This is a genomic window from Nocardia sp. NPDC051911 (assembly GCF_040681035.1).
GTDB classification, from domain to species: domain Bacteria; phylum Actinomycetota; class Actinomycetes; order Mycobacteriales; family Mycobacteriaceae; genus Nocardia; species Nocardia sichangensis.
On the sequence record NZ_JBFAXY010000026.1, the window covers coordinates 57,672 to 113,359 of the forward strand.

The following is a 55,688-nucleotide window of genomic DNA, read 5'->3' on the forward strand; positions in this document are numbered from 1 at the left end:
ATATCGCGCTCGCGGAGCTGACCGCCTCGCGGACCCGCCCGGACCTGCGTGCGGCCTTGGTACGCCTGGCCACCGGACACCGCCGCAACGGGGTAGCCGAACGGTAGCCGAGGCATTGCTTGTGGGCGTGGGCTGGAGGAAGGTGAGTATGTCCGGTGGCGCCACCGGGGCGCCGCCATGAGCATTCGGGAGGTGGCCCGTGTACGCACGTTCCAGCACAATCGCGGCCCAGCCGTCATCGATGGACGACGGGATCGCATACCTCCGCGATGAAGTGATGTCGAATCTGCCGGAGCTGCAGGGGTGGGTCGGCATGTCGTTGCTGGTGAACCGGTCGACGGGACGTTGCATCGCTACGACCTCGTGGGAATCGCAGGAGGCATTGCATGCCAGCAGAGGACGGGCCCAGCAACTGCGCGACGGCCTGGCCCGCCGACTCGGCGGCGAGGTGGAGCGCGTCGAGGAATGGGACATCGCGGCGATGCACCGCGACCATCCCGCCGGCGACGCCGCCTGCGCCAGGTGCAGTTGGGTGCAGGTCGACCCGGGGCAGGTCGAGCGCCTGATCGACACGTTCCGGATGGAAGTGCTGCCGCAGATCGAGACGCTCGACGGATTCTGCAGCGCCAGCCTGTTCGTCGACCGGGACAGCGGCCGAGGGGTGGGCGCGATGGTGTGGGCGACTCGCGAGGCGATGGACGCCACCCGCGAGCACAGCACTCGGATCAGGAGCGCGGCGACTCAGCGGGTCGGCGCCAACGTGCTCGAGGTCGGGGAGTTCGAGCTGGCGTTCGCGCATCTGCGCGTCCCCGAAATGGCCTGACAGCGCCCGAGTTCCGGCCGGAGCACACGCTTCCGGCCGGACATTCGTGTTCCCGCGCGGGCACGGCGACCGGAACGGCCGGGACGCCGCAGGTATCGGCGGCCCTTACCAGAGAGGTAATGGCCGCGACGGCCGGCCGTTCGTAGGATCGGGGCGTGACTACCCCAACGGCAGGTGACCTGCTGCGACATTGGCGCCTGGAACGCAGGCTCAGCCAGCTGGAGCTGGCCGGACGGGCCGACACCTCGGCGCGGCACCTGAGCTTCATCGAAACCGGGCGCGCCACCCCGAGCCGCACCATGATCGTGCACCTGTCGGAGCATCTGGAGATCCCGTTGCGCGAACGCAACCGCGTCCTGCTGGCCGCGGGCTACGCGCCCGCCTACGCGCAGCCCGGTCTGGACACTCCGGCCATGAACGCCGTCCGCGGCGCCATGCGCCAGATCCTCGCGGGCCACGAGCCCTACCCCGCGCTGGCCATCGACCAGAACTGGACGATGATCGACGCCAACAGCGGCGTGGCCGTGCTCATCGCGGACATCGATCCGGCACTGACGAAACCGCCGGTGAACGCGCTGCGGCTGAGCCTGCACCCCGACGGCATGGCCGGCCGCATCCGCAACCTCGCCGAATGGCGTGGCCACATCCTCGCCCGTCTGACGCGCCAAGTAGAGGTCACCGGCGCCAGAGACCTGGCCGACCTGCTCGAGGAGCTGCGGTCCTACCCCGGTGGCGAAGTGGAGCTCACCGTGCCCGAACCCGACCAGGCGGTGGTGCCGCTGCGGATCGAGCACGACGGCAACGAGTTGTCCTTCCTCAGCGTCACGACGGTGTTCGGCACCCCGATGAACGTCACCGTCGCCGAACTGGCCATCGAGTCGTTCTTCCCCGCCGACGAGGACACCATGAAACGGCTCACCGCGGGCGCCCGGTGAGCCGCGCGGCCCAGCTGTCGGCCCTGCTGGACGCGCCCGTCCGCGCCGTCACCGATCTCGGCGCCCGCCACGCGTGGACGCTGCACCGCGCCGAAACAGCCGACGGCAGAACCGTTTTCGTGAAGGCTTCGGCCGAGCCGACATCCGTCTTCGCGGCCGAAGCTGCGGGCCTGTCCTGGCTGCGCGCCACCGCGCCCGACCCGGCCGGGGCCTTGCTGCCGCAGGTCCTGGCCGCCGACGACCGGACCCTGGTGCTGCCCTGGCTGGAGGAGACCGGACCCACCCCAGCGGCCGCCGAGCGATTCGGCCGTGAACTGGCCGCGTTGCACGCCGCCCGCGCCGAGCAGTTCGGGGCCCCGTGGGAAGGCTGGATCGCGAGCCTGCCACTGCCCAACACCCCGACCGACGGCCCGTGGTCGCGGTGGTACGCCGAGCAGCGCCTCGCGCCCTACCTCGCTCGGGCGTCGGCGGCGCTCGGCGCCGACGGCACCCGCCTGATCGAACGCGTCATCGATCGCATCGATGAGCTGGCCGGCCCCGCCGAACCACCGGTCCGCATCCACGGCGATCTCTGGTCGGGCAACATCGTGTGGACGCGGGAACGGGCGATGCTCGTCGACCCCGCCGCGCACGCGGGCCACCGCGAGACCGATCTGGCCATGCTCGCCCTCTTCGGCGCTCCGCACCTGGACCGTATCCGCGCCGCCTACCACGAAACCCACCCGCTGGCCGACGGATGGCGCACCCGCACGCCGCTGCACCAGCTGCATCCGCTGCTGGTGCACGTCGCGCTGTTCGGCGCGGGCTACCGAGCGCGGACCCTCGCCGCGGCCGCCGCCGCGCTAGGGTCCTGACCCGCACCCGGCGTCACCCGTCGACCCGGGCGATGACCTTCTCCGCGAAGCGGGACAGGTTGGCGATCTTGGTCTCCAGCGGCTCGGTGTCCTGTTCGGTGGTGTAGGGGAGCCGGAAGCCGACGATCACATCGGTGACCCCTTTGTCCTCGAGACGTTTGATCCCGTCGACAGTGAAACCGTCCAGCGAGATGACGTGCACCTCGAAGTCCTTGCGGGTGCCGTACTCCGCGCGCAACGTGTCCAATTCGCCCAGCAGCCGGTCCAATTCGGCGCCGTCGCCACCGGCGTGCATCCACCCGTCGCCGCGCTGCGCGGCCCGGCGCAACGCGGGCCTGCTGTGGCCGCCGATCAGGATCGGTACCGGTTCGGTCGGCACCGGGCTGATCTTGATCGGCGGAATGTCGTAGAACTGCCCGTGGTATTCGAAGTACCCGCCTGCCGAAAGTCCGCGCACGATGTCGATGCATTCGTCCATCCGCGCGCCGCGCTTGTCGAACGGCACCCCCATGATCTCGAAATCGTCCGGCCACGGGCTGATGCCGACACCGAGCCCGAACCGGTTGCCGCTCAGCGCGGCCACCGACGCGGCCTGCTTGGCCACCAGCACGGGCGGGCGAATCGGCAGCTTCAGCACGAACGGCGTGAACCGCAGCGTGGTGGTCACCGCCGCCATCGCCGCGCTGAGCACGAATGCCTCGACGAACGGCTTGTCCTCGAGAAACTCCCGGTTCCCGTCGGGGGTGTAGGGATATTTCGCGTCGGACTCCTTCGGGTACGCCACGCTGTCGGCGACCGCCATGGAGGTGTAGCCCGCCTCCTCGGCGGCCTTGGCCAGAGCGAGGTAATACGACGGGTCGGTCATCGTCTCGGCGTAGGTGAAACGCATGGTGCCTGCCTTCCTGGCGCGTCGAGCGCGCCGCGCGGGTCCCGGGCGGTTGCCGAGACGTGAGGGGAACTGCCGCAGGCGCGACCGTGGCGCCGCGACGGCATCGCGGACTGCCGTGGGTCGCCGCCTACTGCCATGGGTTGGTGAATCCTTCCGGAATCAAATGGTCGAACAGCGCTCGCATCTGCGGTGACAACCGCAGCAGTTCGATGTGCGAGCCGATCGGCCCGCCCTCGAGATAGGCGAACTCCATCCCGACGCCATCGAACCGGCCGCGCGCGGTGATCTCGATACCGGCCGCGGCGGCCTCGGCGAGCGCGGCGTCGTAGTCCTCGGGCACCCACGCGGCGTGATGCAGTCCGGGGCCGACCCGATCGAGATGCTCGGCGTACAGGCTCACCCCGCCACGCGGCTCGATCAGCTCCAACTGCTGGCCACCCGCATAACCGAGCGCCACACCGATCGTGTAATCGGCCGGCGCCCCGCGCAATTCGGCCGCATCGGGCCCGAAGTGGACCTCCGGAATGGTGAACCATTCACCGACTCCGTACCGGGTGGTGAACGTCTCACGAGCCGAAGCCAGATCACCCACCACCCAGCACAATTGGAAGATCGGGCCGCCTGTGATCATCGGCGGCCTCCGAGACGGCTCAGCAGACCCGGACACCACCGGTGTGCGATGTAGGGCCGGTTCTTCCGCATGCCACGCAGGATGTGCCGCGCGGCCCGTTCGGAGCCGGTCATCCCGATCGGCGTCCGGCGCAACGGTTCGCGATAGGAGTACCCGGGCAGGTCGATCCCGGAATCGACGATGTCGGTCGCGACCCCGCCGGGCACGGCCACGCTCACGCGGACACCGGCGGCGGCCGCTTCCACGCGCAGCGCGGTGCTGAGCCCGACCACCGCGTGCTCGGTCATCGCGTACGCGGCCGACGGCGCCACCGGCGTCAATCCGGCCGGCGACGCCACGTTGACGATGTGGCCGGAGCCCTGCGCGCGCATCAGTGGAGCCCCAGCTCGGCCACGGCGCCGTGCACCAAGCGGCGCATCTGGTCGTCGTCGGAGACGTCGACGACCTGGGTGTGGATCGCGGTATCGGCGGCCGGCCCGACCAGCCCGGCGGCGTCGATGTCGGCGGCGACCACCGCGACGCCCCGCGCGGCCAACAGGCGGCACAGCGCGGCGCCGAGGCCGGACGCGGCACCGGTGACCACCGCCACATTATCCACGCCGTTTAATTAATCATCTGTGTTTAACATCGTCAATACTCGTGTTTAGTAGAGTGCGTGCATGCCGAGCGACGAATCGCGCACCGCCTTGCTCGACGCCGGAGAACGCCTCATCGCCGAACGCGGCCTCGACGTGCCGCTGCGCGACATCGCCGCCGCCGCGGGCCAGCGCAACAACTCCGCCGTGCACTACTACTTCGATTCGCGCACCGGACTGATCGAGGCCATCGTCGAGCGCCGGATGAACTGGCTCGAACAGCGGCGCATGCAGCTGCTGGCCGCCCACGAGGCCGACGGCCGCACCAACGACGTGCACACCCTCGTCGCCATGCTCGCGACCCCGATCCTCGAACTGCTCGGCCACGACCGGGTGACCCATCTGGGCCGGTTCCTGGAAGCGGTACGCACCCATCCCGTCGTGGCGGACGCGCACCGTCTCGCCGACGCCGACCGCGCCGCCGTCCGCATCATCGCCACCCGCCTCGACGCCGCGCTGACCGCCCTGCCGCGGCGGCTGCGCAGGCAACGCCTGGAAACCATGGCCACCGTCATGTTCGCGTTGATCGCCGACTACGAACGCACCCTGGAAGCAGGGGTGCGCACCGCCCACCCCGGGGACGCCGCGGAGATCGTGGACATGATCGTCGCCATGCTCACCGTGCCCGTCCCCGAGCGCACGGCCACCGCGCCGGGGCACTGACAACGGCACCCCTCAACCCAGCACCGGCCGTGTACCCGGGGCGACGACCAGCTGCCGACGCACTTGCGGCCCCGCGGTATCGGGGAACCGTCGGTGCAGCCGGTCGATATAGCGGCGCACCACGCACAATTCGCTGTACAGCGCGTGCCGCGCGGCGGGATCGTGGCGGTAAGTGGATTCGATGTCCCGCGCCAACGTCCGGGCCTGCCGGGCCAGCAACTCCAAGAAGACCCGAGCCTGGGCGAGGTCGGCGTCGTATTCCATTCGGTAGGCCGATCTGTCGTTCGATTCCTGTATCGGTCGCCCAGCGCTCCCCGTGCCGCGGTCCTCGGCCGATCGGAGCAGAACATGATGCTAACCGAGCCTCAGCCCCTCGGTCGCCGAAACGGAACCGTTCGACCGCTATCGCCTGGCGATCACGTCCGCACTCGTCGACCGAACGCCATCGGCGGGGATGCGCCGTGCCGGACTCGGTCGGATACCGCTCGCGCGTATGGTGATCGTATGGGCGTCATCGGGGAGCTGTTTCCTGGCAAGAAGCTGAACCATGAGGGCAGCGAGGACAGCGACGGGCAGACCCATACACCGCGGTTCGACATCGATCTCGACACCGGAGTGGTACGGGTGCCGCGCGCGGACCGGACACCCGCCGAGGACCACGGCGACGGGCGAGAACAGGCCTAGGATCGGCCCCGGTGTACGAAGCCATGCCACATCACCTCTGTGGCACCGCCCCGCAAATTCCGCTCGGACAGAAAACATCTCGCTGATCGCAACCCGTTACGACAGCGGTGCGCACCGGTAGCGTCGCCGCAATGGGCAAAGTTGGTGGGCGACGACGGCCCCTGAAGACCGTCACGGGAGTCAGCGGTGCGGTCAGCGTGTACGCGGCGGCCATCGATCCGTCCGCCACGACGATCGCGTCATCGATCGAGATCGCGAAAATCGCCGAACAACACAAATTCGACGCCCTCTTCGCCGCCGACCTGCTCAGTTTCGGCGCACAAGGCGCCATCGGCGCCCAGGAACCGTTGATCTTCCTGTCCGCGCTGAGCGCCGTCACCTCGCACGTCGGCCTCATCGCCACGGTGACCACCACCTTCCACCACCCCTACAACCTCGCCCGGCTCTTCGGCACCCTCGACCACATCAGCAACGGCCGCGCGGCATGGAACGCGGTGACTTCCTCGGTGGGGGAGGAGAACTACGGCGACCAGGATCTGCCGAGCCCCGAAGACCGGTATGCCCGCGCCACCGAATCCCTCGAGGTGGTCAACGCCCTGTTCGACAGCTGGCAGTCCGGCGCGCTGACTCCCGACGGGCGCGGCGGCGCGATCCTGGACGCCACCCGCGTGCGGCCCATCGATCACGCCGGGCGGTACTTCACCGTCCGTGGACCGCTGAACATCCCGCCCCTACCGCAGCGCAGACCCGTGCAATTCCAGGCCGGGCAATCGGCGGGCGGCATCGAACTGGGCGCGCGATTCGCCGAGGTCGTGTTCACCTCACTGCCGACGCTCGAAGACGCGGTCACCTACACCAAACGCATTCGCGCACGCGCGAGCGAACTCGGCCGCGCCGAAGGCCTGCCGCTGATCATGAGCTCGTTCCACGCCACCTACGGCGCCACCGAAGCCGAAGCGAAGCGCCTCGCGCGGGAACGGGCCGAGGCGACCGACTTCGAAGCGGGACGCGCCGCCCTCGCCGACATGCTCGGCGGCGGCGTCGACCTGTCCGGCCTGCCGCTGGACAAGCCCCTCCCGGACAACGTGCTCCCCGACGTGGCCTCCGTGCACCGCCGACGCGGCCGCGTGGAGATCTTCAGCAACTTCGCACGGTCGGGAAAGACATTGCGAGAGCTGATCATCGCCGCCAAAGACACCGGCCACTGGGCCGTCGCGGGCACCCCCGAACAACTCGCCGACGCGATCGAAGAACGCTACGACGCAGGCGTTCTCGATGTGATCTCCCTCGGCGGACTCGCCGACGAACGCACCCGCGACTTCGTCGTCAACGGACTGCTGCCCGAACTACGCCGCCGCGGCATCACCGGTTCCGACTACGTCGGCGCGACCTTCCGCGAAAACCTCGAACTACCCCCGCTACCGGACTGACACGTGCGGCACGCAGCCGCTGTCACATCAACTCGGCGAGATGGGCGCGCGACCACGCGCACATACCGTGCACCAGCCGCAGCAACTCGTCTCCCGCAGGGGTGAGGGAATACTCCACCCGAGGATTGGCCGTGTGGTGATCGCGCCGCGCGACCAAACCCTCCCGTTCCAGCGAACGCAGTGTCTCGGTCAGCATCTTGTAGCTCACGCCCTCGATCGACCGATGCAACTCGCCGAAACGGCGTTCGCCGTCCCCGATCTCCTCGAGCACCCGCAACGCCCACTTCGTCGACAGCGCCGCGAAAACACGCCGGGCGACCGCCCTGGCCTGCTGCTCCTCGGTCTCGGACACCCTCACCACTCACCTTCGAGTGCGTACTGCCGGTCGTGCCGATCCGCGCCTAGCGTCGGACCGGTGCGCATCCTGAAAACCTATGCCAGAGTCTTCGTCACCGACCTCGACACCGCCCTGCCGACCTACGAACGGCTGGCCGGAGCGACGGCCGATCTCCGTTTCGGCTTCGAGCGCGCCGAACTCGCCGCCGTCGGCGACTTCCTGCTCATCGCGGGCCACCCGGACGATGTCGAGCGCTACCGGACCACCGTCGGCCCGGTCATCGTCGATGATCTCGACGCTCTGCTGCGGACGGTGACCGACTGCGGCGCTGAACTCATCGCAGGACCACTCACCAGCGCCACCGGGACATTCGTCTACGTCCGGCATGCCGACGGAGCCGAGCTGGAATATGTGCAGTGGTCGCCCGAGACACGAGCGCGCGTACTGGGACCGGACCACAGCATCGGGCGCTAGCGGGTGAGGACCGGCGTCGACCGATGCCCTGAGGTTTCCGGCCGCGGCGGGTTCGTGTTCCGCACCCACGTGACGTTGGCGACCAAGTCGTCATCGAAGACCAGTTCGTCCCACAGCAGCCGCTCGGCGGCGTCCGGCGTCGGCTGTACCGCCGGCCGCGGCGCCGCCGCGACGGCCGCGGGCTGCTCGGGCTCGGCGGGCGGCGGCGTCACCAACCACGACAGGGCCCGCATCGGGCTGAGGCTGTAGCGGCGAGCGCCCTGCGCGATCGCGGCCACCGCGGCGGCGCAGCTCAGCACGCCGGCGACCAACGCCACGGGCGTGAGTCCGGCGCTGGCCATACGCCGTTCCCCGCTGCCCGACCCGCCCTCGCCGAAGATACGGTGCAGCAACCCCGCGCCGAGACCTTCACCCGGATCGACCAGGATCCGCAATTCCGGCCCCCTGGCATCCAGGTACAGCAAGGCGCTCAGCACCACGATCGCCGCCAGCACACTGGAGCCGACCACCAGGTGCGCGAACCCGCGGGTCCGCAACCGCAGCTGCGCCACCACCGCGAACACGGTGACGACCATCGCTGCCGCGGCCAGCAGACCCCAGGCGCCGCTGATGTTCACGTCACGGAACTTCGACACCGACCACTCGTCGAAACCATTGGTCGCCCCGGTCACCCGGCCGAACGCGTCGGAGCGCGCCTCGCCACCCGAACCCGACGCCGAAAGCCACGGCTGGAACAGCAAGGCGAAGCCGACCGCGCTCGCGGTCGCGGCGAACAAGAAGCCCCAATCCACACCCCGTGGTGGCGTCGCCCCGCGTCCGGTGCCTCCGGAGCCACGGCTCCGACGGTCGCGCGTTTTGCTTGCCTGCCAGGGGGTTGGTTGTACCATTGCTCCAGTTTCGCCGGTGCCGCATGAATAACTCTGCCGCCCAGAGCAATAACAGTGGAATTGCCCCAGAAGCCGAATATCGCGGCACATCGATAAGATGTAATTCGATCGGGCATCATCGGCCATCGACGAAAATCACCGTAAGCAGCTGCGCGACAGCAGGCAAGCGTGATCGATCTCCCACGCATCGCCGCAGCTCCCACGGCCTACCGACGAAGAGTGACCCAACCGGCGAGTAACTTTTCGCGCACGGCGTTGAACTCGACATTCACAGATTTCACCGCAACGATGCCCAACGCGCCGCGCCCCGATTGCTGTGACACGCTTAACAAGACAGCACTAGGACGTCGGTCACAAAATTCACGCGGCACGAACTCGACACGGCCGGAAATTCGCGAATCCCCGCCGCCCGAACGCATTCCCCGCAGCACCGCCCGAAGCGGACATCCCGCCGCTAGTGCCCCTCCGCGGCCGCACGCGCATCCGCCACCGCCCGGGCGATCCGCGCCAGACGCTCCTCCGGCACCTCCACCGCGCCGTCGGCATCGACCAGCACCGCGGTCGGATAGATGTCGCGCAACAGATCCGGGCCACCCGTCGCGGTATCGTCATCGGCCGCGTCGAATAGCGCCTGCACCGCCAGACGCAACGCCGCCTCCGCATCGATCGCACGGTGATAGGTCTTCTTCAACGACGACTTCGCGAACACCGACCCCGAACCGACCGCCGTGTAACCGAAACGCTCCTCCTGCCGACCACCCACCGCGTCATACGACACGATCCGCACCGCCCGCTCCGGCTCCGCAGCGTCCGGGTCGTAGCCGACCAGCACCGGGATCACCGCCATATCCTGCAGCGCCGCAGGCAGATTCGCCCGCACCATCGCCGACAACTTCGTGGCCTTGCCGTCGAACGTCAGCGACGCTCCCTCGATCTTCTCGTAATGCTCGAGCTCCACCGCGAACAACCGGATCATCTCCACCGCCACCCCGACCGTGCCCGCGAAACCCGCCGCCGAATACGTGTCGGTGATGAACACCTTCTGCATATCGCGCGTCGACACCAGATGCGCCATCGTGCCCCGCCGATCACCCGCCACCAGCACACCACCGCGATAACCGATCGCGACGATCGTCGTCCCGTGCGGCGCGACACCACTCGCGCCACCGCCGAAATCCGGATCCGGCAACAACCGCGGCGCATACCGGCGCAGATACTCCGAGAAGGACGCCGCCGGGTACCGCAAGCCGAGCGGCAGGTGACTATCGGTCGTCATGAATCACCTCTCCGGGCGGAGCGTGCCCCACCCGCGAACACGTGCACTTCCGCCCGACGTTACCGGAACCCCACCACCACCCGGCGACAACCGCGCTAGGCCGGATCCTCCCCGACACAGGTCTCCGCCGCATCGATGTGGACACAGGGAACCGGAGCCCGCGTCGGCCGATAATCCGGCGCCACACCACCCGCGCGGATCAGCCGGGCATACGCGTCGACCCCATCGGTCGGGCGGCGCGCCAACGTCGGATCGGTCAGCACATCGACCGTATAGAGCCCGAACCGCGGCGCGTAGGAACCCCACTCATAGTTGTCCGTCAGACTCCAATAGTTGTAGCCGACCACATTCATCCCATCGGCCTTCGCCCGCTGCAACCAATACACCGTGTCCCGCAGATGATCGGCGCGGGTATACCCATCCGGGCGCACCTGCCCGTTCTCCGTCGGAAGCCCGTTCTCCACCACATACAGCGGCCGCCCCGGAAACTGGCGCGCGTAATGCCGCAACGCGTAGTAGATACCCTCCGGATGCACCGGCAGCTCCCACATCGGCGGACCCCCCTCCGCACCGCCCTGCGCCGCCTCCCCGGTCTGCGGCAACGGAGCGAAGTAATAGTCCAGACCGATGAAGTCCAACTTCGCCGAAATCCGGTCCACGATCGGCTGATTCACCTCCGTCTCCGCACCCGCCACATACCCCAGATTGCTGGTCACCTGAGCACCCGGCCGATAACCGTGGATGACGTCGTAGATCTCGTTGTGCGCCTGCGCGATCCGATCCAGCATCACCGGCGCCTCATCGACACCGATCCCGCCCGTGCGCAACTCGGTGCCGACATACGCCACAGGCTCGTTGAACGTCACCCACAGCGGATCACGCGAGGCATACCGCTGCACCACCTTGCGCATGTTCGCCAGCCAATCCTCCACCATGCCCGGATCGCGCCACCCGCCCCGATCCACCGCCCACCCCGGATACACCCAGTGATCCAACGTCAGCATCGGCCGCATCCCCGCCGCGACGATCCGGGCGATCACATCGTCGTAGAACCCGAACGCCGCCTCATCCCAGGCATGCGGCGCCGGCTGCAACCGCGCCCACTCGATACCCACCCGATACACCCGCACACCCAGCCGCGCCGCCAGATCGATATCGGTGAGATAGCGGCGAGCGAAGTCCACCGAATCCAGATACGGATCCGCCGTCCCACCCGACGCGATGAAACGCGACCAGTTGCTGTCCGGCGCATGACCCTCGGACTGAAACCCCGACGACGCCACGCCCCACAAGAAATCCCTACCGAACGCGGGCAACTCCCGGCCCGGCTGAGCAGCGGAAACCCCCGAAGCCATCAGCATCGCCGCAGCGGCCGACAACGCGGCGAACCCGCGCCGGTGAGTGCGTGTACGCATCGCCGTAGCGTAACTGTGAGATTGCTGGCGATCGGGGGAAGAACTCGCGTGTCGTAGATCCCACAACCGTCACAATCCGGGCCCACCCCAACCCCGACCGCCGCGCCAACTCCACGCCCACGGCGAACCATCCTCCGCCGCACTCGCCGACCTCGCGGTATTCGACCCGGCCGCAATAGTTCTCGCCGCCTCGGCTGCCGAAGAGCCGCCGCCCGGATCACCATGATCGACAGTCATAGCCCCATCCGCCCAGCGCGTCCCCAGGAAACGCCGCACAACATCACACAAGCGAATCAATTGACCGAGCGCATCCGCCGCCGATCGACCAGACTTGCCCAGGTGACCAGATACGCATTCGATGCCGACCGCGCCGCCCTCGTCGCCACCTGGGCGACCGGACGAGGCGACCTCGCCCAGACGGTGGCCACCCTGCCCCCGCAGGTGACCACGGACCAGGCAACCGATCTGGCGTCGAACCTCACCACCCTCTCGCGGTTCCAATGGCGCACCTACACCCACCCCGCCAGCGCCGCGGGCGACCCCGACGTCCCCAACAGCGAAGCATGGCGCCGCGCCGAAGAACGCCGCAACTTCAAAGAAGTCGAAGCCGGACTGCGCAATCCCCACCTGCCCACCGACGAAGGACTGCTCGTCTCCTACAGCGGCGTCGTCGAATCCGCCCACCGCATCGGCCGCACCCTGCACGACATCGACCACGCCGCCCTGCTCGAAACCGTCGCCGCCGAGGTACGCACCGAACAGGAAGCCATCGAATCCGCCGAACGCGGCGACCTCTCCGGCCGCGCCCGCCAAGCCGTCGAACTGTCCCGCCCCGACGTATCCCCGGCCCAGGTCCACGCCGCCGACGCACTCCTGCGCAACGACCCACTCGGCAGCATCGAACTGTTCACCGAACTCGACCCCGCCTCCGCCTCCGTCGCCGCGGCACACTGGCTCTACGCCGCCGCCGAAGTCGCAGGCGAGGCCGCGAACGTAGCCACCACCGATGTCGTCGCCGAAGCCGACGACATCGAAGCACTCCAAGTCGAGACACCCACCCTCGTCCTCGAACGACTCGCCGCAGGCGAGACCCCGACCGAAGTCGTCCTCGACCTGATCGCCGAAGCGATGGCCGTCCACGAAGGCCGCGTCCCGGCCCCCTGGAGCCTCGTCGCCCGCGTCGCCGACATCGAAGCCCAAGCCCACCGATTCGGCGTCGACGCCGACACCCGCGAAGCAATGCTCACCAGCTTCCGCATCAGCCGACTCGACCCCGCCCGCCCCGCTCTCGACCTCTTGGAAGACCTCCTCGACGGTATCCGCGGCTGCCTGCTGCTCTACGCCGCCCACACCGAGCACGACGACGCCGAAACCGAAAGCCGCTTCGCCGAAGACGTGCGCCTCGAAGCCGACGCCGACCCCGAAGACCTTCTCTGAACGCTGAGGCGGGGCACGGCCACGCCCTGCCCCGCCGGGAGTTCAGCGAGAAACTTCATCGGACCCAGCCGATTCCGAGGCCAACCAGGTACGCAACGCGCGGTAGACCGCCGCGTGATTGAGCAACGTGAAGTGATGCGCCGACGCGACATGCATACCCTTGTCGACATCGAACCCGATGCGCCGGGTCCGAGCCCGGCCCCCACCACTCGGTGTGAGAACCAGCCCGTCACCGATCACACGCCCCAGCGGATGCCGCGAATTCCTCGTGACCGTGGCGGTAACGAAATAATGCTCCGCGTCCCGCAGCAGCGGAACCTCCCGAACCGCCCGGCGACGCAGCGCATCGGCGTCCAGATCACGCCAATCCTCGTCCACCAGGGAGCCGTCCCGAAGGTCCCGGATACCCGCGCTGCGGCGACGCAACAGCCGCCCGAACGGACGAGTTTCTGGAAACCGCACCAGCGCCGCCGACGCGTAATGCACCAACTGCTCCAGCGGCGCGCCCATATGCGGTGAACCCAGGCACACCACGTGGCGCACCCGCCGCACCCACGGCACCCCGGCTTCACTCGCCACAAAGCACGCACCCCGGGCGACCAACCCACCCATCGAATGACCTACCAGCGACACCCGCTCGATCGGCACCGGCCACCCGTCGACCAAGCCCTGCATCAGCTCGCTGAACTGCGCCGCGTTCTCCGAGATATGCAGACCGGTGTTGTACCGGACCTGCAACGACGTGCATCCCGTATCGGACTCCAGACGCTCGGCATAGGTCGGCCCGCCGCCCAGACCCCACGCGTGCTCGGTTTCCACCAAGCCGTGCAAGAACACCACGATGTGCGCGGCGGGCCGTTGAACGCGCGCACCGACGAGCTCCGCGGGCACGGGAGCGCCGTCGATCCGGAACGTCATCGGCCCGGCCAGAATCGGCCGCGTCCGTTCGAGATCATCACCGATCAAACCCTGCAGCGCGGCCAGCAATCCCGAGCCGTACACCGTGCGTGACGGTGCGACGCCGGGCAGATCCGCTGCCCGTTCCGCGACCATGCCCGCCGCCACCGCGGATCCACCGACCACGCGGTAGACGCTCTCCGCGATCGCATCGTGCATCAACTCGACCGGAGCCGCCGCAGGCCCCACGCCCCACCGCACCGCCGCGAACACGCGCTGCGCGATCGCCCGGTGCACGGCCGCGATCCCGTCGACCGCACCGCCGAGTTCGTCACCGGCCAGCCGGGCCAGCGCCCTGACCTCCGCTTGCCGCTGGGGCACATCCTCCGTCACAACCTCAGTGTACAAGTGTGCACTGAAAAATGAACCCTACGGCACCCGCGACACGGCCACCGCCGCCTCGGTGAGACTGCCCAGATACAGCACGCCGTCCTGCTCGACCACGCCGGTCACCATCGAATAGTCGGTGCCCTCGACCTGAAGGTCGTGCACGACGTTGCCGTCGAAATCGACCGCCAGCACCCACACCGTCCGCGCAGGCTTCGGCTGCACCCACTTCGGCAGCGTCCACACGATGCGCCGCAGAATGCCAGGCAGCGGAAGCAGGCGATCCAGCAACGGATTACGCGGCGAAGGAAGCGTGATCCAGATCAGGCCGTCGCTGCCGAGGCCGAGGTTGTCCGGGAATCCGGGCAGATTCTCGATCAAACGTTCCTGCTTTCCCGCCTTCGGGCCGGTCAGCCAATAGCGCGTGAGACGGTAGCCGCCGGTCTCCGCGACGACCACGCTGGAGCGATCGGGTGCCAGGACCACGCCGTTGGCGAATTGCAGATCGTCGATGAGCGTCTCCACGTTGCCCGCGGGGTCCCGGCGGAACAGGCGACCCGTGCCGGAGTGCTCCAGGATGTCACCCATGTACTCGTCGAGCGAGTACCGGCGCGACGACGCCGAGAAGTAGATCGTGCCGTCGGCATCGCGCACCACATTGCTGGCGAACCGTAGTCGCTCGCCGTCGATTTCGTCGACCAGGACGTTCAGCCCGCCCTCGGCGTCCAGCTCCAGCAGTCCACGTTCGAAATCGCAGATCAGCACGCGCCCGTCGGCGTCGGCGTGCAGACCGAGCGGGCGGCCTCCAGTGTTCGCGAGTTCGCGGACGTCGCCGGTCGCCGGATCGATGCTGAGGACCGCACCGCCTTCGACGCCCGCGATGATCCTGCCGTCGGGGGAGAGGACGACATCTTCCGGGCCGGCACCAGGCAGCTCGAGGCGCCGGATGTCGGGAAGAGGTGGAGCACTACGAGTTTGATGCGCTCGTGCGGGGGAGCGCGGTGGTGTCCAGCGTTGCGGCTGCATGGTCGAGGCGAGCATGGCATCAGGGTAGCCGGGGGAGTGCGGAGGTCTCCGAGAAACGGTGCGCGGTCGGGGACCGCTTATGGGCGGAGGCGGAGGTGCCAAGGACGGATGCGTACGGACTGCGTAGCACCATGTCGATACGTAGATATGCGCATCTACGAATGTTATCCTCATCATCCCAGCCAGACTCACTCAACCCAAATAGACCAAAGCAGCATTGAAGGGGGAGGGGAGCGCCCGAGATCGGCGACGACTACGCGGAGCGGAACGGGCGGCCTCTCACGCTGCTGCCCAGGCCGCCTGTCGCGGCAATCGCGCCGCCGGGAGCGCGGCGGCCTGGGCAGCGGCATCGAGACGTCAGGGCTGGTGGGTGATGGTGTACCAGAGAATTGCCAGGGTACCGACCGTGAAAAGCGGTGCGATGATGAAGGTTTCGACCTTGTTCCCGGTGCGCTCGATGACGGGAAGGCTGACTCGTAGGCCGAAGGGCCAGAACAGGCGGCAGCCGCGCTCGGTGAGGCAGTCGCCGAGCAGGTGGGCCAGTGCGCCGAGTCCGACCGCGAACGGCAGCCAGACCGGCTTGTCGGCGATCCAATGTTCCATGGCGAACGTGCCCGCGGAGGCGAGCACGACGATCGGTCCCCATGCCTTGAAGTTGTTGCCGGACGGGCACAGATGCAGTGCGCGCACAGCCAGGGCGAGGAGGAAGAAGACCAGGCTCAGGGTGAACCAGTGCCCGAGCCAGTGCTCGCCGGCCCACGTGCCGTAGGCAGCGGCCGCGACGAAGGCCAGGGAGTGCGTGGCGCCGCGATGGCCGCCGGAGGCCCAGGAGATGAGCTTGCATGCGGTGTGCGTGATCGGACCCAAAGTGTGCGAGATGGTCCCGTCGGGGTGGTCCGCGTCTGGCAGCAGTGCGGCCCCGGCCGTGAGAAAGACGCCGAGCAGCAGATCGACGGTACCGAGGTGTCCCGTCGCATCCTGGAGAGCCGGAAACGTCAAGATCGTGACCGGTAGCGTCGCCGCTGCCGCCGACCAGGCCAACGCGCCACTGGTCGCATGTGAATGTCCAAGCACGATTCGAACGTTAGTTCAGCTTGCTATCGGTTCGCGAATGCCGCTGTGCGAGGTCGGAAGTCGTGCGGGAAGCGTGTCCGGCGTTCGGGCTTGCGCGGAAATGAGGTAGGGGAGTGCTGGTAAGAGTCGTGGCGATGCGTAAAACGTTCTGTAGGTGGACAATCCGGTTCAGCGCGGGATGCGGGCGTGAGAACCGTTCATGCATACCTCGCGACATCATCAGCGTCGCTTGAAACGATCCGTGGTGCACGTGCATTAGCGCGTGAGGAAAAAAATTGCGATACGTTCCTTTGCGTATATATGCATGATTCCCACCTACCACCGAAGTTCCGACCCAGCCGGACTCAAACCAGAGCAGCCTCGAGGCCGGGGGACCAGGCGTGATGTGAATCCAGTTCTAGAGGACGTCGCCGATGGCAACAGTCGCTGCGGCCATGATCCGGCGCGCGAGGTCGGATCCGTCGACCGGGCCGGTGGTGTCGACGGCGACGACCGGCGTGAGCGCGAGCGGTTCGGCCAGGCGCGCCCAGTGGTCCCAGTCGTGCGCGAGGTGCGCGTCGTCGTGGTACAGGGCGGCACGTGTACGGCCGCGGTATCGGTCGCGGGCGAGCTCCGGCGGAACTGAGCACCAGACCTCCACTGCTCGCGTCGCGCCCGACTTCACGATGCCGTTGGCGGCGTAGCGCGCATCTCGGGGTTTGAACCACCACGAGTCGATCAGCGCGACACCGGGAAGCGCGGCGGCCAGCGCCCAGGCGGCCTCTGTCGCGATCGCCCCGATATTCGGTAGTACCGCGGTGTGATCGAGCCCTGAGCCCAGCGCCTCTTTGATGGCGTCCCGCGTGATCAAGTGCGCACCGAGTTCGAGCGCCAGCGCCGGAGCCAAGGTGGACTTCCCGGAGCCTGGTAGTCCGTTGACGAGAACGAGTAGTTCGCAGATGGCGACGAACCTCCGGGGCGATCGAGAAGAACAAGTCGGCGGGCCTGATTCTCGTTGCGCAGCGCCATGACCGGCAAGCCGGAAGGAGGAGTGTTCGGCCAGTGAACCTATCGCCGATGGTTCCCAGACCTGGGGATCTCACTTCGCACTCCGCGCATACGCTGCATCGCATAGCGCTAGATGATCGATAGCTATATCTCGATCCGGACGTCTGGACGGAGCGTGGCAAATGTCTGGTTTCGATCAGATCGGCTCAACCAGTGGTAGGCCCTGCGGAGGAGGTTGTGGTGGGTGAGGGGCGCGGAGTTCATCTGTGCGGCAGTGTGCCGTTGGCGGATGCGGAAACAGTCTTCACCGAGGCGGCGCGGCGAATCGGCAAGCACTTGAAGCGCATTCCGGATGGGGAGACCGGAGTTCGGGACAACTGGGTAGTGTGGCAGTTGCCCAAGATGCAGGCGCATCCGGACCTGGAAACCATTCCGCCGCCGAGCCCCGAGTACGGGCCGAGCGAGCGGGTGCGGCCCAAGCCCGGCGTGGACGCGGCGTCGATCGACTTCGGTCCCTTGGGTTACGCGGAGGCGGCGCTGGAATCCTGGCGAGTCTTCCACCGGCTGCGTGAGGACGGGACGATCCCCGCGGGCATTCGGTTCCAGGTGAGCTTGCCAACGCCTATCGCGGTGATCGGTGCGTTCGTCGCGGGTCCGCAGGGCGAGTTGGAGCGCAGGTACGAGGCGCGGCTGCTCGACGAACTCGCCGTCATCCTCGGCACGATCCCGGCGGAAGATCTTGCGGTGCAGTGGGATGCCGCGGTGGAGTTCGCGATCTTCGAGGGCGTCTTCCCGTCGTGGTTCGGCTCCGACTACCCGACGCAGCTCGAGGAAGTGGGGCGGCGGCTCGTTCGGTTGGGCGGTGCTGTGCCTGAGTCGGTAGATCTTGGTTATCACCTCTGCTATGGCGATTTCGGTCACCGGCACTTCGCCGAACCCGCCGATACCGGCAAGCTGGCTGCGGTCGCCGGCCGTATCCTGGGCGGGCTGGAGCGGCGGGTCGACTGGATTCACCTGCCGGTTCCGCGCTCGCGTACCGATGCCGACTATTTCAAGCCTCTCGCCGATCTTGTTTTGCCATCTGGAACGGACTTGCACCTCGGGCTGGTGCACGCGACCGACGGCCGTGCCGGCGCGCTGGCACGGATCGAAGCTGCCCGCTCGGTGGTCGGCGAGTTCGGCATCGCCACCGAGTGCGGTATGGGCCGCCGTCCGGCCGGTCAGATTTCCACGTTGCTGGATCTGCACGCGGAACTCGCGGACTTGCTGGCTTGAATCCGCCTCCTCGACGTCGGGTCATATTTCGGGGTTGGGCCCGGCGCCGAGTCGCGAACCGGCGCGGACACCGACCACGACCACATCGTCGTAACGCACGGCTACGCGCTGGCCTTCGTCATCACCACGTGGATGATGCTGCCGGTGGAGGGTGGCGGTTTCGTGCCGTTCGCAACCGCGCGATGCTCAGCCTCGCCGACACGTCTCACTTGGATGCGCCGGGGAGATGAGGGTTCTTCGAACCGGAGGAGCGGTTACCAGTCCTCTAGTTGACATAATGTTGATTATCGGCGCAATTTTGGGGCGGTTCGCAGCAGTGATTGTGCGGCGTATTCGTTGTCTGTCTGTCCGATCCGGTAAGGCAAGAATGATTCGGTGAGTTCAAGGGCTGTCGGGCTTCTGCAGCGATTCCGGGAGTGACCTGATTGCGTAACCTGCTGCGCACAGATTGCGCACCGCCATTTTGTCACTGTGACGTATTGCGTAGTCAGGTGCGCGCCGATACGAAGAACTTGGCAAATATGCCGTCGACGTATGACGCTCTGCGGCAGTGGATGGTTGGTCGGCGACGTCATGGAACGAACGGTTGGGCGACGTCGACCGCATCGTTGCGGACCTGCCCCCTACCCCAGGATGGTTGGAGTGGGTTGGTTGACGAGTCTTGGAATTTTCCTAGATCGGGCTCGTTGGGGCTAGCGGCGGGCTCGGTGGACCGGGATGGTGAGGAAGTGCGGCGGGTGTAACCGCGTGGTGTTGCTGGATGGCTGTCGTCGCACAGTCCAGTGATTGGTGATTGGCTCTGGTTGTGGTGGCCAGTTGCGGGCACGCTGGGTCGGTGCTGGTTCGTCGGTTGGTCGCGTTGTATGTCGGATTGTGGTTGTACGGGTTCTCGATGGCGGTGATGGTGCGGGCGGGGCTCGGGCTGGATCCGTGGGATGTGTTTCATCAAGGTGTGGCGCGGCACGTGCCGATCAGTTTCGGTGCCGTCACGGCACTGACCGGTGTCGCGGTGCTGTTGGCTTGGATTCCGCTGCGACAGTTGCCGGGTCTGGGCACGGTGAGCAATGTCGTGGTGATCGCCGTGTCGGTCGATGCCGGGCTCGCCTGGCTGCCGTCGTGGGATGCGCTGGCGGTGCGGGCCAGTGCCATGGGGGCCGCTGTCGTGTTGAACGCGGTGGCGAGTGTGTTGTACATCGGCGCGGGTATGGGTCCGGGCCCGCGGGATGGACTGATGACTGGACTGGTCCGGTGCACCGGGCGATCGGTGTGGGTGGTGCGCACGGCGATCGAGGTGACGGTGTTGACGACGGGATTGGTTCTCGGCGGCAGCGTCGGTGTGGGGACCTTGGTCTACGCCTTCGGGATCGGACCGCTGATCCACCTGATGATCCCTGCTGTGAACCGATTCCTGCCGGGGTTTTCGCCGTCGAAGCCGGTGCTTGCCGTCGGCGGTGACGCGGTGGAAGTTCCGGCCGGGTAGCTCGACTCCCCTACTCCTCTTCGAAGCGTCTTCGAATCGTCACAGTGACGACAGGGCGTGACTTCGATGTCGGTTCAGCGGTGTGGTCCGACGCTCACCTCGGCGAGCCGGTCCAACTCGTGAAGCGCCGCATCGTGTGGCAGAACTGGAACGATGCCCAGCAATGTGCGGTGAATTCCCAACTCCGCCAGGTATTCCAGTTGGTGGCGCTGTGGTTGGAACAGTGTCGCGATCACCGGCACCGGCGCTCGACCGTGGCGGTCGGCGAGGGCCTGTAGTTCGTGGATCCCCCTCGCCAGCTCGTCGAGTGGTAGGCCGACGGGGGCCAACCATCCGTCGGCGTGGTCGAGGATGCGTTGGTGTGTGGATGGTCCCCAGCCGCCGAGCCACACCGGGGGGCGCGGCTGCTGGACTGGCTTCGGCCACGAGTACAGCGGGTCGAAATCGACGAAGTCGCCGTGGAATTCGGCTTGTCGGTGGGTCCAGATGTTTGTCATCGCGAGGAGTCGTTCGCGCTGTAGCGCAACTCGTGTTCTGGGATCGGTGCCGTGGTTGCGCATCTCTTCACGCAGCCAGCCGACGCCGACGCCGAGTTCGAACCGTCCTCCCGAGGCCAGGTCCAGGCTCGCCACTTCCTTGGCCAGAATGATCGGATCGCGTTGGACGACCAGCGTCACGGCCGTGCCGATCCGTAGCCGTTGTGTCGCGGCGGCTGCGAACGACAATGTGACGAACGGGTCGAGATTGCGGTGGTAGTCGTGTGGGATCTCGTCGCCACCGGGGTATGGCGTGGTGACCGTGACCGGTATGTGTGTGTGCTCGGCGACGAACAGCGACTCGAAGCCGCGGTCTTCCACTGCCCGGGCGAGGTCGGCCGGGCCGATGCTTTCGTCGGTCACGCCGGTGAAGATTCCGATCTGCATTGGGCTACGGTAAACATTGACGCCAGCGTCAAGGTCAAGGTCGAGGTGAGTGGAATGCGGATCGGTGAACTAGCGCAGCGCACTGGTTGCAGCACGAGGGCATTGCGCTATTACGAGCGGCAGGGTTTGCTGACGGCAGCGCGTGGCGGCAACGGCTACCGCAGATTCGACGACTCCACCGTCGAGACCGTTCTTCGTATCCGTGCTCTTCTGGCAGCCGGGTTGCCCACCGATGTCATCCGTCGGGTACTGCCATGCGCTCGCGACACCGTTCCGCGGTTCGAGCCGTGTGCCGAGGTGGTAGCGATCTTGAAGTCGGAGATCGACCGAATGGACGCGCTCGCCTCGGATCTGGCGCGCTCCCGCCACCTGCTCGCCTCGATTCTGCTCGACTCCGGTGTACCGGTAGCGAGCGACCGCGCCGCGCAGAGCACGACGTAGCAACCGCGCGGTGCTGCGGATCCGGCACGACGTCCCGCGCCGTCTCACCGCGTGGGGCGCACCGAGTGGCCACGGCCGGGCACGATGGGAAACGAGACGCTGTCCGTCGGGGTGCTCGGGTCGATATGAGCACGTTTCGGGCGCAGGCGTGCGGCTGGCCGTACCTCGCCTGGTGACGGCGCATATCCTGCCGGTGGGTACTGTGGGCGGCCGCGCGGCGTCGTCACGTGCGAAACAGGTTGGTGCGAATAGTCTTCGGCGATTCGGTCGACGAAATGCGTGGCGGCAGAGCGCGCGTGTGAGTGACAATCCGGATGTGTCCGCTCTGATGCCCGATGTGGTCGCCGCCGAAGTGTTCGCAGCCGGGACGCAGCCCGCTTTGAGGGGTGAGACCGTGTTGTTGCGGCCTTGGACGAACGCCGACGCGGCGGTGATCCAGGCCGTCTACCAGGATCCGGATATCCAACGCTGGCATGTTCGCGATGTCGTCTCCGAGGCCGAGGCGCGGGAGTTGATCGCCCGCTGGCAGGCGGGGTGGAGCAATGGTGACGGCCCGCAGTGGGCTGTCGTCGTCGGTGACGTGGTGGCGGGCAGGGTCGGGTTGCGGCATATGGCACCCGCGGATGGCGTGGCGGGGATCGCGTACTGGACGGCTCCGGGATGGCGGGGCCGCGGCGTGACGCCCGCCGCGGTCGAGACGGTGACTCGGTGGGCGTTCGAGGTGGGTTTCCATCGGCTGGAGGTGTCGCACTCGGTGCGTAATGCCGCGTCCTGCCGGGCGGCGGTGAAGGCGGGATTCGCGCCGGAGGGTGTCCGGCGCAGTGCTGGGTTGCACGCGGACGGTTGGCACGACATGCATTTGCATGCCCGCCTCCGCCCGGCATAGATCCCTGTACGGAAGCAGCTGTCCCAGATAGCCTGTGGGAAGCGATCCGGCAGAAGGTGAAAATTCATGAGTGCTACCACCATTGCCCGGCAGTGCACGTTGTGTGAGGCGCACTGCGGAATTCTCGTCACGGTCTCCGGTGACCAGGTGACGCGGATCGAGGGCAATCCGCAGGACGTGCTGTCGAAGGGGTACATCTGCCCGAAGGCGACGGCGATGGGCGGGTTGCACCATGACCCGGATCGGTTGCGGACGCCGGTGCGGCGGGTGGGTTCGTCGTTCGAGCCGATCGGCTGGGACGAGGCATTCGACGAGATCGGTCGGCGGTTGCGCGAGGTGCGTCGCGAGCACGGCAACAGCGCGATCGGCATGTATCTGGGGAATCCGGCCGCGCACAGCTCGTCGGTGCTGTACGCGGTGTTGCTGCGGTCGGTGCTGCTGACGCGGAACTTCTTCTCGGCGTCGTCGATCGATCAGTTCCCGCAGGAGTTCGTCGCGTGGCGGATGTTCGGCTCGAATGTGCTGATGCCGGTGACCGATATCGATCGGACCGACCGCCTGGTGATCCTGGGGGCGAATCCGGCGGTGTCGAACGGGTCGGTGACGACCATGCCGAATGCGAAGCAGCGGATCCGGGACGTGCGGCGGCGTGGTGGGAAGGTCGTGGTGATCGACCCGCGGCGGACCGAGACGGCGCGGCTGGCCGATCAGTATGTCGCGGTGGCTGCGGGCGGTGATGTGTATCTGTTGCTGGCGATGTTGCATGTGCTGGTCGCCGAGGATCTGTGTGACGAGGGGGCGATTCGCGCGTCGAGCACCGGTTGGGAGCGGTTGCGTGCGCTGGTGGCCGAGGCGTCGCCGGAGCAGATGGCGCAGTACGCGGGAGTGGACGCGCAGACGATTCGCGGGCTGGCTCGGGAGCACGCGGCGGCGCGCTCGGCGGTGCTGTACGCGCGGATCGGGGTGTGCCAGCAGGTGACCGGCACGTTGACGCATTGGCTGGTGAACACGATCAACGCGGTGACGGGCAACTTGGATCGGGCGGGTGGGCAGATGTTCGCGACGCCGCCGATCGATGCGCCGCGGTATGCGAAGTACCTGCCGATGGGGTATGGGGCGTGGACCGACAGCTCCGGGACCTACAAGTCGTTCCGCTCGGAGTTGCCGGTGGCGGCGCTGGCGCAGGAGATGTCGGCCGAGGGGCCGGGCCGGATCCGCGCGATGATCACGTATGCGGGCAATCCGGTGTTGTCCACGCCGCAGCGCGGCCGGTTGGGGGCGGCGCTGGACGGGCTGGATTTCTATGTGGCCGTGGACATGTACGTCACGGAGACGACGCGGCACGCGGACATCATCCTGCCGCCGATCTCGCCGTTGGAGCGCGAGGACGTCAACATCCTGTTCCCGGTGTTCAGTGTGCGCAACAATCTGCGTTTCGACGCGCGCGTGTTCGAGCCGCCCGCCGATGGGCTGGAGGATTGGCAGATCATGGCGCGGTTGGTCACCGAAATGGTGCCGTTGCCTGCGCGGCGGCTCACCGCGCGGGTGCTCAACGCGGTGTTCGATCGGGTCAGCCCCGTGCGGATCGCCGCGCTGGGGGTGGCGGCGGGGCCGTACGGGGTGTTGCGGCGGGGTCGCAAGGGTTTGACGGTGGGTAAGGCGCGTGCGGCGGCGGGCGGTATCGATCTGGGTCCGTTGCGGCCGAGGCTGCGGTCGCTGCTCGGGACGAAGGATCGGAAGGTGCATGTGGCGCCGGAGGATTTCGTGGCGGCCGCGCGTGAAGTTCTCGCGGCCGCGCGGCGGGGTGAGGCGGTGACCGCGCCCGCCGACGGCTACGACTTGAAGTTGATCGGTCGCCGTCATCTGCGCAGCAACAATTCGTGGCTGCACAATGTGCCGTCGATGGTGAAGGGGCGCGATCGTTGCACGGCGCTGATGCATCCGCAGGATGCGGCGGCGCGCGGGTTGCGCGACGGTGAGCCGGTGACGGTGCGTTCGCGCACCGGGGCGATCGTGGTGCCGTTGGAGGTCAGTGACGATATCCGGGCCGGGACGGTGGCGATCCCGCACGGGTGGGGACATCAGGAGCCGGGTGTCGGGTGGACGGTGGCGGCGTCGCTGCCGGGCGCGAATGTGAACCTGCTGCACGATCCGGCGGTGACCGACACGTTCTCGGGGACGGCGGCGGTGAACAACACGTGGGTGACGGTGACACGGGCGTCGGTCGACTCCGGGGAGCGTGTGGACCTCAGCGAGCGCGAACCCGCGCCGACCGCTTGACGAGTGTGGACCGTCTGTTCGGCAGCGTCATCGCCGTTGGCTGGCGCTAAACGGCTTGACCAGCGGTTATGGCGGTGGCGGTTCGGCTGTCCGGAATGTCCCTCCGCCGGATGGGCGGCCATCGAGAGGTCGCTGGTTCAGGTCTCCCCCGGTTACCGCATGCGAGGCGTGTTGCGGGCTACAGCCGTGACTGGGAACAGCTTCGGGCCGACACGCGCCAATGTTGGCATGATGGGTGCGCCTCCGCCCGCCGGCACTGAACACCGATGTCTCGCAACGGGCTGTTGAACTGTAAAGCCAGGGCGGGTCACGAGACTCGGCTGACCCGGACAATTGTATGAATCCGGCGAGTCCGGTTCCGACGGGTCCGACGGATTGGGGAGAACCGATGACAAGCGATGCGCTCGAACGTTTGCGGCGGATTCTGCCGCCGTCGCCGGCCAGCGCGGAGTGGGCGGCGCTGGACCTGCAGGGGGTGGCGGAGGCCGAGGCGGCGTTGGGGGTCCAACTGCCGCCGGACTACCTGGACTTCCTCGCGGTCTACGGTGCCGGGTTGCTTGATGACTCCCTGCTGATCGCGGCACCGGCGACGGCGCCCGGCCACCGGTACAGCACGAGTGTGGTGGAGATCACCGGGACGTTTCGGCGGGCTGCTGCCAAGCCGTACAGGGCCGAGATTCTGGGTGACGGTGACATGTATATCCACTGGGGTGTTGATGGCGGTGGCGACTTCTACTACCTGTGGCGCGTCGAGGGTGAGTCGAGCGCCGAGTGGCCGGTGTGCGTATACGACGACGAATTGACGGTGCTGCCGTACGGGATGGTGGAATTCCTGGCCAGAGCCTGTACCGGAGGCCTTCCCGGCGAGCTGCAGTGCAAGTTCCGCGGCAACGGCCACGAATTCCTGCACTGGCAGGACCAGTACCGCCGCGACGTCGAGCAGTACGGGTCCGGGTCATACATCCCCGGCTGAGCGACTCGCTCCCGCTCCGCCGACTCCACCGCACCTGACTATGAGGGTGGAACGCTGACGGCCCCCGTGGGTGTCGTCCCCCGCGAGGTGGGTCATTTGCTCACCTGGTCGACGCGGGTGCCGTCCAGCCAGGGTTGGGGGTCGGCCAGGAACGGGGTGTCGGCGAGGCGGTCGAGGTCTTCGAAGAAGGCTTTGGTGGTGCGGGCGGCCGCGGTGGTGGTGCCGACGGAGACGAATCCGGCTTGTTCGGCGTCGAGGCCGCGAGAGAGGGATTTATCGGAGCCGAAGTAGACGGCGCGTTTGAGTTCGGCGACGACGACCGGGTTGCGGGCGGCCAGCCGGGCCGCGGTGGCCTGGGTTTCGGTGAGCAGGTCCTCGGCCGGCAGTACGCGGTTCACCAGGCCGAGACGCAGCGCTTCCTGGGCGGTGAACGGCGTGCCTTCGAGGGTGACCTCGATGGCTTTGGCGGCGCCGAGCAGGCGGGTGAGGCGTTGGGTCGCGCCGCCGCCGGGAATGAGGTTGGCCAGCGTCTCGATCTGGCCCAAGCGCACGTGGTCGGCGTCGGCGGCGTAGCGCAGATCGCAGGCCAGCGCGATCTCGTGCCCGCCGCCGAGTGCGGGTCCGTTGATGGCGGCGAGGTAGGCGACGCCGGAGCGGTTCATCCGCAAGGTGGTGCGTTTCCAGCGGTAACCCCAGACCAGGCCCGCACCGAGACCGCCTCCGTGGCGTTCGACCAGGTCGGTGGCGCCGGGAACGTGCAGGACGGCAGCGGCGGCGCGCAGGAACGGTGCGGCGGCGCGAGCGGGGACGAAGGGGCGTGGTTTCTCGATCATGCCGCCGAGGGCGGCGGGGTCGGCATGGGTGAGGAAGCGGCCGGGCAGTCCTCCGGTGAGCACGACCGCGCCCACGGTGTCGTCGATATCGACCGCGGCGGTGAGAAGGTCGAGGTCGCGGACGACCGCGGTGGTGACGAAGTTCCACGGGGGCGCGACCACACGCGCGGTGAGTACCCGCCCGGACTGGTCGAGTTCGATGGTTTCCAGGGGCAGGTCGGCGGCGGACATCGGCGGCTCCTTCGGTGCGCATATCGGCGGTCGGGACGCGAGAACGGTTCCACGCGAACGCGTTTCGGAAGCGGTCCAGCGCAGTCGTGGACTACACCCTAATGTTGCGGACCGGCGGGGCCGGTCCGCAACATCGGTCAGGCCGTGGGCTTGTGGACGCGGGTGTCGTGGAATTCCAGGAATGCCGCGAGGGTCTGCTCGGGTGCCTCCAGTTGCGGGTAGTGGCCGATTCGCGACAGTTCCACGACATCGGGGTCGGTGATCAGTTCGCGGTAGCGGTGCACCATGTGGCCGCCGGAGACGGGATCGGACAGGCCGTCGACGAGCCGGACGGGGACCTGGGCCTGCTGCAGTGCGCCCACCCAGCGCTTGCGCTGCTTGCGGCGTTCGGCCATGTAGCGGATGAGTTTGTGGCCGTTGCTCTTGCCGTGCCTGCTGCACCACAGCAGCCAGAACTGGTGCAGTTCGATGTCGGTGGGTTTGGTGTCGGGCCCGAATACCGCGGCCAAGCTGTGGTGGAAGGTGCGTTCGCTGCCCAGGACGCCGACCAGCGGGCCGAGCGGGCTCGCCAGCAGCCGCTGCACCGGGCGGGGGCGGTGTGTTTCGGGGAACAAGCCGCCGTTGAGCAGGCACACCGACTCGATCACCAGGGATTCGTCGCCGGCGGCGCGGCGTTCGGCGTCGCGGGCCACAAGCTCCTGGGCGACGGTGTCGCCGTAGTCGTGGGCGAGGATGTGGTACCGGCTGATGCCCTGTTCCCGCAGCAGGTTCTCGTGGATGTCGGCTTGGTCGGTGATGCGGTAGTCGTAGTGGCGGGGTTTGGCCGACCAGCCGAAGCCGATCATGTCGGGGGCGATGACCCTGGCGAATCGTTCGCACAGGCCCGGCCAGATCCGATGCCAGTCCCAGGACGCGGTGGGAAATCCGTGGATGCACACCAGCGTCCCGTGGGTGCCTGCGCCTCCGTCGCGCCAGAAGATCTGGTGGCCGCGATGAGTGTGGCGTCGTCCGTTCGCCCGCCAGGACGCGAACTCCTCCATGTCTACCTCCTTGTCGTCGACAAGCATGGCGCGTGTGTGCGCCCGGGCACAGTAGTTCGGTCGGCCGTGCACGTGTCATCTACCGCGCCGGCCGATAGCCGATCGTGCGCTCTGCGAGAATTTCACCGTGCATGTCGCGATCGGCCTGGTTGTTCTCGTCGCGTCGGCGGCCGCGTTGGCGGCGCTGGCGCGACGGTTCGGGATCTCCGAACCGCTGGTACTGACGGTGGGCGGGGTGGCGGCGTCGTATCTGCCGTTCGTGCCGGAGATCCATTTGGAGCCGGAGATCATTCTGCTCGGTTTCCTGCCTCCTTTGCTGTATACCGCCGCGATCCGCACGTCGCTGGTGGATTTCCGGGCGAATGCGCGCACGATCGGGTTGTTGTCGGTGGGGTTGGTGTTGTTCACGACCTTCGCTGTGGCGGTGGTGGTGTGGTGGCTGCTGCCGGTGCCGTTCGCGGTCGCTGTCGCGCTGGGTGCGGTGGTGGCTCCGCCGGATGCGGTGGCCGCCACGGCGGTGGCGCGGCGGATCGGGATGCCGCGGCGGATCGTGACGATCCTGGAGGACGAGTCGCTGTTCAACGACGCGACCGCGCTGGTGGCGTTGCGGACGGCGCTGGCGGCGATGGTGGGCACGGTGTCGGTGTGGGCGGCCGGCGCCGATTTCGCGCTGGCGGCCGGTGGCGGCGCGGCGGTGGGAGTGGTGGTGGCCTATCTGCTGGCGATGTTGCGGCGGCGGATCACCGACCCGGTGATGGACACGACGTTGTCGTTCCTGGCGCCGTTCGCGGCGTATCTGCCCGCTGAGGGCATCCACGCCTCGGGGGTGATCGCGGTGGTCGTGTGCGGGATGATCCTCGGACACAACGCGCCGGTGTGGCAGAGCGCCGCGTCGCGGATCGCCGAGCGCATCAATTGGCGCACGATCCAGTTCATCCTGGAGAGCGCGGTGTTCGTGCTGATCGGGTTGCAGGTGCGCGGCATCGTGGAGGGTGCTTGGCACAGCGAGCTCGACCACGCCACCCTGCTGTGGTCGGCGGTGGCGGTGCTGGCCGCGACGATGCTGGCGCGTCCGGTCTGGGTGTTCGGGTCGTCGTTGTTGTCGCGCAGTCTCGGTGGTGGCGAGGCGGTGCCGGTGAGTCATCTGGTGGTGGTGTCGTGGGCGGGGATGCGGGGGGTGGTGACGTTGGCGGCGGTGCTGCTGCTGCCGCAGGACACTCCGTTGCTGGCCGTGCTGCGGCTGCTGGCGCTGGTGGTGGTGGCGGGAACGCTGCTGGTGCAAGGCACGTCGTTGCCGTGGCTGGTGCGGTGGCTGCGGTTGCGTGCGCCCAGTCGCGCCGAGGACGCGTTGCAGAAGGCCAACGTGTTGCAGCAGGCGACCGCGGCCGGTTTGGCCGCTCTCGAGCGGGAAGTCACGCCGGACACGCCGCCGGGGGTGGTGCAGACGTTGCGTGATCGGGTCCTGTGGAAGGCCAACGCCGCCTGGGAGCGGTTGGGGCGGGCGGAGTCGGAGCTGGTGACACCCACGGCGGAGTACCGGCGGCTGCGGTTGGCGATGTTGCAGGCCGAACGCGAAACCGTCTTGCGCGTACGGGATTCGGGCGCCGTCGACTACGAGATCCTGCAGCATGTGCTGGCGCAGTTGGATCTCGAGGAGTCGATCATCGATCGCTACGACGAGACCGAGGAAGAACGGGTCGAACCGCTGGCGGCGGCGGGGGCCGACGACGCTTGCGCGCATCTGCGGGACGCGCCGCTGGTGCGTGCGCACGGCGGGCCGGACGAATGCGGCGAATGTCTCGCGGAGGGACTGGCGTGGGTGCATCTGCGGATGTGCTTGTCGTGCGGGCACATCGCCTGCTGCGACTCTTCTCCGGGCAATCACGCGACCAAGCACTACGGCGCCAGCGGGCATCCGGTGATGCGCAGTGTGGAGCCGGGAGAGGCGTGGCGCTGGTGCTATGTCGACGAGCTGCTCGGTTAGCCGGAGTGGGTCAGCGCTGCGCGTGGGAGTAGATCAGGCGCGCGTATTCGGCCAGCAGCTGGTCCAGTGACAGGTTCTCCCCGCCCGCGGCGATCTGCTGGTAGCCGACGAGCATCGCCATGCCCAGTGAGGTGACCACGGCGGCGGTGTCGTCGTCGCCGACGACCCCCTTGATCGCTTTGTGCACGGTGCGCCTGCGGGATTCGTCGACGCGCTTGAGTGCGAGGTTGACCGATTCGTCGTTGGCCGCCCAGGCGCGGATGGCGGCTTCGGCGGAATGGTGCAGTCCGGCGGCGAGGTCGGACATGGCGCGGATGTCGTCATCGGGGTTGCCCTGGTTGAACGGCATGGTCCCCAGGATGCGCACTTGGCGGTTCTCCCAGTGTTCGAGCAGGGCGTCGACGAATCCTTGCCAACTGCCGAAGTGGTGGTAGAACGATCCGCTGGTGACGCCGAGCTGCCGGCACAGGACACCGATGTTGAGACCTTTGAAGCCGAGTTCGGCGAGCACTTCCAAGCCGGTGTCGAAGTACTGCTCCTTGGTGACCACTCGTGACATACGCGCGCCGTTCTCTTCGTTCGGTCAGGGGGAGGGACCGAACAGTACCCCATCGTAGCGTCGGCTGGACCGACCTCGGGAAGTACCGATGCGTACGCCGAGAAGACGCTTCGGTACCTGTTACCTGCTGAAATATTTAGCGCGCGTGGGTGGATCGCGCGCGGATCTGCTCAGCGAGGTGCCCGGCAGCGGCGTGCGGGCCGTACTCGCCGTCGGTCCCCCACCCCTTTGACCCCTGTCTTCACCATTCCCTTCACCCCGCGATGGCCGCGCTGATCCAGGTCGAGCTCACCCCGAAAAGCGCCGTCGCCTAGATGACCACCGGCCGCCGCTTCGGCGGCGTCGACGCCGCGGTAGCGCTGCTGGCCCCGCTGGGCGGCAAGGACCCCGGCACTCTCGGTGCGATCAAGACACCGTGTACGCCGCCGCCGTCACGGCACTGACCACCTAGCGCTGCGACCACCGTGCGGGGCGCACTCGAAATTGCTGCGTCGCAATAATTCTCCCTCATTCCGTGGGGTGACAATTCCTGATGGATTGCTGTGTCACGCCTTTTCCTCGGCTTCACGGTGAAGTCGTCGACGGAATGCGGCACGGTGGGAGCGGGAATCTTGTCATCGGACCGGGTGATGGCCGAAGCCGGAGAGATGGCGATGAATCCCAGCTCAGCGCGTATCAGAGGTGGAACACCGGCGGTCACCCCGCCCGGTGCAGGCCGGTTTCTGTTTATTCATTCCTCGTTCACGAGAAAGACGATCGCGTCATACACGCTGCTGACTTCGTGTTTTCTACTGAAAGGGAGCGATCGTGGAATTGCTGACAGTTCTCGCCGACCTCATGACCGCCGTGTTCCAAGCCGGTAGCGGCAGCGCGGCCTGACCCGCCCCGCCGCGGCGGTCGGTCCGCGACCTCATCGCCCGGCGCGGCGGGCAGCGGAATCCGCACGGCCGGAACCGCCGATCCCGTTGCCGGAGAAGTGGTTCGGTCGTGCGCGGACGAACCGGTCGTGGATCCGGAAACGGGCGAAAACGCCCCGCCGAGCACGGTCGGACACCTACGGTCTGGGAAAGCCGGGTGTACCGAACGGGGTTGTGCGATGACCGAACCGAACACGTCCTGCGCCGCATTCCAGCACAGCGCCGCGATCGATCCGGACGCGGTGGCCGTCCGGTCCATCGGCGGCGGACAAACGCTCACCTGGCGGGTGTACGCCGAAGAAGTGCGCGCGGTCGCGGCGGGCCTGGCCGCGCTGGGTGTCGGCCGCGGCGACACGGTGGCGTTGATGATGGGCAACCGGGTGGAGTTCTATCCCCTGGAAGTCGGCGCGCAGCACACCGGCGCGACCTCGTTCTCGGTGTACAACACCCTCTCGCCCGAACAACTGACCTACGTGTTCGCCAACGCGGGCAATCGGGTGGTGATCTGCGAGCAGCAGTACCTCGAGCGGATCCGTGCCTGCGGCACGCCGATCGAGACCATCGTCTGCATCGACGCCACGCCCGAGGGCACCGTGGGACTCGACGAACTGAAAGCCATGGGCCGCCCCGATTTCGACTTCGAGGCGACCTGGCGGGCCGTGCGGCCCGACGACGTGCTCACCCTCGTCTACACCTCCGGCACCACCGGCAACCCCAAGGGCGTGGAGATCACCCACGCCAATCTGCTGGCCGAAGCGCGAGCGTTCCACGCGGTGCTGCCGGTGGAGTTCGGCGACCGGCAGACCTCCTACCTGCCCTCGGCGCACATGGCCGACCGGTTCTGCTCGCTGTATCTGCAGCAGGTGTACGGCACGCAGATCACCGTGGTGCCCGACCGGTCGCTGCTGCCGGCCGCGCTGGCCGACGTGCACCCCACCATCTGGGGCGCGGTGCCGCGGGTGTGGGAGAAACTGAAGGCCGCCATCGAGTTCTCCGTCGCCGCCGAACCCGACGACGCCCGGCGCGGTGCGCTGCGGTGGGCGCTGGACGTGGCGGCGCGCAAGGCCGACGCCCAGCTGCGCGGCGAACCGATCGATGACCAGCTGGCGGCCGAATGGGCGCGGGCCGACGAGCAGGTGCTGTCGGCGTTGCGCGCCGGAATCGGCCTGGACCGACTGAAGTGGGCGATGTCGGGCGCCGCGCCGATTCCACCGCAGACCCTCGGGTTCTTCTTCGGCATCGGCATCCCGATCTCGGAGATCTGGGGCATGTCCGAACTGACCTGCGTGGCCAGCGCCTGCTCGCCGGAGCAGGCGCGGCTGGGTTCGGTGGGCCGGATGCTGCCGGGAATGCAGTGGCGGATCGCCGAGGACGGGGAATTCCTGGTGCGCGGGCCACTGGTGATGAAGGGCTACCGCAAACAGCCGCGGCAGACCGCCGAAGCGCTCGACCCGGACGGGTGGCTGCACACCGGCGACATCATGTCCGTCGACGCCGAGGGGTATCTGCGGGTGGTCGACCGCAAGAAAGAGCTGATCATCAACTCGGCGGGCAAGAACATGTCCCCGGCCAACATCGAGAACGCGATCAAGGCCTCGACGCCGCTGGTGGGCGCCATCGCCACCATCGGGGACGCGCGCCCGTACAACACGGCGCTGATCGTCATCGACGCCGAGACCGCAGCACTGTATGCCGCCGAGCACGCGCTGCCGGATGCCTCGGCGGCGGCGTTGGCGGCCGAGGACGGGGTGATCGCCGCGATCGCGCGCGGCGTGGCGGCGGGCAACGCCACGTTGTCGCGGGTCGAGCAGATCAAACGGTTCACCGTGCTGCCGGTGTTCTGGGAGCCCGGCGGCGACGAGGTCACCTTGACGATGAAGTTGCGGCGCAAGCCGATCGCCGACAAGTACGCCGAACAGATCGCACAGCTCTACGCCGAAGACCTCGCCGCGACCGTGCACGAACCCGACGGGCAGCGATCCCGCGCCGGCGGCGCGGACACGCTCACAGCTGGAAGGTGAGCCGCTGCGGGCGCACGTAGTCGGCCGGATCGTGCAGGGTGCGCAGTTCCGGTCGCCGTGGCGCGGTGATCCGTTCCAGTTCCGCGCGCAACGGTGCGTCGTAGGTCGCCGCGCTCGCGGTGAGTCCGGGCAGCCAGTTGTCGTGATGGCTCGGCACGAACAGCGCGGGGGTGAGGGCTTCGATGTAGGTGCGGGGATCGCGCAGCCCGTTGCTGATCTGGTTGTAGCCCTGCACCGCGCCGATCTGCACGTCGGTGGCCGGGAGCGCGGCGAGGGTGTCGAAGACCTGCGGGGCGCGTTCGGTGAGCGGTCCGGTCGAGTCGTGCCACACCAGGCACAAGCCCGGCACCCGGAACTGGTACAGCAGCACCCCTCCTTCGGGGTCGCGCAGCCGCGGCACACCTTGCAGCAGACCGCTCAGCGTCGGCGGGTGGGTCAGCACGATGCCCGGTTGCGGGCGGGGAAAGAAGCGCGGTGATCCGCCGACGGGATCGGACGGGGTGCGTGCGGAGTGCAGGTGCCGCACGACGGTCACCTCGACCGCGCCCACAGCGAAATCCTCCCGGGTGCCGATCGCGGTGCCCGCGTCACCGTGCACGGCGGTGGGGAACGCTGGATCGGTGACCTGTGCGGCGATGCTCGCGCAGTGCTCGGCGGTGCCGTGTACGACCGCGCCGCTGGCCTGGGCGATGCGTCCGGCGTCGGCGGCGTGATCGAAGTGGCCGTGGCCGATGAAGATCGCCGCGGGTGCCAGGTCCACCAGGTCCTGCGGGGTGGCGGGGACGTAACCGGTGCTGGTCAGCCGGGGCACCCACGCGTCGAGCAGGAACACCGAACCGCCGATGGCCAGGGCGAAGGTGGTGCAGCCGACCCACGACAGCACGACCCGGTCGGTGCGCAGGGCGCCGGTCTGCGGGTCGACGGTGTCGGCGCCGAAGAAGCGGGCGCGCGCGGCGATCGTGCGCGGGTCGGCGGGATCGGCCGCCGGCCGCAAGACGCCTGCGCTGAGGGAGGTCAGTTTGCCGCCGGGGCCGAACAGGCCGAGGCCGGGAAGCTTGCACACCCCCGTACCCCATCACGTGCGGGGGATGCGGGCAAGAGACCGGCTACAGGCGTACGCCCAGCAGGGCGTCGACGGCGGTGGTGATCAGCGTGGGGGCGTCGGTGTCCTGGCCGCCGTAGTCCAGTGCCTGGCGGGCCCAGTTGTCGAGGGCGTCGAGCGCCTTGGGGGTGTCCAGATCGTCGGCCAGGTGCTGGCGCAGGCGGGCGACGGTGTCGGTGGCCGACGGGCCCGCGGGCAACGCGGTGGCTTCGCGCCACAGCTCCAAGCGCTGCTGCGCCCGCTCGAGCAGGGCGTCGGTCCACATCCGGTCTTGCCGGTAGTGGCCGGCCAGCAGGCCGAGGCGGATGGCGGACGGGTCGACGCCGCCGCGGCGCAGCGTGGACACCAGCACGAGGTTGCCGCGGGACTTCGACATCTTCTCCCCGTCCAGCCCGATCAGGCCGGCGTGCACGTAGTGGCGGGCGAAGCGGCGGCCGGCGATGAGCGACTCGGCGTGCGCAGCGGAGTATTCGTGGTGGGGGTAGATCAGGTCACTGCCGCCGCCCTGGATGTCGAATTCCGGGCCGATGCGGTTCAACGCGATCGCCGAACACTCGATGTGCCAGCCGGGTCGGCCCGGGCCGAACGGGGCGGGCCAGGACGGCTCGCCGGGCCGCGCCGAGCGCCACAGCAGCGCGTCGATGGTGTCGCGTTTACCGGGACGGTCCGGGTCGCCGCCGCGTTCGGCGAACAGCCGCTGCATGGTGGCGCGGTCGTAGCCGGATTCGTAACCGAACTGGTCGGTGGCGTCGGCACGGAAGTAGATGTCGGGGTACTCGGCGTCGTCGACGACGTAGGCGGCGCCGGAAGCCAGCAGTTTCTGCACGAATTCGACGACCTCGTCGACGGATTCGACGGCGCCGACGTAGTCGCGGGGCGGCACGATCCGCAGCGCGGCCATGTCCTCACGGAACAGGTCGGTCTCCGCCGCGCCGAGGTCGCGCCAGTCCATGCCGTCGCGGGCGGCGCGTTCGAACAGCGGGTCGTCGACGTCGGTGACGTTCTGCACGTAGTGCACGTCGTGGCCCGCGTCGCGCCACAGCCGGTTGACCAGGTCGAAGGTCAGGTAGGTGGCGGCGTGCCCGAGGTGGGTGGCGTCGTAGGGGGTGATGCCGCAGACGTACATGGTGGCGGTGGGGCCGGGGGTGACCGGGCGCACCAGACGGTCGGCGGTGTCGTACAACCGCAACGGCGGTCCTGCTCCAGGGACGGTGGGGAGGGCGGTATCGGACCAGGACTGCATGCTTACGAGGGTAAAGGTGTGGTGGAGATCATCGGGCCCCGGCCCGGTCGCCGCGCCCATGCGGCCGGTAGGGTCGCCTGCCGCGACCTGCGTCTTCCAGCAAATCGTGGGATGTCAATAATTACGGTTTCGCTGAATCAGCTGTCGGTGCCGCGGGTGGGATCGGTGACGGTGTTGGGGCCGATCGCGAACGTCCCGTCCAGTTCGGGGATGTCGGGATCGGTGTCGGCGAGCGCGAGCTGAGTGAATTCGCCGCGCGCGACGTCGAACTCGAGTTCGTGATAAGCGACCGTATCGCCCCAGTCCGCGGAAGGCAACGAGATGAACCGCATGGTGAACCGCCCGGAGTCCACCGAACCCTCGGTCATGACGTAGACGCCGAAGTGGTTCTCCCCCGCCGAGCTCAGCCAGTAGACGCCGTTGTCGTAGAGGTGCAGGTCGGTGTCGGGGTAGGGCTTCTTGTCGTAGAGGTGCACGTAGTGCAATGCGATGCGGTAGGTCGGCGCGCCGACGGCGACCCGCACCACCGGCGCCGCGCGATCGGGAGTGGAGTGGGGCATCGCGTCCTCCTCGTCGTCGCGCCGAGCGCTCGAAGCTTCAACTGTGCCAGGAAACCCCGCGCACGGCAGCGGTCGCGATCAGAACGCCGGCCACGGAATGGGCCGGGAGGTGCGCGGCAGCGGCATCACCGGGTCGTCGAGCACCTGCTGGGTGCGTTCGATCAACGCGTCGATCTCGGCGTCGGTGATGTGCTCGCCGAGTGTGTCGGCGAACGCGCCCGGCAACTGCTTGGCGAAGGCGGTGATGTCGGCGATCAGCCCGTCGTCGATGGGCTGCCCGGCCCAGCCCCACAGCACCGTGCGCAGTTTGTGGTCGGTGTGCAAGCAGATGCCGTGGTCGACGCCGTAGACCTGCCCGTCCACCCCTTCCAGCGCGTGCCCGCCCTTGCGGTCGGCGTTGTTGAGCAGGACGTCCAGCACCGCCATGCGCTGCAACCGCGGATCGTCGGCGTGGATCAGCGACACTTCGTTGCCGACGTCGTCCACCGCGCGCAGCACCTCGCGGAAGCCGTCGGGCACCGCGCCCGCGGGGCACAGGTCGATCAGGTCGAGGCGGTCGCCGCGGTCGGTGTGGTTGTCGACGCCCACGACCCAGCGTTGCACCATGCCGAAGCCGAAAGGGCCGTCGCGCAAGATGGTTTCGGGGATCACGCCCCAGCCGATCGCCTCGGAGATCAGATACGAGGCCACCTCGCGTCCGGCCAGGGTGCCGTCGGGGAAATCCCACAGCGGTCGTTCGCCGCGGATCGGTTTGTAGACCACCCGCAGGGGTGTCTCGCCGGTGGCGGTGTCGTTCACGTCGCAGACCAGGGTGACGTTGCTGGCGGTGCTGACCCGCCCGATCACGGTCAGTTCACCGTTGTGGAATCCGTCCCCGGCCTCGGCCACCGAATCACTCCTCCATTTCGGCCGCGCCGAAGATCTCACCGCGTTTGTAGCCGTTGGTGCGCACGCACATGTGCCCGCGCGCCGACAGCGGCTCACCGCACAGCGGGCACGGCGGGCGGCCCGCCGCGATCACCCGGGTGGAGCGCAGCGCGAATTCGCGGGCTTGGATCGGGGTGAGGAACACCCGCACCGCGTCGGGCCCCTCTTCGGTGTCGTCGAGGACCACCGACTCGTCGACCTCGGTCTCGGTGATCGCCAGCAGTTCCACCACCACCGCGCCCGCGTCGGCGTCCCAGCCCAGGCCCATGGTGCCGACACGGAACTCGGCGTCGATGGGGGTGACCAGCGGTGCGTTGTCGGCGACGTCCTCGGCCTGCGGGGGCACTTCGGCGCCGAAGCGGCGCGCGACCTCGTCCAGCAGCAGACCCATCCGGTCGGCGAGCACCTTGACCTGCTGCTTTTCCAGCAGCACGCTGACCACGCGCGGTTCCTGCACGGCCTGCAGATAGAACGCGCGATCACCCGGCTCACCGACGGTCCCGGCGACGAAACGATCGGGGGTGCGGAATACATGGATTGCGCGTGACACATGCACCTCCTGATATGACCCTGATCGACTACCCGCGGCGCGGGGATTCCATACAACGACCGCTCGGTTGTTTACAAGGAATCTCGACGCTCCGCATTCCCATTATCCGCACTTGCGCTATTGCCGAGCTCGCCACCGGGGACTGGTCCGGAGACCTCGGGTCCCGGCGTCGACGACGACGCCGCTTGCTGTTGAGCGCCGGAGGCGGCGAGGGCCGACAGGTCGGCGCCGGTGTCGTTGAGCCGCCACACGTACGGTGCGGTCGGGGTGTAGCGCACGACGCTGAGCGAGGCCGGTTCGACGAGGATCCGCTGGAAGCCGTCGAGGTGGATGCCCAGGGCGTCGGCGAGTACCGACTTGATCACGTCGCCGTGGGTGCACGCCACCCACAGCGCGTCGCGGCCGTGCTGGGTGGCCAGGGCGCGGTCGTGTTCGCGGATCGCGGCGACCGCGCGGGCTTGTACTTGCGCCAGCCCTTCTCCGCCGGGGAACACCGCGCCGGAGGCGTGCCGTTGCACGACCTTCCACAGCGGTTCCTCCAGGAGTTCGGCGATGGGCCGCCCGGTCCACTCGCCGTAGTCCACCTCGACCAGCCGGTCGTCGAATACCGGTTCCAGCCCGAACTTTTCCGCCAGCGGCGCGACCGTGCGCTGGCAGCGCAGCAGCGGGGAGTGCACGATTCGTTCGATCGGCAGCCCGGCCAGTCGTTCGGCCACGGCCCTCGCCTGCTCCTCGCCGCGCTCGGTGAGCTCGACGCCGGTGCTGCGACCGGCCAGGGTGCGGGCGGTGTTCGAGGTCGACACACCGTGCCGCAACAGGATCACCGTCATGCGGTCAGCCTAGCGATCATGTCGCCGAGACCACCCCGCCCGCCAGCAGACCCATGAGGATCGCGCCCAGCACGATGCGGTAGCCGACGAACCAGTACAGCGAGTGCCGTGCCACGAAACGCAGCAGCCACGCCACCGACGCGTAGCCGACCGCGAACGCCAGCACGGTGGCCACCAGCAGTTGCGGTCCGCTGGCGTTGAGGCCCTCACCAGCGGGTTCGAACGCGTCCGGCAGGCTGAACAGGCCCGAGGCGGTCACGGCCGGGATGGCCAGCAGGAACGAAAACCGTACGGCCGCTTCGCGCTCCAAGCCCAAAAACAGGCCCGCGGTGGAGGTGGCGCCCGAGCGCGAGACACCGGGGATCAGCGCCAGGCACTGCGCGAAACCCATGGCCAGCCCGTCACGGGTGGTCAGTTGCTCGATCGGGCGATCCTTGCGGCCGAAGTGTTCACCGGCGGCGATGACCAGGGCGAAGAAGATCAGCATGAACGACACCAACCACAGATTGCGGGCGCCGGTGCGGATCTCGTCTTTGAGCAAGAATCCCAGCACACCGATCGGGATGGTGGCGATGATCACATACCAGCCGATGCGGTAGTCGAGTTCGCGCTGGGCCTGTTCGTCGAAGACGCGCTTGTGGTCGGCGGTGATGACCGGAAGTCTCGTCGTCGGCTGATCGTGCAGCGGGATCTGCTGGCGACCGCGCGTGGTCAGTTGCTCGCGCAGACCCGCGAACCAGGCCAACAGGATCCGCCAGATGTCCTTGGCGAAGTACACCAGCACCGCGGCCTCGGTGCCCAGCTGGGTGACCGCGGTGAACGAGGCGCCCGCGTCGTCGCCGAAGAAGACCGACGAGACGATGCGCAGATGCGCCGAGGAGGAGATCGGCAGGAACTCCGTCAGTCCCTGCACCAGACCCAGCACCAAGGCCTGCACCCAGGTCATCGACTCGCCGACCACGAACCATCCTCCACTTCCGCGCGGAATACGCGTTGCTACCTGGGCATTGGTGCGGCGATCGGTCGATTCTTCCTGACCACCGCGCCAATCACGCAGCGACAGTACAGTGTCGAGGCCGCGGCGGCGTGCCCGGCCGTGGCGCTGCCGCCGCCGCGCGGGTCGCGGGTGTGCTCGCCGCACCCGAGCGCGACCCACTGTGCTGGTGGCCGCCGAGTCGCGTATCCACACTCTAGGCTTGGCGCCGTGACGAATGCGCGGACACGGTGATGGAACAGCGGACGGTGGGCCGCAGCGGCCTGCGGGTGTCGCGGATGGGCCTGGCGACCCATACCTGGGGTGCGCACACCGACGCCGAGGACGCGGCGGGGCAACTGGTGGCGTTCGTCGAGGCGGGCGGCACACTGGTGGACACCTCCCCCGCCTACGCGGGCGGGGCCGCGCAGCGGATCCTGGCCGAATTGCTCGGTGACCTGGTCTCCCGCGACGAGCTGGTACTCAGCGGTTGCGCCGGGATCGCGCCGTGGGGATTCGCCGCGGCGGGGATGCCGGAGGCGGCGCAGGTCACCGTCGACACCTCGCGGCGGGCGCTGCTGCGGCAGCTGGACCGCACGCTGCTGGAGTTCGGCACCGACCATCTCGACATCTGGAATGTCGCGGTGTGGGATCCGCGGACGCCGTTGGAGGAGGTCGCCTCGACGTTGGAGCAGGTGGTGCGCTCGGGCCGGGTGCGTTACGCGGGGGTGCGCGGGTTCGGGGCCTGGCAGCTGGCCAGTCTGGCCGCGGTGGCGCCGGTGACCGCGGCGCAGACGCCGTATTCGCTGCTGGCGCGGGGGGCGGAGACCGATGTCGTGCCCGCCGCGCGGTTCCACGGTGTCGGGGTGATCGCCTCGGCGCCGTTGGCGGGCGGCATCCTCACCGGCAAGTATCGCGACGGTGTTCCCGCTGATTCGCGCGGCGCCGACGAGGCGACCGCGGCGGAGATCCGCAGTGGTCTCGACGACCGCGCCACCCGGGTGGTGGATGCGCTGGTGACCGCCGCGGACGGGTTGGGCACCTCGCCGCTGGCGGTGGCGCTGGCCTGGATCCGGGACCGGCCGGGTGTGGCGAGCATGATCGTCGGCGCCCGCGATATCGGGCAGCTCACCGGCGTGCTGGCCGCCGAGACCCTGGAGTTGCCGCGGGCGATCGCCGCGGCCCTGGACGACGTCAGTGCACGCGCGGAGTGACACAGATTAGCCTTGCCTGCATGAGCACTGCAGCGGCCAGGGGTGGGAGTCGGATCCGAACCGGATGGCGGCGCGCCCTGCCGATGTTGTTCGCGGTGAGCTTGCTGGCGGTGGTGGTCGCGTGTGGTACCGACGCCGGGTCCTCGCACGGCGGGCACGGGCCGACGACGGCGACGCTGACCGATCTGGATCCGGTGCCCATCGGGCCGGAGCCCACGCCCACGCTGCCGGTGACGGTGCGTTCGTTCGACGGCGCCGAGGTGACCGTCACCGACGCCTCCCGCATCATCGCCGTGGATCGCTACGGCACCCTCGCCCAGATCGTGTACGCGCTGGGGCTGGGGCCCAAGCTGGTGGGCCGCAGCACCTCGGCGGCGTTTCCCGCGGTGCGGGATGTGCCGAACGTGGCCGGGGGCAACGGGTCGCTGAATGTGGAGTCGGTGCTGGCGATGCGGCCGTCGGTGTTCTTGACCGACACCACCAGCGCGGCGCCCGCGGTGCGTGAGCAGTTGCGTGCGGCGGGGGTCACGGTCGTGTACTTCGATCCGGAGCGCACGATGGACGGGGTGGTGCCGCAGATCGAGGCGGTCGCGGGCGCGTTGGGGGTGGCGCAGCGGGGGCAGGCGCTGGCGCAGCGAACCCGCGACGAGATCGCCGCCGCGAGCGCCGCGGTGCCCGCGCAGGACCCGCAGCTGACCATCGCGTTCCTGTATCTGCGTTCCACCGCGATCACGATGCTCGCCGGCCCGGGGTCGGGTGCGGACGCGTTGATCGCGGCGCTGCGGGCGCGGGACGCGGGCGCGGTGGCCGGGGTGAAGGAGCCGTTCACGGCGATCACCAGTGAGGCCATGATCGGCGCGGCGCCGGATGTGCTGCTGGTGATGTCGGACGGGTTGAAGTCCGTCGGCGGTGTGGAGGGGCTGGAAAAGGTGCCGGGGATCGCGCAGACCCCGGCGGGCCGCGACCGGCGTGTGGTGGACATGTCGGATGCGGTGCTGCTGAGTTTCGGGCCGAACACCGGCCGGGTGATCGCGGCGTTGAGCGCGGCGGTGTACGGCACCGGGCACGCATGAGCGTCTCGGAGACGGACACCGCGCGGCCGCCGGTGCCGCCGCTGCCGAAGTCGCGGGGCCGATCGCGGGTGCTGCTGGTGTTCGCGGTGGCGGTGGCCGGGCTGGTCGCGCTGGCGGTGGCGTCGGCGGCGATCGGTCAGGTGCCGACGACGCCCGCCGAGGTCGCGGGCAGCGTATTGCACCGGATCGGGCTGGATGTGGGGCCGATGCCCGCGCATCCTGCCGGTGAGGTGACGTTGTGGCAGGTGCGGTTCCCGCGGGTGGTGCTGGCGATGCTGGTCGGTGCGGCGCTGGCGACAGCGGGTGCGTTGTTGCAGGGTGTGTTCGCCAATCCGCTGGCCGAGCCGGGCGTGATCGGGGTGTCGGCGGGGGCTGCGGTCGGTGCGGGCGCGGTCATCGTGGTGGGTGGGGCGTTCGTGGCGGCGTGGTCGGTGGCGGCGGCGGCGTTCGTGGCGGGGCTGGCGACCACGTTGCTGGTGTATCTGCTGGCGCGCTCGGGCGGGCGCACCGAGGTCGTCACGCTGGTGTTGACCGGTGTCGCGATCAACGCGTTCGCGGGCGGATTGATCGCGCTGCTGCTGTTCGTGGCCTCCCCCGCCGCGCGCGATCAGATCGTGTTCTGGCAACTGGGGTCGCTCAACGGGGCCACCTGGGAGTCGGTGGGTGTGGTCGCGCCGCTGGCCGCGGTCGGGGTGGCGGCGGCGGTGCTGCTGGCGCCGCGGCTGGATCTGCTGGCGCTCGGAGAGTCGGCGGCCCGCCATCTGGGTGTCGACGTGGAGCGGTTGCGGCGCAACGTGATCGTGGTGGTGGCGATCCTGGCCACCGCCGGTGTCGCGTTCACCGGCATCATCTTGTTCGTCGGTCTGATCGTGCCGCATCTGGTGCGGATGCTGGTCGGCCCTGCCCACCGGATCCTGATTCCGCTCAGCGCCGTGGTCGGCGCGGTGGTGTTGCTGGCCGCCGACGTCGCCGCCCGTTCCCTCGTCGACAACGCCGACCTGCCGCTGGGCATGCTCACCTCCCTCATCGGTGGCCCGGTCTTCTTCTACCTGCTGCGCCGCACCCGCGCCCGGGCCGGAGGCTGGGCATGAGCGGGCCGCGCCGAGTGGCGCATGGCTGCGGTGAACGCCGAGAAGACCTCTCGATGGTGTGCCACTCGACGGGAGATGTGGGGTGAAGGTGCGGGTTGTGCACGAGGTGCCGGGGTGGCCGCGTCCGGGAGATGTGACGGTGCGGGCGTCGGGGGTGAGTGTGGAGCGGCGCGGGGGCGGGCAGGCGCGGCGGGTGCTCGACGGTGTGGATTTCGAGGCGGTGGCGGGGCAGGTCGTCGCTCTCGTCGGGCCCAACGGGGCCGGTAAGTCGACGTTGCTGGCCGCGTTGGCCGGTGAGTTGGCGCCGAGTGCGGGGACGGTGGAGCTCGACGGGCAGCCGTTGGCGCACTGGACGACGTTGGACATGGCCCGGCGGCGGGCGGTGTTGCCGCAGACCCACACCGTCGGGTTTCCCTTCACCGCGCGGGAAGTGGTGGCGATGGGCCGCGCGCCGTGGGTGCGCACCGAACGCCGCGAACACGACGAGAAACAGATCGCCGCCGCGATGGCCGCCACCGATGTCGCTCATCTGGCCACGCGATCGTTCCCGACTCTGTCCGGTGGTGAACGCGCCCGGGTGACGTTGGCGCGTGTGCTGGCGCAGGACACCGCCACCCTGCTGCTGGACGAGCCGACCGCCGCGCTGGACCTCGGCCACCAAGAGGCCGTGCTGCGTCTGGCCGCCGAGCGCGCAGACGACGGCGCCGCGGTCGTGGTCGTCTTGCACGATCTGGGTGTCGCGGCCGCTTACGCCGACCGCGTCGCGGTCCTGGACTCAGGTCGCATCGCCGCCGACGGTCCACCCCGCGAGGTGCTCACCACCGAACTGCTCACGCGGGTCTACCAGCACCCGGTCGAAGTGCTCGACCACCCGGTCACCGGGGCACAACTGGTGCTGCCGGTGCGCCGCTGACCGCAGCAGCGGCACCGCCTGCCGGGGGTGCGGTCAGGGATCGTGTCCTCGGGTACATGACGAACCGTGACCACCGCTGTTGCAGTGCTCATGTCGCCAGGAAGGTTCTGATGGCTTCGTCGCTGGAGAGGTGGTTGGCACTGATGGTGACGTCGATCGTCGGGTAGTTTCTGCGCACGGCCTCGGCGATGCCGGTGAGTCGATCGGCGACTACTGCGGGGTCGCGCAACGAATCCTGCCCAAGGCCGTCGAAGCCGGGAAACCCGTCGGCGACCAGGGTTACCTCGGGGTTGGTGATGATGTCGTCGTAGGTTTGGAATTCCACGCTGACGATCTTGGATGTGTCGACGCGACCCGGGGTGGTGAATACGCGGTCGCTGACTCCCTCGACGTAATCGGCCGCCGAATGCCCTTCCGCGGCCATCGGATTCACCCGGATACGGGTGGCGTCGATACCCAGTACCATGCCCGCGGGATGGAACCGCATCGTGCCGTCGCGGACATCGGTCCAGCTCGTGATCGTTCCGTACACGCCGGCGATATCGGGGCCGTCGGTCAGGTAGACAACGTCTCCGGCGGTGCTGTGCGACGCTGTGCGGATATGGCCTTCCTCTGCTGTGGTTTCTGGTCCACGGAAAGCTTGGGGAAAAACTTGGTCGACCTGCCACAGGCGTGCTCCGTTGTAGAAACGATCCGGCGGCGCGGAACCGGGTTCCAGCAGCGGACGCGGGAACGACGGGTCGCCGGTATCGAAAGCATGGCGAAAACCTCTGTCGGCGTCGGAAAATACTCGGGCTGCCTCCGCGGCTTCACCAGCGACGGGCCTGACGCCGTGTTCGGCATCAGCTCTGGCCAATCTCCTGATCTCGTTGCTCAAGTGCTGGGCGAATCGGGCGTATGCCCGTGCGATCACCTCGGATCTGGTCAGCAAGTCAACGCCCTCGGCTCGATCACCGCAGCTTCCTCGTCTTCTCCCGGCACCGTCGCCGACGTCCGTGTGGGTCCTGTGTTCGCGACCGTCAGCCGTGCCGGGGATACAGCCGGGTCGAGCCCAAAGCTGCCGTCAGGGAGATCTGGTCGTCGCGTCTGGCAGGCCGCGGGCGGCGGGGTCGTCACCGACCGCTCGCGCGGTCGGGACCGAGCGGGCGAGCCGGTCGAGTCCCGGGACCACGAAAGCGTCCCCGGCGCGGGCCGCCGCGCGCGTCTGGTCGGGCCCGGGACGCTGACGGTTGGTGCCTGTCGATCCGTGGACGGGACAGCTGCGTTGCCCGCTGCTGCCGAGCTCACACAACCGGTCGCGCTGAGCGGTGAGATCCTTTGTGCCCGTGGAACAGCGGGCGTAGCCGATCAACGTGCCGGACATGCCCGAAAGCGTAAACGATTGCCGGTGTCCTACCGCCAGATCAGTTTCAGCACCGCGGGTGTCAGCAGCATGCGGATGACGGTGGCGTCCAGGATCAGGGCGGCGATCATGCCGTAGGCGATGTATTTCATCAGCACCAGATCCGAGAACCCGAACGCACCGGTGACCACGATGAGGATCGCGGCGGCGGAGGTGATCACGCCGCCGGTGTGGGCGATGCCGTAGCGGATGGCCTCGGGTGCGTCCGCGCCGGCGGCACGCGCTTCCGACACCCGCGACAGCAGGAATACCTCGTAGTCGGTGGACAGCCCGAACACCACCGTCACGATCAGCGCCAGCACCGCGAACATCAGCGGTCCTGGCGTGAACTGGAAGATCCCCGCGCCGTGCCCCTCGACGAACATCCAGGTCAGCATGCCGAGGGTGGACACGAGGCTGAGCGCGCTCATGGCCACCGCTTTCAGCGCGAGCACCAGCGAGCGGAACGCCGCGTACATCAGCGCCAGTGCCGCGGCGACCAGGATGGCCAGCAGTACCGGCAGGCCGTCGAGCAGGCCGTTGATGCTGTCGCGTTCCAGGGCCGGCACGCCCGCGACCATCACCTGTGTGCCGGGCGGTTCGGGAATGGCGCGCAGTGCGGCGATCACCCGGTCGGCGTCGCGTTTGTCGGTCAGCCCGGCGGCGAGCACGTTGATGCCGTCCTTGGTGGGTGCGGCGGGTTCGAAGCGTCCGGTCAGGCCGGGGATCTGGTTGGCGGCGTAGCGGATGTCGCTCAACTGCTGTGGGTCGGCGCCGAGCACCACCAGTTTCAGTGGCTCGGTGCGGAAGCTGGGAAACAGGGCGTCGAAACGTTCCTGCGCCACTCGCGCCGGGTTGTCGTCGGACAGATAGCGTTCGCTCAGGCCGCCGAATTCGATGTGACGTATCGGGATGCTCAACGCCAGCAGGGCCAGCACGATCGGCACGGCCACCGCCAGGGGGCGGCGCATCGCCCACAGCGCCAGGCGGGAGAAGAAACCGGCGTCGATCTGGGCCTCGGTCTTGCTGCGGGAGAAGCGTTTCCACCCCAGGAAGTCGATGCGGCGTCCGACGATGCTCAACGCCGCGGGCAGCGCGGTCACCGACAGCAGCGCCGCCAGCAGCACCGAGCTGATACCGCCCAGCGGCACCGAGCGCAGCACCCCGTTGGGGAAGATGAACAGCGCCCCGAGGCTGAGGGCGATGATCGCCGCGGAGAACAGCACGGTGCGCCCGGCGGTGGCGACGGTGCGGGCGGTGGCCTCTTCGATGGTGTGGCCCGCGGCGAGTTCCTCGCGGAAGCGGGTGACGGTGAACAGGCCGTAGTCGATCGCCAAGCCCAGGCTGACCAGGGTCATCACGGCGCTGGCGAAGACGTTGACGTCGAGGTGGTCGGTCAGCGCCCGCAGCGCGCCCTGGGTGCCCAGGATGGTCATGCCGCCGATGAGCACCGGCAGCAGCGCGCCGATCACGCCGCCGAACACGAAATACAGCAGGATCGCCACCAACGGCAGGGCGATCATTTCCGCGCGTTTGATGTCGCGTTGCATGCCGGTGTTGATGCCTTCGACGATCGGCTGCAATCCGGCCAGTTGCACGGTCGTGCCGCCCGGGCCGCCGCCTGCGCGTCCGGCGCCGAGATGGTCTTCGATCGCGGCGTAGTTCTGCACCGTCGCGGTGCCCGAACCGCGCAGGCCGACGCTGGCGAAGGCGTGGGTGTGCGTGGCGTCGGTGGCCTGGGCGGAGAACGGGCTGTCCCAGTAGCTGTCGATCTTCTGGATGCGGTCGGGGTAGGCGGCCAGCAATCCGGCCAGGTGCTGGGTGACCGGGCCGCGGACGGCCGGGTCGTCGACGGTGGCGCCGTCGGGTGCGGTGTAGAGCAGGATCAGGTCGCTGTCGGTGTCGCGACCGAAGGTGCGGTCGGCCAGTTCGGCCGCGGCCACCGATTCGCTGCTCTCGTCGAACCAGCCCTCCTGGGTCAGCCGCCCGGCCAGGTCGCGGCCGTACCAGCCGGAGACCAGCACGAACAGTACGAACAGGGCGAGAACGAGGTAGCGGTTGCGGTGGACCCACCGCCCCCACCGCAGTGATCCGGAACGGCGCATCGCGTCGCGGGTCAGCCGCAGGCCGGGGTGCGGTAGTCGGCCGAGCGCAGGATGCCGCACAGGTCGGTGCGCGAGATCTTCCACTTGCCGTCGACGAGCACGAAGTGCACGACGGTGGTGCGGACCGCGGCGCCGGTTCCGTCCTTGTCCAGCCGCATGGTGGCGGTCAGGGTGCCGTCGTGGTTGTCGAACACCGGGTCGGTGACGCCGTAGACGGCGCGCGGGTTGTCCTGCAGCGCCTTGTACATGTCGGGGATGGCCTGGCGGAAGGATTCCCCGTCCTCGATGAGGGCGGTGCGTTCGCTGTCGGGCAGCGCAGGGTCCAGTGCCCGCTTGATCTGGGCGTCCAGGTCGGCGGCGGTGGGCAGCGGCGGGTGGGCGGCACGGGAGGACACGGCGATCGAGGACGACAGCGACGCGTTCGCCGAGGACCGGGCGGCGTCGACGGCGGCCTCGTCGGTTCCGGTGTCGCACGCGGCGAGGACCGCCGTCAGCAGCAGACCGGCGGCGGTGAGCGCGGCGCGGGCGAGTGGTGTGTGGGTCATCACTTCCTACATACCTTCGATGACGGAGCTGATCCGTCCCAGCAGGGCACGCACGGTCGTGACGTCCCGTCCCGCGGCGGTCTCGATCGTCGCGGTGTCGGGGATCATATCCCGCACCAGGGCGGCGACACTGCGCTCGTCGTCGAGGTCGATGTCGGTGACCGTGGCGTCGGCGGTGGCGAGCACGTCCTCCGGGCCGGGGACGGCATCGCCCAGATCGCGGCGGTAGATCTCCAGTGTCAGGGTGGCGCGGATGGTGCGGAACGCGAAGGGGTGGCCCTCGGCGGTGGTCCCGAAGCCGTGCGCGTGGGGGCCTACGGTGATGTCGTCGATGACAAATCCCGACGTATGGTCGGCTTTCAACCCGGATCTCCCTGTATCGGACAGTGTGGTCTCCACCGTAGCCGCCGCCGCCGACATTCCGCTCGAGCCGCCACCCCGGTCGGTCGGTTGGTTGCCGCATCATGGTCAGATGGTGAGGTTGCGGAAAATTCGTCGGTAGAAGGAGTTCGGTGGATGCGTCCTCGCGGCTCGCTCGTCTCGGTGTTCGCGGGTGCGGCGGTGCTGGTGTTGCTGGCCGGCTGCTCCTCCGGCTCGGGCGGCCCTGATCTGCCGACCAGGGAACCGGCCACCCCCGCGGTCGCGCCTGCGGTGACGACGCCGCCGGTCGGGCGGGTGCTGCCCGCCGGTCCGCTGGCCGAGCTGCAAGCCGATTCCGGCGGCGGGTTGCTGGCCGGTCTGGACGGTTCGGTCCTCACCGTGCTCGATCCCGCCGCCGCCGCGCCGGTGGTGCGCACGGTGACGTTGCCCGATCGCGCGGGCGGTCTCACGCCGGGCAAGCCGGGTGAGATGCTGGCGGCCGCACCGGGGCGGGTGCTGCGGGTGGACCTCGCCTCCGGGGCGGTGTCCGCGGTGGCCGTCGACGGCGATGTGCGGTCGGTACGCGCACGCCCCGACGGCGGGTTGCTGGTCGGCACCGCCGACGGCCGGGTGCTGGACCTGGCACCCGACGGTGCGGTGACCCGCACGGTGTCCGGGCTCGTCTCCGCCGACGTGCTGGCCGAAGCCGACGGGAACCTGACCGTGCTCGACCGGCATCAGACCGCCATTTTCGAACTCGACCCGGGCGAACAGCGCCCCGGATTGGCGCTGCGCGCCGGTGACGGGGCCACGCAGCTGATCGGCGACACGCGCGGACGGTTCGTGGTCACCGACACCGCGGGCGGCGAACTGCTGGTCTACACCGCGGGACCACTCGTGTTGCGGCAGCGTTTCCCGGTAGGATCTTCGCCTTACGCACTTGCCTACGACCAGCGGTCGGACACCGTGTGGGTGACGTGCACGCAGCGCAACGAGGTCGTCGGATTCGACCTGTCGACTGGTATACCGAAGGAAGTGGGCCGCTACGCCACCGTCAGGCAACCGAACTCGGTGGCTGTCGAGCAACGCACCGGTGATCTGTTCGTGGGGTCCGCGACCGGCGACGGTCTGCAACGGATCGGTGCGGACGATCGGAAGAGAGGGCACTGATGGCTCGGACACCACATGCGGACGAGGATTCCGCGGCATCTACCGAACCGGCAGCACATCGGGGGCGCGGGCGCGCACTGCCCGCGGGCTGGGAAACCACCAGCGACGACTACGAGTACGTGCCGTTGCGGCTGCCGCCGGATGTCACGCGGGTGACCGCGTCCATGCGGCTGGCGATCCAGGCGGAGTTCGGCGGCTGGGAACTCTCGCGGGTGCGCGCCTACACCGACGGCAGCAGGCGGGTGCTGCTGCGGCGGCGAAAATCCGCACTACTACCCCAGCCCGAACCCGGAATGTGAGCCGATGTACGCCCTGCTACTCCGACTGATGTTCCTGGTCGCGCCGGAACGCATCCACCACCTGGTCTTCGCGGTCATGCGGCTGGCCGCCTGGCTCGCGCCGCTGCGCTGGGCGATGAGCAAGGTCCTCGTCAGCCGCGATCCGATCCTGCGCGCCGAGGCGTTCGGGGTCGAGTTCCCCGCGCCGCTGGGACTGGCCGCCGGTTTCGACAAGAACGCCGACGGTGTGGATGCCTGGGCGCCGCTGGGGTTCGGTTTCGCCGAGATCGGCACCGTGACCGCGCAGCCGCAGCCGGGCAATCCGGCGCCGCGGCTGTTCCGGCTGCCCGCCGACCGCGCTCTGATCAATCGGATGGGGTTCAACAATCACGGCGCCGCCGCGGCCGCCGAACGGCTGCGTGACCGGCGTGGTGGGGTGCCGATCGGCGCGAACATCGGCAAGACGAAGATCGTGGCGCCCGAGGCCGCGGCCGCGGACTACGCCACCAGCGCCGCGCTGCTGGGGCCGCTGGCCGATTTCGTCGTGGTCAACGTCAGCTCCCCCAACACGCCGGGCCTGCGGGATCTGCAGGCGGTGGAATCGCTGCGGCCGCTGCTGCGGGCGGTGCTGGACAGTGTGCGGGTGCCGGTGCTGGTGAAGATCGCGCCGGATCTGTCCGACGAGGACATCGACGCCGTCGCCGATCTGGCCGTGGAACTCGGCTTGGCGGGGATCGTGGCCACCAACACCACCATCCGCCGGGACGGTCTGCGCACCGACGCGGCGCAGGTGGCCGCTATGGGGGCGGGTGGCTTGTCCGGTCCGCCGGTCGCCGACCGTTCGCTCGAGGTGCTGCGGCGGCTGTACCGGCGGGTGGGTGACCGGCTGGTGCTGATCTCGGTCGGAGGTATCGAAACCGTCGACCAGGCGTGGGAACGCATCCTGGCCGGGGCGACGTTGTTGCAGGGCTACACCGGTTTCATCTACGGCGGCCCGTTCTGGATGCGCAGGATCCATCGTGGGCTGGCGCAGCGGTTGCGTGCCGGGGGCTATCGCAGCATCGGTGAGGCCGTCGGCGCGGAGCACAAAGCCCACGCCTGAATCAGGTGCGCTAGCCGAGCACGAACGGTGGTTCGGCAGTGCGGGTGCGCACTCGCCGGGAGCGCGGTCGATGCCCCGGCGGTGTCGGATCTCCCTTCGGCCGCAATTGCTGGCCCAGCCGAGCGGCCATTCGCTTGGCGAGCAGGATCACCGCGTGGTCGCGCAAGATGCCCAGTTGGTCGGCATAGGCCTCGACGCGGGCCTGGGTCATGCGGTCGTGCACGACGTGCGGGTCGCTGAGCAGTTCGTCCAAAGACATCCCGGCCAGTGCCTGGCCCCGGGTCAGCCGCCGGTCCGGTAGCCAGCTCAGCCGCCAGCTGTCGGTCGCGTCGGTGTCGCGGTAGGCCGATTCCGGGGTTATGTCACTGGTCATCGTCCATTCGGTGGTGTGTATGGTCATCGCGGTCTCCGGTGCAACAGGTGGAGTGAGGCCGGCTCCAGGGTGCTGAGTTCGATGATCACGAATGCCTCCTGTCGTGCATCCGCTGGTGCGGCGCGGTGCAGGCGCCGCATCGTGTGTTCCGCCGGTCCGGCGGGCGCGGTGGGTGTGCCCGGGCCGGAGAAGTCCGCTGCCGGGCCGGGTGGTCCAGGGGGTGGCTCGCTGCTGTGCGGCGGCCGGGGGCGCCGCGGTATCGGGCGAGTCGGTGGGCGTCGCGCGCCGAGGGTGGCGTGCGAGGCTGGATCGGCGCGGTGGCAGGCGCCACGGCTGTGGGATTCGGGAAACGGAGTGGGTAGCGGCCGTCGGGCCGAGAGGCCGGGGGCGCTACGGCGTGTGGTCGGCGTACCGGTGTGCCGCCGCGAGGCGGGTGATGACCGGCGCGTTGCCGCGGGGAGCGTCCGGCGGCTGGTTCAGTCCCTCACCTGCTTGGGCACCAGCTCGGTATCGGATCCGCCGGAGCGGTGTTGCCGTCGCCGTCGCGGCTGCCGTATCTGAAGAATCATTCTCATCACCAGCCCTCCCGATGTGCCTGGTGGTGCGATGGGGATCGCCACATACAGTGTGGCATTTGCCGTTCCCCGCGCGCAATTGCCGTTGTAATTTGGTAATTGACAATTTGCCCGCTGGCTAAACCCGATTTGCGTGGCCAACATGCGCGCGACGGCCCGGTGTCGCGCCGATAGAGGAGGGTGGCATCGCCATGGTCCCGCAGGATTCGGGAATGGTTGCCGTTCGCAATATCCTCACCCGCTTGTGCAAACGCTCCGGCCTGAGCTCGGATCGGTTGCGCAGCACCGAGATCGACGTACTACCCCTGCTGGATCTGCTGGCCGTGCGGCAGTACGCCCGGCGTGCGGGCGTCGACCGGGAAGAGGCGGTGCTGCCGCTGGTGCGCGAACTGGCGCTGCGCTTGGGCCCCACCCACCGGCTCGTCGTCGACGCGGAACTGTCACTGGGGCTGTTGCGCGAAAACCCGCCTGCCGGAGTGGATCCCGGCAGGCTCTACGCACCGGACCTGGGTGAGCGGCGCGAATATCTCGCCGAGCGATGGGCGGTGTTGCACGAAGCCCTTGGGGCGCAACCGATTCCCGGCACACTGACGGTGCGCTCACTGCGTGGCGCCCCCGAGCGCCGGGCGTTCACCGAACTGGCCGCGCAACTGGCCACGGCATCGGTGTTCGACGGCGCGCACGTCGTCGACTTCGGTGCCGCGACGGAAACCGCTGCGGCCGAAACCGTTCCGGTGGACGACCGCAGTGTGGTCACGGTGATCGGCGACGCGGTCATCGACCACATGTACGTGGTCGACCGTATCCCCGGCTCCGGCGCGACCGCGCGCGGCAGCTACCGGGAGCATCCCGGCGGCAAGGGCCTCACCCGCGCCGTGGCCGCGGCCCGGCTGGGGCTGCGGGTGCGGTTGATCTCGGCGGTCGGCGACGACGACGCGGGCGATCGCATCCTGGAATACCTGCGCAGCGAACGCGTCGAGACCGAACTCGTCAAAGTGGTGCCTTTCGCGCCGACGCCCGTGACCGCGGTGATCGTGGCCCGTACCGGCGCGGCGAGCACGATCGGCTGCAAGGACGAGCGAATCCGGTTGAGCGCGCAGGAATTGCGGACCGACGCGATCCGTTCGGCGATCGCCACCGCGGACGCGGTGCTGCTGACGTTCGAGCAACCCACCGGCGTCATCGAGCAGATCATGGGGCAGCTGCGCGAACTGCCGCGGCGGCCGCTGGTGGTGGTGCATCCGGCGCCGCGATTGGAACGCCCGCAGTACCTGTATCAGCATCTCGGGGCGGTGGACTACCTCGTCGGCGGCGACAAGGACCTGCAAGCGCTGGCGATGGCCGGCGATGACGCGACCCGGTGTGGCGAGCCGACCGCCACAAGGCTGCGCGCGCTCGGCGTCGGTGCGGTCTGCGCGATCCAGGATTTCCGGTGCGAGGTGTGGTCGGACCAGGTCAGCGACCGATTCCAGCCGTTCCCGACGGCGCTGGAGGACTCGGTGGGCGCTCACGCTGCCTTCTCCGCCGCCCTGGTATATCGTCTCGTTTCGACGCGCCGCCCCGCCGAACGCAACGACTACGTCTGGGCGACCGCCGCAATGGTGGCGACGCAATCGATCGGGGATGTCCCCGGGGCAATGCCACTGGTGAGTGAGGTCGAGCGAATTTACAAACTCGCTACGGAGGAGCATTGACCAAAGTTGTGGATCCTGCCGACACCGAGCATCGGTTCCGTCGCAACGGGCATGATCTGCGAGTTCGGGTGGTGGAGTTGACCGGGGAGGGCGAGAAGGGGCACCTGCTGCTGTTCGGCGCGGTCGCCGACGGCTGCCTGGTGCGGGTGCACTCGCGCTGCCTCTACGGAGAGGCGCTGCGGTCGCAGGACTGCGACTGCGGGCCGGAACTGGACAAGGCGCTGGATCTCATCCAGGCCGCGGGCTCGGGCGTGCTGGTCTACCTGGAACAGGAGGGCCGCGGCGCGGGCCTGATCGCCAAAGCGCTGGGCTACCGGGAAAGCGAGCGCTCGGGCGCGGATACCTTCTCGAGCTACGAAGCCCTCGGCTACCCCGCCGACGGGCGCACCTACGTGGCCACCGCTCGCGCACTGGCCGAACTCGGACTGCGCTCGGTGCAACTGTTGACCAACAATCCCGCCAAGGTCGAGGCCCTGCGGCAGGAAGGGTTGCGGGTCACCCCCGTGCCGTTGCGTACCCGGGCGCTGAGCGAACGCGCCCGCGAGTACCTCGAGGCCAAGCGCACCCGGCGCAAGCACTGGATCCCGACCGACTCCGCGCCGTGGGCGTTCGAGGAGCACGACAGCGCTCCCACCGGCGAACTGCGGGGGGCGGTGGACGCGGTCGTGCTCGCACCCGGTGAGAACGTCCGTCCGCGTCCAGGGCCCGGCGCCGCGCCGGATCTGATCGGTGCCTGAAGGATTGTTGAAGTTTGCCCCACCCGGCTTCCCGCCTGTGGCTACCATGAGTGAGCCGCGCCACATGTGGCGCGCCGACTCGTAGGACTGACAGTGCCTTCATCGCGCTGTGTCACGGCTTCGAGTCCTGGATCGGGCGTCGGCGCGGACCGGCGCCCGGTTCACGCCAGCGCTATCGGGAACAGGGATATGACGACAACAGAAATCGGATACGCGCATCAGTCGGGCAAAACGGTGTACACCGTTCCCGCCGCATTCCAAGAGACCGCGCGGCTGCGCCCCGACCAGATCGCCTTGCGCAAGGTGGGCGGCACCCAGCAGTACACCTGGCGCGAGTACGCCGAACGGGTGCGTTCGATCGCCGCGGGCCTGGCCGGGCTCGGCGTCGGCCACGGCGACACCGTCGGCATCATGCTCACCAACCGCCCCGAGTTCAATCTCGTCGACACCGCCGCCCTGCATCTGGGCGCCACCCCGTTCTCCGTCTACAACACCAGCTCCCCCGAGCAGATCACCCACCTGTTCACCAACGCGGGCAACAAAATCGTGGTGACAGAACAGGTCTTCCTCGACCGGATCACCGCCTCCGGCGTGCCGGTCGACCACATCATCCTGGTCGACGGCCCCGCCGAGGGCACCGTCACCCTGGAAGAGGTGGAGGCCGCGCCCGCCGCCGACTTCGATTTCGACGCCGCCTGGCAGGCCGTCGGCGCCGACGATTTGGCCACCCTGATCTACACCTCTGGCACCACCGGACCGTCCAAGGGCGTGGAGATCACCCACCGCAACGTGCTCGCCCAGATCATCGTCCTGGTCAGTGGCCCGCTGCAGGTCGGCCTGGAGGACCGGGTGGTGTCCTACCTGCCCGCCGCGCACGTCGCCGACCGGATCTCCGCCCACGCGCTCAACCTGCTCACCGGCATCCAGATCACCACTGTCCCCGACCCGCGCGAAGTCGCCGCCGCGCTGCCCGACGCGCGCCCGACCACCTTCTTCGGCGTCCCGCGCGTCTGGCAGAAGATCAAGGCCGGTGTCGAGGGCAAACTCGCCGAAGAACCGAGCCCGGTCAAGAAAGCGCTGGCCAACTGGGCGATCAGCACCGGAATCGCCGCCGCACGCGCCGATCTGGCGGGCAAAGGACGCAGTCCCCTGCTGAGCGCGCAGCATCGGATCGCCGAGACGCTGGTGCTGTCCAAGCTGCGCCACGCCTTGGGCCTGGATCACCTGAAAGTCGCCTCCTCCGGCGCCGCGCCCATCCCGCCGGAGACCCTGGAGTACTTCCTCGGCCTCGGCTTCACCGTCAGCGAG

The 55,688-nt window shown here is 68.6% G+C and carries 55 protein-coding genes and 2 pseudogenes (2 of these 57 cut by a window edge); 28 read left to right on the forward strand and 29 right to left on the reverse strand.

Features of this window, described 5'->3' with window-relative positions; translation table 11 throughout:
• The 4 genes from AB0L97_RS27625 to AB0L97_RS27640 all read left to right on the forward strand — a co-directional run.
• A protein-coding gene (locus AB0L97_RS27625; protein ID WP_364434966.1) for a helix-turn-helix domain-containing protein crosses the window boundary here: on the forward strand, positions 1 to 107 show its end. It extends 457 nt beyond the left edge of the window; 107 of the gene's 564 nt are visible here — the last part of the coding sequence; the start codon falls outside the window, past its left edge; its stop codon occupies positions 105 to 107.
• Between the two features lie 92 nt (positions 108 to 199).
• Positions 200 to 823 carry a hypothetical protein gene (locus AB0L97_RS27630; RefSeq protein WP_364434969.1) on the forward strand — a complete coding sequence of 208 codons (624 nt, stop codon included), beginning with the start codon at positions 200 to 202 and terminating at the stop codon, positions 821 to 823.
• 155 nt (positions 824 to 978) lie between these two features.
• Positions 979 to 1,758, forward strand: a complete 780-nt coding sequence (locus AB0L97_RS27635; protein ID WP_355078040.1) for a helix-turn-helix transcriptional regulator — start codon at positions 979 to 981, stop codon at positions 1,756 to 1,758.
• Positions 1,755 to 2,612 carry a fructosamine kinase family protein gene (locus AB0L97_RS27640; RefSeq protein ID WP_364434973.1) on the forward strand — a complete coding sequence of 286 codons (858 nt, stop codon included), beginning with the start codon at positions 1,755 to 1,757 and terminating at the stop codon, positions 2,610 to 2,612. Before AB0L97_RS27635 ends, AB0L97_RS27640 begins: the two co-directional genes overlap by 4 nt.
• A gap of 13 nt (positions 2,613 to 2,625) precedes the next feature.
• Here AB0L97_RS27640 and AB0L97_RS27645 read toward each other — a convergent pair whose 3' ends face one another.
• From AB0L97_RS27645 to AB0L97_RS27655, 3 genes and pseudogenes are all read right to left on the reverse strand, one after another.
• The gene (locus AB0L97_RS27645) at positions 2,626 to 3,501 is read right to left on the reverse strand and encodes a TIGR03619 family F420-dependent LLM class oxidoreductase (RefSeq protein WP_355078038.1); all 876 of its coding nucleotides are present in this window, start codon (positions 3,499 to 3,501) and stop codon (positions 2,626 to 2,628) included.
• A gap of 127 nt (positions 3,502 to 3,628) precedes the next feature.
• Positions 3,629 to 4,132, reverse strand: coding sequence for a VOC family protein (locus tag AB0L97_RS27650; RefSeq protein WP_364434976.1), 504 nt, complete (start codon positions 4,130 to 4,132; stop codon positions 3,629 to 3,631).
• Positions 4,129 to 4,730, reverse strand: a pseudogene (locus tag AB0L97_RS27655) (SDR family NAD(P)-dependent oxidoreductase). The gene AB0L97_RS27650 and the pseudogene AB0L97_RS27655 overlap by 4 nt, the downstream one beginning before the upstream one ends.
• A 61-nt stretch (positions 4,731 to 4,791) precedes the next feature.
• Between AB0L97_RS27655 and AB0L97_RS27660 the strand changes: the two are divergent.
• The gene (locus AB0L97_RS27660) at positions 4,792 to 5,430 is read left to right on the forward strand and encodes a TetR family transcriptional regulator (RefSeq protein ID WP_364434978.1); all 639 of its coding nucleotides are present in this window, start codon (positions 4,792 to 4,794) and stop codon (positions 5,428 to 5,430) included.
• Positions 5,431 to 5,442: 12 nt separating this feature from the next.
• Here the strand turns inward: AB0L97_RS27660 and AB0L97_RS27665 are convergent, their stop codons facing one another.
• Entirely contained in the window at positions 5,443 to 5,694 is a 252-nt protein-coding gene (locus AB0L97_RS27665) for a hypothetical protein (RefSeq protein ID WP_364434981.1), read from the reverse strand.
• 240 nt (positions 5,695 to 5,934) lie between these two features.
• Here AB0L97_RS27665 and AB0L97_RS27670 point away from each other — a divergent pair, with 240 nt between their 5' ends.
• A complete protein-coding gene (locus AB0L97_RS27670) occupies positions 5,935 to 6,114 on the forward strand; it encodes a hypothetical protein (RefSeq protein ID WP_355078034.1) in 180 nt (59 codons plus the stop codon).
• 131 nt (positions 6,115 to 6,245) lie between these two features.
• The gene (locus AB0L97_RS27675) at positions 6,246 to 7,544 is read left to right on the forward strand and encodes an NtaA/DmoA family FMN-dependent monooxygenase (RefSeq protein WP_364434985.1); all 1,299 of its coding nucleotides are present in this window, start codon (positions 6,246 to 6,248) and stop codon (positions 7,542 to 7,544) included.
• A gap of 22 nt (positions 7,545 to 7,566) precedes the next feature.
• On the opposite strand, the gene AB0L97_RS27680 is transcribed toward AB0L97_RS27675, so the two are convergent.
• The gene (locus AB0L97_RS27680) at positions 7,567 to 7,896 is read right to left on the reverse strand and encodes a helix-turn-helix domain-containing protein (RefSeq protein ID WP_355078032.1); all 330 of its coding nucleotides are present in this window, start codon (positions 7,894 to 7,896) and stop codon (positions 7,567 to 7,569) included.
• Between the two features lie 63 nt (positions 7,897 to 7,959).
• Between AB0L97_RS27680 and AB0L97_RS27685 the strand changes: the two genes are divergently transcribed.
• Entirely contained in the window at positions 7,960 to 8,355 is a 396-nt protein-coding gene (locus tag AB0L97_RS27685; RefSeq protein WP_364434988.1) for a VOC family protein, read from the forward strand.
• Here AB0L97_RS27685 and AB0L97_RS27690 read toward each other — a convergent pair.
• From AB0L97_RS27690 to AB0L97_RS27700, 3 genes are all read right to left on the reverse strand, one after another.
• Complete coding sequence (locus AB0L97_RS27690; RefSeq protein WP_364434991.1) at positions 8,352 to 9,131, reverse strand: hypothetical protein; 780 nt, start codon at positions 9,129 to 9,131, stop codon at positions 8,352 to 8,354. The genes AB0L97_RS27685 and AB0L97_RS27690 overlap by 4 nt on opposite strands.
• 565 nt (positions 9,132 to 9,696) lie before the next feature.
• Positions 9,697 to 10,518 carry a proteasome subunit beta gene (gene prcB / locus AB0L97_RS27695; protein ID WP_364434995.1) on the reverse strand — a complete coding sequence of 274 codons (822 nt, stop codon included), beginning with the start codon at positions 10,516 to 10,518 and terminating at the stop codon, positions 9,697 to 9,699.
• Between the two features lie 95 nt (positions 10,519 to 10,613).
• Entirely contained in the window at positions 10,614 to 11,933 is a 1,320-nt protein-coding gene (locus tag AB0L97_RS27700) for a family 1 glycosylhydrolase (protein WP_364434998.1), read from the reverse strand.
• A 339-nt stretch (positions 11,934 to 12,272) separates the two neighbouring features.
• Here AB0L97_RS27700 and AB0L97_RS27705 point away from each other — a divergent pair, with 339 nt between their 5' ends.
• Positions 12,273 to 13,370 carry a hypothetical protein gene (locus AB0L97_RS27705; protein ID WP_364435001.1) on the forward strand — a complete coding sequence of 366 codons (1,098 nt, stop codon included), beginning with the start codon at positions 12,273 to 12,275 and terminating at the stop codon, positions 13,368 to 13,370.
• A gap of 42 nt (positions 13,371 to 13,412) precedes the next feature.
• On the opposite strand, the gene AB0L97_RS27710 is transcribed toward AB0L97_RS27705, so the two are convergent.
• The 4 genes from AB0L97_RS27710 to AB0L97_RS27725 all read right to left on the reverse strand — a co-directional run bounded on the left by AB0L97_RS27710 (position 13,413) and on the right by AB0L97_RS27725 (position 17,805).
• Positions 13,413 to 14,660 carry an alpha/beta fold hydrolase gene (locus tag AB0L97_RS27710; RefSeq protein WP_364435004.1) on the reverse strand — a complete coding sequence of 416 codons (1,248 nt, stop codon included), beginning with the start codon at positions 14,658 to 14,660 and terminating at the stop codon, positions 13,413 to 13,415.
• A gap of 36 nt (positions 14,661 to 14,696) precedes the next feature.
• A complete protein-coding gene (locus tag AB0L97_RS27715) occupies positions 14,697 to 15,695 on the reverse strand; it encodes an SMP-30/gluconolactonase/LRE family protein (RefSeq protein ID WP_364435007.1) in 999 nt (332 codons plus the stop codon).
• Between the two features lie 342 nt (positions 15,696 to 16,037).
• On the reverse strand, positions 16,038 to 16,754 hold the full coding sequence (locus AB0L97_RS27720) for a metal-dependent hydrolase (RefSeq protein ID WP_356966070.1): 717 nt from the start codon (positions 16,752 to 16,754) through the stop codon (positions 16,038 to 16,040).
• A 397-nt stretch (positions 16,755 to 17,151) separates the two neighbouring features.
• Positions 17,152 to 17,805: an AAA family ATPase gene (locus tag AB0L97_RS27725; RefSeq protein WP_364435104.1), complete on the reverse strand. Its 654-nt coding sequence runs from the start codon at positions 17,803 to 17,805 to the stop codon at positions 17,152 to 17,154.
• Between the two features lie 176 nt (positions 17,806 to 17,981).
• Between AB0L97_RS27725 and AB0L97_RS27730 the strand changes: the two genes are divergently transcribed.
• Positions 17,982 to 19,016 (forward strand): hypothetical protein, encoded by a 1,035-nt coding sequence (locus AB0L97_RS27730; protein WP_364435011.1) that lies wholly within the window; start codon positions 17,982 to 17,984, stop codon positions 19,014 to 19,016.
• Between the two features lie 835 nt (positions 19,017 to 19,851).
• The gene (locus AB0L97_RS27735) at positions 19,852 to 20,496 is read left to right on the forward strand and encodes a hypothetical protein (RefSeq protein WP_364435014.1); all 645 of its coding nucleotides are present in this window, start codon (positions 19,852 to 19,854) and stop codon (positions 20,494 to 20,496) included.
• Positions 20,497 to 20,570: 74 nt separating this feature from the next.
• On the opposite strand, the gene AB0L97_RS27740 is transcribed toward AB0L97_RS27735, so the two are convergent.
• A complete protein-coding gene (locus AB0L97_RS27740; RefSeq protein ID WP_364435017.1) occupies positions 20,571 to 21,419 on the reverse strand; it encodes an LLM class F420-dependent oxidoreductase in 849 nt (282 codons plus the stop codon).
• Between the two features lie 54 nt (positions 21,420 to 21,473).
• Between AB0L97_RS27740 and AB0L97_RS27745 the strand changes: the two genes are divergently transcribed.
• The 4 genes from AB0L97_RS27745 to AB0L97_RS27760 all read left to right on the forward strand — a co-directional run bounded on the left by AB0L97_RS27745 (position 21,474) and on the right by AB0L97_RS27760 (position 25,999).
• Positions 21,474 to 21,860, forward strand: a complete 387-nt coding sequence (locus AB0L97_RS27745) for a MerR family transcriptional regulator (RefSeq protein ID WP_355078020.1) — start codon at positions 21,474 to 21,476, stop codon at positions 21,858 to 21,860.
• A 316-nt stretch (positions 21,861 to 22,176) separates the two neighbouring features.
• Positions 22,177 to 22,746 carry a GNAT family N-acetyltransferase gene (locus AB0L97_RS27750; RefSeq protein WP_364435022.1) on the forward strand — a complete coding sequence of 190 codons (570 nt, stop codon included), beginning with the start codon at positions 22,177 to 22,179 and terminating at the stop codon, positions 22,744 to 22,746.
• Between the two features lie 66 nt (positions 22,747 to 22,812).
• Complete coding sequence (locus AB0L97_RS27755) at positions 22,813 to 25,026, forward strand: molybdopterin oxidoreductase family protein (RefSeq protein ID WP_364435025.1); 2,214 nt, start codon at positions 22,813 to 22,815, stop codon at positions 25,024 to 25,026.
• 388 nt (positions 25,027 to 25,414) lie between these two features.
• Positions 25,415 to 25,999, forward strand: coding sequence for an SMI1/KNR4 family protein (locus AB0L97_RS27760; RefSeq protein WP_364435028.1), 585 nt, complete (start codon positions 25,415 to 25,417; stop codon positions 25,997 to 25,999).
• A 92-nt stretch (positions 26,000 to 26,091) separates the two neighbouring features.
• On the opposite strand, the gene AB0L97_RS27765 is transcribed toward AB0L97_RS27760, so the two are convergent.
• On the reverse strand, positions 26,092 to 27,063 hold the full coding sequence (locus tag AB0L97_RS27765) for an enoyl-CoA hydratase-related protein (protein WP_355078016.1): 972 nt from the start codon (positions 27,061 to 27,063) through the stop codon (positions 26,092 to 26,094).
• Between the two features lie 137 nt (positions 27,064 to 27,200).
• The gene (locus tag AB0L97_RS27770) at positions 27,201 to 28,103 is read right to left on the reverse strand and encodes an alpha/beta hydrolase (RefSeq protein WP_364435032.1); all 903 of its coding nucleotides are present in this window, start codon (positions 28,101 to 28,103) and stop codon (positions 27,201 to 27,203) included.
• A 127-nt stretch (positions 28,104 to 28,230) separates the two neighbouring features.
• Between AB0L97_RS27770 and AB0L97_RS27775 the strand changes: the two genes are divergently transcribed.
• On the forward strand, positions 28,231 to 30,087 hold the full coding sequence (locus AB0L97_RS27775) for a Na+/H+ antiporter (protein WP_356966090.1): 1,857 nt from the start codon (positions 28,231 to 28,233) through the stop codon (positions 30,085 to 30,087).
• Positions 30,088 to 30,097: 10 nt separating this feature from the next.
• Here the strand turns inward: AB0L97_RS27775 and AB0L97_RS27780 are convergent, their stop codons facing one another.
• Complete coding sequence (locus AB0L97_RS27780) at positions 30,098 to 30,646, reverse strand: TetR/AcrR family transcriptional regulator (RefSeq protein WP_355078013.1); 549 nt, start codon at positions 30,644 to 30,646, stop codon at positions 30,098 to 30,100.
• A 257-nt stretch (positions 30,647 to 30,903) separates the two neighbouring features.
• On the opposite strand from AB0L97_RS27780, the pseudogene AB0L97_RS27785 reads away from it, so the two are divergent.
• Positions 30,904 to 31,097: pseudogene (locus AB0L97_RS27785) on the forward strand (enoyl-CoA hydratase/isomerase family protein); the annotation flags it as partial.
• Positions 31,098 to 31,742: 645 nt separating this feature from the next.
• On the forward strand, positions 31,743 to 33,584 hold the full coding sequence (fadD11, locus tag AB0L97_RS27790) for a fatty acid--CoA ligase FadD11 (RefSeq protein WP_364435037.1): 1,842 nt from the start codon (positions 31,743 to 31,745) through the stop codon (positions 33,582 to 33,584).
• Here fadD11 and AB0L97_RS27795 read toward each other — a convergent pair.
• The 7 genes from AB0L97_RS27795 to AB0L97_RS27825 form a co-directional block, all read right to left on the reverse strand.
• Complete coding sequence (locus tag AB0L97_RS27795; RefSeq protein WP_364435040.1) at positions 33,568 to 34,647, reverse strand: MBL fold metallo-hydrolase; 1,080 nt, start codon at positions 34,645 to 34,647, stop codon at positions 33,568 to 33,570. The two genes, fadD11 and AB0L97_RS27795, sit on opposite strands and share 17 nt — an antisense overlap.
• Before the next feature lie 43 nt (positions 34,648 to 34,690).
• On the reverse strand, positions 34,691 to 35,929 hold the full coding sequence (gene mshC / locus AB0L97_RS27800) for a cysteine--1-D-myo-inosityl 2-amino-2-deoxy-alpha-D-glucopyranoside ligase (RefSeq protein ID WP_364435043.1): 1,239 nt from the start codon (positions 35,927 to 35,929) through the stop codon (positions 34,691 to 34,693).
• Positions 35,930 to 36,066: 137 nt separating this feature from the next.
• Positions 36,067 to 36,489: a hypothetical protein gene (locus AB0L97_RS27805; protein ID WP_355078009.1), complete on the reverse strand. Its 423-nt coding sequence runs from the start codon at positions 36,487 to 36,489 to the stop codon at positions 36,067 to 36,069.
• Positions 36,490 to 36,567: 78 nt separating this feature from the next.
• Positions 36,568 to 37,377: an SCO1664 family protein gene (locus AB0L97_RS27810; RefSeq protein ID WP_356966099.1), complete on the reverse strand. Its 810-nt coding sequence runs from the start codon at positions 37,375 to 37,377 to the stop codon at positions 36,568 to 36,570.
• A 4-nt stretch (positions 37,378 to 37,381) separates the two neighbouring features.
• Positions 37,382 to 37,966: a DUF3090 domain-containing protein gene (locus AB0L97_RS27815; protein ID WP_355078007.1), complete on the reverse strand. Its 585-nt coding sequence runs from the start codon at positions 37,964 to 37,966 to the stop codon at positions 37,382 to 37,384.
• A 71-nt stretch (positions 37,967 to 38,037) separates the two neighbouring features.
• The gene (locus AB0L97_RS27820) at positions 38,038 to 38,796 is read right to left on the reverse strand and encodes a histidine phosphatase family protein (protein ID WP_355078006.1); all 759 of its coding nucleotides are present in this window, start codon (positions 38,794 to 38,796) and stop codon (positions 38,038 to 38,040) included.
• Between the two features lie 16 nt (positions 38,797 to 38,812).
• On the reverse strand, positions 38,813 to 39,742 hold the full coding sequence (locus AB0L97_RS27825) for an undecaprenyl-diphosphate phosphatase (protein WP_355078058.1): 930 nt from the start codon (positions 39,740 to 39,742) through the stop codon (positions 38,813 to 38,815).
• Between the two features lie 281 nt (positions 39,743 to 40,023).
• On the opposite strand from AB0L97_RS27825, the gene AB0L97_RS27830 reads away from it, so the two are divergent.
• From AB0L97_RS27830 to AB0L97_RS27845, 4 genes are all read left to right on the forward strand, one after another.
• Positions 40,024 to 40,983: an aldo/keto reductase gene (locus AB0L97_RS27830; protein ID WP_355078005.1), complete on the forward strand. Its 960-nt coding sequence runs from the start codon at positions 40,024 to 40,026 to the stop codon at positions 40,981 to 40,983.
• Between the two features lie 83 nt (positions 40,984 to 41,066).
• Positions 41,067 to 42,056, forward strand: coding sequence for an ABC transporter substrate-binding protein (locus AB0L97_RS27835; protein ID WP_355078057.1), 990 nt, complete (start codon positions 41,067 to 41,069; stop codon positions 42,054 to 42,056).
• Positions 42,053 to 43,147, forward strand: a complete 1,095-nt coding sequence (locus AB0L97_RS27840; protein WP_364435050.1) for an iron ABC transporter permease — start codon at positions 42,053 to 42,055, stop codon at positions 43,145 to 43,147. Before AB0L97_RS27835 ends, AB0L97_RS27840 begins: the two co-directional genes overlap by 4 nt.
• A gap of 82 nt (positions 43,148 to 43,229) precedes the next feature.
• Complete coding sequence (locus AB0L97_RS27845) at positions 43,230 to 44,060, forward strand: heme ABC transporter ATP-binding protein (RefSeq protein WP_364435053.1); 831 nt, start codon at positions 43,230 to 43,232, stop codon at positions 44,058 to 44,060.
• An 88-nt stretch (positions 44,061 to 44,148) separates the two neighbouring features.
• Here the strand turns inward: AB0L97_RS27845 and AB0L97_RS27850 are convergent, their stop codons facing one another.
• The 5 genes from AB0L97_RS27850 to AB0L97_RS27870 all read right to left on the reverse strand — a co-directional run bounded on the left by AB0L97_RS27850 (position 44,149) and on the right by AB0L97_RS27870 (position 48,454).
• On the reverse strand, positions 44,149 to 44,937 hold the full coding sequence (locus tag AB0L97_RS27850; protein WP_364435056.1) for a hypothetical protein: 789 nt from the start codon (positions 44,935 to 44,937) through the stop codon (positions 44,149 to 44,151).
• 186 nt (positions 44,938 to 45,123) lie between these two features.
• Positions 45,124 to 45,423, reverse strand: a complete 300-nt coding sequence (locus AB0L97_RS27855) for a recombinase family protein (RefSeq protein ID WP_364435059.1) — start codon at positions 45,421 to 45,423, stop codon at positions 45,124 to 45,126.
• 29 nt (positions 45,424 to 45,452) lie between these two features.
• On the reverse strand, positions 45,453 to 47,606 hold the full coding sequence (locus AB0L97_RS27860) for an MMPL family transporter (protein WP_364435062.1): 2,154 nt from the start codon (positions 47,604 to 47,606) through the stop codon (positions 45,453 to 45,455).
• A complete protein-coding gene (locus AB0L97_RS27865; protein ID WP_355078000.1) occupies positions 47,558 to 48,091 on the reverse strand; it encodes a hypothetical protein in 534 nt (177 codons plus the stop codon). Before AB0L97_RS27865 ends, AB0L97_RS27860 begins: the two co-directional genes overlap by 49 nt.
• 6 nt (positions 48,092 to 48,097) lie before the next feature.
• Entirely contained in the window at positions 48,098 to 48,454 is a 357-nt protein-coding gene (locus AB0L97_RS27870; RefSeq protein ID WP_364435066.1) for a hypothetical protein, read from the reverse strand.
• Positions 48,455 to 48,607: 153 nt separating this feature from the next.
• Between AB0L97_RS27870 and AB0L97_RS27875 the strand changes: the two genes are divergently transcribed.
• The 3 genes from AB0L97_RS27875 to AB0L97_RS27885 are packed head-to-tail and all read left to right on the forward strand — an operon-like array spanning position 48,608 to position 51,001.
• Positions 48,608 to 49,621 (forward strand): hypothetical protein, encoded by a 1,014-nt coding sequence (locus tag AB0L97_RS27875; RefSeq protein ID WP_355077998.1) that lies wholly within the window; start codon positions 48,608 to 48,610, stop codon positions 49,619 to 49,621.
• Positions 49,621 to 49,920, forward strand: a complete 300-nt coding sequence (locus AB0L97_RS27880) for a DUF5703 family protein (RefSeq protein ID WP_355077997.1) — start codon at positions 49,621 to 49,623, stop codon at positions 49,918 to 49,920. Before AB0L97_RS27875 ends, AB0L97_RS27880 begins: the two co-directional genes overlap by 1 nt.
• Before the next feature lie 4 nt (positions 49,921 to 49,924).
• On the forward strand, positions 49,925 to 51,001 hold the full coding sequence (locus AB0L97_RS27885) for a quinone-dependent dihydroorotate dehydrogenase (RefSeq protein ID WP_355077996.1): 1,077 nt from the start codon (positions 49,925 to 49,927) through the stop codon (positions 50,999 to 51,001).
• A gap of 10 nt (positions 51,002 to 51,011) precedes the next feature.
• Here the strand turns inward: AB0L97_RS27885 and AB0L97_RS27890 are convergent, their stop codons facing one another.
• Positions 51,012 to 51,401, reverse strand: a complete 390-nt coding sequence (locus AB0L97_RS27890) for a hypothetical protein (protein WP_355077995.1) — start codon at positions 51,399 to 51,401, stop codon at positions 51,012 to 51,014.
• 760 nt (positions 51,402 to 52,161) lie between these two features.
• Between AB0L97_RS27890 and AB0L97_RS27895 the strand changes: the two genes are divergently transcribed.
• The 3 genes from AB0L97_RS27895 to AB0L97_RS27905 form a co-directional block, all read left to right on the forward strand.
• Positions 52,162 to 53,643 (forward strand): PfkB family carbohydrate kinase, encoded by a 1,482-nt coding sequence (locus AB0L97_RS27895; protein WP_364435072.1) that lies wholly within the window; start codon positions 52,162 to 52,164, stop codon positions 53,641 to 53,643.
• Positions 53,640 to 54,380: a GTP cyclohydrolase II RibA gene (gene ribA, locus AB0L97_RS27900; protein ID WP_356966117.1), complete on the forward strand. Its 741-nt coding sequence runs from the start codon at positions 53,640 to 53,642 to the stop codon at positions 54,378 to 54,380. The genes AB0L97_RS27895 and ribA overlap by 4 nt, the downstream gene beginning before the upstream one ends.
• A gap of 189 nt (positions 54,381 to 54,569) precedes the next feature.
• Positions 54,570 to 55,688: the 5' portion of a long-chain fatty acid--CoA ligase gene (locus AB0L97_RS27905; RefSeq protein ID WP_364435076.1), read on the forward strand. 714 nt of this gene lie beyond the right edge of the window; only the first 1,119 of its 1,833 coding nucleotides appear in the window; the start codon lies at positions 54,570 to 54,572; its stop codon lies off the right edge, out of view.

What these genes read in the sequence shown, in the direction of transcription:
- AB0L97_RS27660 (WP_364434978.1), top strand. Translation starts at nt 4,792, where the DNA reads ATGCCGAGCGACGAATCGCGCACCGCCTTGCTCGACGCCGGAGAACGC.
- AB0L97_RS27770 (WP_364435032.1), bottom strand. Translation starts at nt 28,103, where the DNA reads ATGGAGGAGTTCGCGTCCTGGCGGGCGAACGGACGACGCCACACTCAT.
- AB0L97_RS27875 (WP_355077998.1), top strand. Translation starts at nt 48,608, where the DNA reads ATGCGTCCTCGCGGCTCGCTCGTCTCGGTGTTCGCGGGTGCGGCGGTG.
- AB0L97_RS27890 (WP_355077995.1), bottom strand. Translation starts at nt 51,401, where the DNA reads ATGACCATACACACCACCGAATGGACGATGACCAGTGACATAACCCCG.
- AB0L97_RS27675 (WP_364434985.1), top strand. Translation starts at nt 6,246, where the DNA reads ATGGGCAAAGTTGGTGGGCGACGACGGCCCCTGAAGACCGTCACGGGA.
- AB0L97_RS27650 (WP_364434976.1), bottom strand. Translation starts at nt 4,132, where the DNA reads ATGATCACAGGCGGCCCGATCTTCCAATTGTGCTGGGTGGTGGGTGAT.
- AB0L97_RS27740 (WP_364435017.1), bottom strand. Translation starts at nt 21,419, where the DNA reads ATGCAGATCGGAATCTTCACCGGCGTGACCGACGAAAGCATCGGCCCG.
- AB0L97_RS27665 (WP_364434981.1), bottom strand. Translation starts at nt 5,694, where the DNA reads ATGGAATACGACGCCGACCTCGCCCAGGCTCGGGTCTTCTTGGAGTTG.
- AB0L97_RS27830 (WP_355078005.1), top strand. Translation starts at nt 40,024, where the DNA reads ATGGAACAGCGGACGGTGGGCCGCAGCGGCCTGCGGGTGTCGCGGATG.
- AB0L97_RS27780 (WP_355078013.1), bottom strand. Translation starts at nt 30,646, where the DNA reads ATGTCACGAGTGGTCACCAAGGAGCAGTACTTCGACACCGGCTTGGAA.
- AB0L97_RS27765 (WP_355078016.1), bottom strand. Translation starts at nt 27,063, where the DNA reads ATGTCCGCCGCCGACCTGCCCCTGGAAACCATCGAACTCGACCAGTCC.
- AB0L97_RS27755 (WP_364435025.1), top strand. Translation starts at nt 22,813, where the DNA reads ATGAGTGCTACCACCATTGCCCGGCAGTGCACGTTGTGTGAGGCGCAC.
- AB0L97_RS27835 (WP_355078057.1), top strand. Translation starts at nt 41,067, where the DNA reads ATGTTGTTCGCGGTGAGCTTGCTGGCGGTGGTGGTCGCGTGTGGTACC.
- AB0L97_RS27645 (WP_355078038.1), bottom strand. Translation starts at nt 3,501, where the DNA reads ATGCGTTTCACCTACGCCGAGACGATGACCGACCCGTCGTATTACCTC.
- prcB (WP_364434995.1), bottom strand. Translation starts at nt 10,518, where the DNA reads ATGACGACCGATAGTCACCTGCCGCTCGGCTTGCGGTACCCGGCGGCG.
- AB0L97_RS27885 (WP_355077996.1), top strand. Translation starts at nt 49,925, where the DNA reads ATGTACGCCCTGCTACTCCGACTGATGTTCCTGGTCGCGCCGGAACGC.
- AB0L97_RS27715 (WP_364435007.1), bottom strand. Translation starts at nt 15,695, where the DNA reads ATGCTCGCCTCGACCATGCAGCCGCAACGCTGGACACCACCGCGCTCC.
- mshC (WP_364435043.1), bottom strand. Translation starts at nt 35,929, where the DNA reads ATGCAGTCCTGGTCCGATACCGCCCTCCCCACCGTCCCTGGAGCAGGA.
- AB0L97_RS27880 (WP_355077997.1), top strand. Translation starts at nt 49,621, where the DNA reads ATGGCTCGGACACCACATGCGGACGAGGATTCCGCGGCATCTACCGAA.
- AB0L97_RS27840 (WP_364435050.1), top strand. Translation starts at nt 42,053, where the DNA reads ATGAGCGTCTCGGAGACGGACACCGCGCGGCCGCCGGTGCCGCCGCTG.
- AB0L97_RS27745 (WP_355078020.1), top strand. Translation starts at nt 21,474, where the DNA reads ATGCGGATCGGTGAACTAGCGCAGCGCACTGGTTGCAGCACGAGGGCA.
- AB0L97_RS27825 (WP_355078058.1), bottom strand. Translation starts at nt 39,742, where the DNA reads ATGACCTGGGTGCAGGCCTTGGTGCTGGGTCTGGTGCAGGGACTGACG.
- fadD11 (WP_364435037.1), top strand. Translation starts at nt 31,743, where the DNA reads ATGACCGAACCGAACACGTCCTGCGCCGCATTCCAGCACAGCGCCGCG.
- AB0L97_RS27895 (WP_364435072.1), top strand. Translation starts at nt 52,162, where the DNA reads ATGGTTGCCGTTCGCAATATCCTCACCCGCTTGTGCAAACGCTCCGGC.
- AB0L97_RS27820 (WP_355078006.1), bottom strand. Translation starts at nt 38,796, where the DNA reads ATGACGGTGATCCTGTTGCGGCACGGTGTGTCGACCTCGAACACCGCC.
- AB0L97_RS27865 (WP_355078000.1), bottom strand. Translation starts at nt 48,091, where the DNA reads ATGACCCACACACCACTCGCCCGCGCCGCGCTCACCGCCGCCGGTCTG.
- AB0L97_RS27760 (WP_364435028.1), top strand. Translation starts at nt 25,415, where the DNA reads ATGACAAGCGATGCGCTCGAACGTTTGCGGCGGATTCTGCCGCCGTCG.
- AB0L97_RS27670 (WP_355078034.1), top strand. Translation starts at nt 5,935, where the DNA reads ATGGGCGTCATCGGGGAGCTGTTTCCTGGCAAGAAGCTGAACCATGAG.
- AB0L97_RS27700 (WP_364434998.1), bottom strand. Translation starts at nt 11,933, where the DNA reads ATGCGTACACGCACTCACCGGCGCGGGTTCGCCGCGTTGTCGGCCGCT.
- AB0L97_RS27855 (WP_364435059.1), bottom strand. Translation starts at nt 45,423, where the DNA reads ATGTCCGGCACGTTGATCGGCTACGCCCGCTGTTCCACGGGCACAAAG.
- AB0L97_RS27805 (WP_355078009.1), bottom strand. Translation starts at nt 36,489, where the DNA reads ATGCCCCACTCCACTCCCGATCGCGCGGCGCCGGTGGTGCGGGTCGCC.